Genomic DNA, 44,142 nt, shown 5'->3' on the forward strand with positions numbered 1-44,142 from the left:
AGCTGGCCGGCCGGCCAGCCGGTGTTGCCGGTGAAGGTCAGCCGCACGTAGCGGCGGTCACCGGCGGGCACCGCGATGGACACGCTGTTGCCGGACGCCGGGTCGAACGTGTAGCCGGCCGCCGCCTTGAGCGTGGTGAACGACGAGCCGTCGGTGGAGCCGAGCACCGCCACCGTCTGGTTGCGGGTCTGCCAGGCCGCCGACGGGGGCAGCTTCAGCACCACCCGGGCCACCGGGCGGGCGCTGCCCAGGTCGACGGTCACCGACTGCGGGAACGCGTTGTTGGCGCTCTCCCAGTAGGTGTTGGTGTTGCCGTCGACGACGTTGCCGGCGCCGTACACGTCGGCGTGGCTGGTCTCCGCGACCGGCCGGCCCGCCGCCAGGTTGCCGGTCGGCGGCGCGGTGGTCGGCGGCGGCGTGGTGGGCGGGGCGGTGGTGGGCGGCGGCGTGGTCGTGCCGCCGCCGTACACCTCCAGCTCGCTGAGCTGGGCCGCCGGCCAGCCGGTGTTGCCGGTGACGGTGACCCGGACGTACCGGCGGGCACCGGAGGGCAGCGCGATCGACACGCTGTTGCCGGCCGCCGGGTCGAAGACACGCCCCGTCGACGCGGCGAGCGTCGAGAACGACGAGCCGTCGGTGGAGCCGAGCACGGACAGCGTCTCGGTACGGCGTTCCCAGCCGGCCGGGAGCTTCAGCACCACCCGGTCGACCGTGCGCGACGCGCCCAGGTCGACGGTCAGCGACTGCGGGAACGCGTTGTTCGCGCTCTCCCAGTAGGTGGCCGCGTTGCCGTCGACCGCGTTGCCGGCCGCGTACGTCTGGTTGACGCTGGTGGCGGTCGCCGGCCGGCCCAGGGCCAGGTTCCCGCCGCTCGGCGGCGGCGTGGTCGGCGGGGCCGTGGTCGGCGGCGCGGTGGTCGGCGGGGCCGTGGTCGGGGGCACGCTGGTGGGCGGCGGGCTGGACGGCCCGTTGCCCCACTGCGGCTGCGGCCACGGCCCGCAGTACGGGGTGGCGGTGTACCAGCCGGAGTTGCCGGTGCCCTGGGTGATCTGGAAGCCGCTGCCGACGCAGTTGTGCATCGGGTTGGCCTGGGCGATGTTGGTGGCCCGCACGTTCGTGAAGCTCACCTGGCTGGGCGCCTGGACCTGGAGCGCGTACGTGCCCGCGCCGTCGATCCGGACGTTGGTGAAGCTGATCCCGCTGGTCTGCCCCTCGATCCAGTGCAGCGCCGCGTACGAGCTGTCCAGGATGTCGGTGTCGGTGACGTTGATCGCCGCGCCCTGGATCGGCTCGTTGAGCGCCGAGAACCAGATCGCGCCCACCCCGAACTGCCAGTTGTAGTCGGAGTTGCCGTTGCGGATCAGCGTGTTGCGGGCGACCGTGATGGTGCCGGCCACCGCCGTCGACCCGGTCACCCCGGGATAGCGGTTCGCGACGTGGATGCCGCCGCCGTTGGTCACCGAGTCGGCGGTCACGTTGTCGGCGATGGTGATGTTGCGTCCGCCGTAGGTGACCAGGTGGTTCGCCAGGATCGTCACACCGATGGTGTTGTGGGTGAACGAGTTGCCCACGTTCGGCACGCTCTGCGCCCACATGGCCAGCGCGTCGTCACCGGTGTTGCGGACGAACGTGTTCGTCACCGTCGAGTTGGTGACGCCCCAGTGGAAGTTCACCCCGTCCGCGGTCTGGTCGAGGATGCGGCTGTTGCGGATGGTGAAGTTGTCCATCGGGCCGTCCATCCAGGCGCCGACCTTGGTGTGCTGCAACCAGAGGTTGTCCACCACCGAGTTCGACATCGCGCCGCCGAGCGCGTTGACCTGGTCCTCGTCGACCCGCTCCCGGATGTCGCCGATGATGGCGAAGTCCCGCAGCGTGACGTTGCGGCTGGGCCCGCCGGCCTCGTGCGAGCGGATCTCACCGGAGTAGCCGCCGCCGGGCACGTACTTGCCGTAGATGCCGGCGGCCCGCTTGCGGTCGGTGGGGTGCCGGCCGCCGAGCACCGAGTACCACGGCCCGGCGCCGCGCAGCGTCACGCCGTCGACCACCACGTGGTCCCAGAGCGTGAACGTGCCGGACGGGATCCACACCGCCTTCCCCTGCGCCTTGCCGGCGTCCACGGCGGCCTGGAACTTCGCCGTCGAGTCGGTGGCGCCGGTCGGGTCCGCGCCGAAGTCGGTGACCACGTCCAGCACCCCGGACGGCTTGGCGATCGGCGACCCGACCAGCTCGAAGTCGGCCAGGTCGATGGTGAACGTGGGCGACTGCGCGGTCGAGGAGACCTGGAGGCGGATCTTCGTGCCGGCCGGGTAGGTGGTGCCGAACATCGCCCGGGTCTCGTCGTAGAAGTGGTGCGGGTTGGTATCGCCCGGGTTGTTGTTGAACGGGTAGCCGCCGTAGTACCAGCCGTACCGTGAGGTGACCGGAACGGCCTTGACCAGGCTGCCGTTGGCGCGCAGGTCGATGCTGGCGTCCCGGCCGGTGCCGGCGGCGCTGTCCGGCAGGCTGTAACGGAAGGTGACCGCGTTCGCCGGGGCGGCGAGCGTGAACTCGACGTACTCCCCGACCGCGTCGAGCGTGACCGCCTCCCGGCCGGACGCCTCGGACGGCAGCGTGCCGTAGCGCCGGTCGGGGCCGATCTTCGTGCCGTTGTGGGCGGCCTGCTCCGCCTCCTGCTCGCGGAACGGCACGGTGGCGCCGCGGCCGGTGATGTCGAACGGGGACAGCCCGGCGGCGTGCGCCGGGGTGGCGGTGGAGGTCAATGCCACGACGGTCAGTGTCGAGGCGGCGAGGGCGGCGGCGGACAGGGCCGCCAGCCCGGTTCTGCGGTGGCGGTGCGTGGTGCGGTGCTCGGCCATGCGGGGTGTGCTCCCTTTCGTCGGTGGCCAGGTCCCCCGTTTACGGCGGTGCTGTTCCTTCCTCCCCAGGTGCGGCGGCGGCCAGGACGGGCCGCCGGTCGTGATGCGGTGCGGTGACGCCGGCGGCGGGACGGATCCGCCGGCGCCGCCGCGGTTCAGGCCGGTCGGGTACGCAGCCAGACGGCGGTGTCCGGGGGCAGCCGGTCGTCGTCGAGCGGACCGCTGGCCAGCAGCGGCTTCTCGTGCGCGGGCAGCGGCACGGTCTCGTCGCCGAGGTTGACCAGGCAGGTGAACCCGGGTTCACGGGTGAACGCGAGCACCCGTCGCGGCGCGGGCAGCCAGGTCATCGCCCCGTCGCCGAGCGCCGGCTCGGCCCGGCGCAGCGCCAGCGCCGCCCGGTACAGCTCCAACATCGAGTGCGGGTCGCCGGTCTGGACGCCGACCGTGCGGTCCTTCCAGTCGGCCGGCTGCGGCAGCCAGGGCGCGGCGGTCGCGCCGTCCGGGCTGAACCCGAACGGCGGGTCGTCGCCCTGCCAGGGCAGCGGCACCCGGCAGCCGTCGCGGCCCGGGTCGACCCGCCCGGAGCGTTCCCACATCGGGTCCTGCCGCATCTCGTACGGGATGTCCTCGACCTCCCAGAGCCCCAACTCCTCGCCCTGGTAGACGTAGGCGGCGCCGGGCAGGGCGAGGGAGAGCAGCGCGGCGGCGCGGGCCCGGCGGGTGCCCAGTTCCAGGTCGGTGGGGATGCCCTCGCGCTTGGCCGCGAAGCTGAACGTGGTGTCCGCCCGGCCGTAGCGGGTGACGTGTCGGGTGACGTCGTGGTTGGACAGCACCCAGGTGGCCGGCGCGCCGACCGGCGCGTGCGCGGCCAGCGTCCCGTCGATGCTCTCCCGCAGCGCGGCGGCGTCCCACGCGCAGCCGAGGAAGTCGAAGTTGAACGCGGTGTGCAGCTCGTCCGGGCGCAGGTAGTTGGCGAACCGCTGCCGGTCCGGCAGCCACACCTCGCCGACCAGCGCCCGGCCGCCCGGGTAGCTGTCGGCGATCCGCCGCCAGGCGCGGTAGACGTCGTGCACGCCGTCCTGGTCGCGGAACGGGTGCGGCCGGTCCGGGTCGACCTCGGGCAGCGTGCCGTCCTTGACCAGCAGGCCGGCGGAGTCGATGCGGATGCCGTCCACCCCGCGGTCGAACCAGAACCGCAGCACGTCCTCGAACTCCGCGCGCACTCGAGGGTGGTCCCAGTTGAAGTCGGGCTGCTGCGGGGCGAACAGGTGCAGGTACCAGTCGCCGGGCGTGCCGTCCGGGTCGGTGGTGCGGGTCCAGGTCGGGCCGCCGAACTCGCCGGTCCAGTCCGTCGGGGGCAGTTCGCCGTTCGGGCCGCGTCCGGTGCGGAACCAGAACAGCTCCCGCTCGGGGGCGTCCGGGCCGCCGGCCAGCGCCGCCTGGAACCACGGGTGCGCGTCCGAGCAGTGGTTCGGCACCACGTCGACGATGGTCCGGATGCCCAGCGCGTGCGCCTCCGCGATCAGCGCCTCCACCTCGGCGAGGGTGCCGAAGACCGGGTCGATGTCGCGGTAGTCGGACACGTCGTAGCCGGCGTCGGCCATCGGGGACGGGTACCAGGGGCTGAACCAGATCGCGTCGACGCCGAGCGTGGCGAGGTGGTCCAGGCGGGACCGGATGCCGGCGACGTCGCCGATCCCGTCGCCGTTGCCGTCGGCGAAGCTACGCGGATAGACCTGGTAGATCACCGCGGAGCGCCACCACGGGCTGCTGTCGACGTTGGACACGGGCACCTGCTTTCTGCGGGTCGGTTCTGCTGCGGCGGGCTGCGGGCGGCGGCGCCCGGTCAGCCCTTGAGGCCGCCGGTGGTCAGGCCGGACATGATGTTCCGTTGGAAGATCAGGAACAACACGACGGTGGGGATCGCGGCGATCACCGACGCGGCGATCACCACGTTCTGCGGGGTGCCGCCGGCGAAGGCGTAGATGCCGACGCTGACCGTCCGCGTCTCCGGGGACGGCATGACCAGCTTCGGCCAGAGGAAGTCCTTCCACACCGCGGTCACCGCGAAGATCGCGACCACGCCGAGGATCGGGCGGGACATCGGCAGGACGATCGACCAGAGCGTGCGCAGCGGCGACGCGCCGTCCATCACGGCGGCCGACATCAGGTCCTCCGGGATCGAGTCGAAGAACCGTTTGAGCAGGAAGATGTTGAACGCGTTGGCGACCAGCGGCAGCCAGATCGCGAACGGTGAGTCGAGCAGGTTGACGTGCACGATCGGCAGGTCGATCACGGTCACGTACTGCGGGACGATGAGCACCATCGCCGGGATCATCAACGTCGCCAGCATCATGCCGAGGATCACGCCGCCCAGCACCGGGCGCAGCTTCGACAACGCGTACGCCGCGGCGGTGTCGAACACCAACTGGAACAGCACCGCGCCGGTGGCGTAGTAGAACGTGTTGAACAGCAGCTTGGCCAGGTCGAGGTTGGTCCAGGCGTCGACGTAGTTCTGCGGCTGCGGGTCGCGCGGGAACAGCGACGGTGGGGTCTGCGCGATCTCCTGGCCGCTCTTGAGCGCGCCGGTGACCATCCAGTAGAGCGGGCCGAGGAAGACCAGGGTGAACGTCACCACGACGAGGGTGAGCAGCACCCAGTAGAGGATCCGGCCGCGACCGCGACGAAGCTGGGCGTGGGAGATGAGGGTCCGGGTGGTGAGGTCGGCTGCCATGTCCTAGTCCTGTCTCGCGGTCAGTCGCACGTAGACGGCGGAGAACCCGGCCAGCACCACGAGCATGATCACCCCGAGCGCGGCGGCGCCGTTGAGGTCGTTCTGGAAGAACCCGTGCTGATAGATCAGGTACGCCACCGACGTCGCCGAGTCCTGGGTGCCGGCGCCGTTGGCCAGGATCAGCGGCTCGATGAAGAGCTGCATGGTGGCCACGATCTGGAGCATCGCCAGCAGCGCGAGGATCAGCCGGGTCTGCGGAACGGTGACGTGCACGATCCGCCGCCACACGCCGGCCCCGTCGATCTCGGCGGCCTCGTACAGCTCGCCGGGGATGTTCTGCAACGCGGCCAGGTAGATCAGCACCGCGCCGCCCATGTTCATCCAGGTGGAGGCGAGCACCATGGCCGGCATCGTCATCGTGGGCGACTGCATCCACTCGGACGTGGGCAGGCCCACCGCGGTGAGGATCGCGTTGAACAGCCCCGCCTCGCTCGGGTCGTACGCGTAGAACTTGAACAGGAACAGCGCGGACGCCGGCGGCAGCATCACCGGCAGGTAGACCAGCACCCGCAGGTAGCCCTTGGCGTGGCGCAGTTCGTTGAGCAGGATCGCCACGAAGAACGGCACGGCGTACCCGAGCACGAGCGCCAGACCGGTGAAGACGAACGTATTCTTCCAGGCGGTCCAGAAGCTCGGGTCGGCGATGATCCGGGTGTAGTTGTCCCAGCCCACCCAGGTGGTCTCGCCGCGCCGGGTGCGCTGGAAGCTCATCATCACGCCGCGCACCATCGGGTACCACGAGAAGACGGCGAAGCAGGCGACCGCGCCGATGAGGAACGTGTGCCCGGTCAGGTTGTCCCGTACCCTTCGGCCGAGTCCGGCCCGGCGCGCGGCGGAACGCTGCGGCGTCGGCGCGGGACGGCCGGGACGGCGGGTGACTCCCGGGGCGGTGGTGAGCGCCAAGGCGACTCCTGCGGTGGTCGGGGTGGGGGCCGGGCGGGGCCGGCCCCCACGCGGGTCGGATCAGCTACCGGCGGCCAGGAGCTGGTTGACCTTGTCCTCGGCGGTCTTGAGCAGCGTGTCGATGTTGGCGTTGGGATTGGTCAGCACCCCGGACATCGCGGAGTCGAGCACCGCGTAGATGGCCTGGGCGTTGCGCGGCTCACCCTTGATCGGCACCGGGTTCGCCTCGAAGACCGCGAAGTTGGTGGTGTCCACGTTCGCGTTGGCCTTGCGCAGCTCCAGTTCCTTCTTCTGCGCGTCGCTGCCGTTGGTGAACAGCAGCGGCTGGGGCAGGCCGACCGGGTAGTTCTGCGGCTTGGCCCGGACGTAGTCGAACTGGCCCTTGCCCGGGGTCAGCTTCTGGTAGGCGATCCACTTCAGGCCGGCCTTGACCTGCTCCGGGCTGAGGCCCTTCTTGAAGAAGTAGCCCTCGCCGCCACCGAGCGTCGCCTTGGCCGGGCCGTCCTGGCCGGGCAGCGGCCCCATCGCCCAGTCCTGGTACTTGCCCTGGAACTGGCTGACGATCGCCTGGGTGGCGTCGGGGGCGCCGATGAACATGCCGACCTTGCCGGCGCCGGCGTTGGTCAGCAGGTCACCCCACTGGAGGAGCTGGCGGCTGCCCATGCTGTTGTCGCCGTAGCGCATGTCCTTGAGGTTCTGCAGGACCTGCTTGCCCGTCGGGTTGTTGAAGTCGGCCTTCTTGCCGTCGGCGCTGAGCACCTGGCCGCCCTGGGAGTAGAGCAGCGAGGTGAAGTGCCAGCCGCCGGTGTTGCCGGCGCTGTACTCGGAGTATCCGGCGACGCCACCGCCGAGCGCGGAGATCTTCTTGGCCGCGGCGCGCACCTCGGGCCACGTCTTCGGCGGGTTGGCCGCGTCGAGCCCGGCGCGCTGGAACAGCGCCTTGTTGTAGATCAGGCCCATCGAGTAGTTCTTCACCGGTACGCCGTAGAGCTTGCCCGAGTCGGTGAAGACCTCCTTGAGCGCGGGGTCGACGCTGTCCCAGGTGGGGATCGTGTCCTTGGTGGCGTACTCGCTGATGTCCATCGCCTGACCGGAGTCCAGCACCTGCTGAAGGTCGGTCATGTAGCCGTAGAAGACGTCGGTGACGGTGCCGCCGGCCAGGCGGGCGGTGAAGTCCGGCGGGTTGTTGCACTGCTCGCCGACGCTGACGCTCTTGACGACGATGTCCGGGTTCTGCCGCTGGAACTCGGCGACGTCGTCGTTCCAGTTCTTCAGCAGCTCCTTCTGCGCGCCGACCGGCTGGCAGTCCACCGTGATGGTGACCTTGCCACCGGCGTCGCCGGAGTCGTCGCTCTTCGTGGAGCAGGCCGCGAGGCTGAGCCCGAGGCCGGCCGCCAGCGCCATGGCCGCGACCTTCCGATATTGCGGTACGGACATCTGTCCATCCCTTCGGGAACGGGTTATCGATGACCTTGATTGGGGTCAGGTGGAAGTGGAGTCAATGTAGCGACATGGACTCTTCACAGCAAGGTTTCGATCCGATGACGAAAGAACACGACTTCGCAACGGATGATCGCGACCAACCCGATCGACGGGTGGCCCCGCGCGGGCATGGCGATCTCGCCGGGCGTCACCCGGCCCGGTTTGTCCGCTTCGCGATTGCTCAGGCCGGAGGTCGACGCCGGTACGCCGATGTGGCGGGGTCAGGGCGAGCTGGACGCCGCCACAACCCCGAACTGGCGCCGCTAGGCGCGGGGAGCGGGCGCGGTGGAGCCCCGCACCACCAGCTCGGGTTCGAAGAGCAACTCGTCGTGCAGCACGCCGGCCCCCTCGATCTGGGTGACCAGCAGATCCACCGCGGCCTGCCCCATCGTCTCGATCGGCTGCCGCACCGTGGTCAGGGGCGGATCGGTGCAGGTCATGAACGCGGAGTCGTCGAAGCCGACCACCGAGATGTCGGCCGGCACCGCGCGCCCGAGCCGCCGGGCGGCCCGGATGGTGCCCAGCGCCAGCACGTCGCTGGCGCAGATGATGCCGGTCACCCCGCGTTCGACCAGCTTGGTGGCGGCCACCCGGGCGCCCTCCATGGAGAAGCTGGAGCGCTCCACACAGCTCGCGTCCTCGCCCCACCCGGCCACCTGGGCCATGGCGTCCAGCTTGCGCCGGGACGGCACATGGTCCTCGGGGCCGAGCACCATGCCGATCGTCTCGTGCCCGAGCGACCGCAGGTGCCCGTACGCCTGCTCGACGGCGACCGCGTCGTCGGTGGACACCCGCGGGAAGCCCAACTCCTCGACGCCGGCGTTGACCAGCACCACGGGCAGGCCCCGGTCGATCAGGCGTCGGTAGTGCTCGTGCGAGGCGTCGGCCAACGCGTACGAGCCGCCGGCGAAGATGACACCGCTGACCTGGTGGTCCAGGAGCATCTCCACGTAGCCGGACTCCGGCACGCCGCCGATCGTGCGGGCGCAGAGCGCCGGGGTGAAGCCACGCTGGGCGAGCGAACCGGTGACCACCTCGGCCAGCGCCGGGAAGATCGGGTTCTGCAGCTCCGGCAGGACCAGCCCGACCAGTCGGGCCCGCTCTCCGCGCAACTTCGTCGGCCGCTCGTAGCCGAGCACGTCGAGCGCGGTCAGCACCGCCGTGCGCGTCGACTCGGAGACGCCCCCGCGGCCGTTGAGCACCCGGCTCACGGTTGCCTCGCTGACACCCGCCTTGCGGGCCACCTCCGTCAAGCGCTTCGTCACGGCGGCAATCTTACGTCTGATTCTTGCAAGAACTGAACAGGGGATCGGCATCCTCCCGGTCATCTTCACGCGCAATCCGGCCGAAAGATTCGAGCAGCGCCTTGCTTGAAAGACGACAGAGGCCAGGAATAACATGAGGCACCTTGCTGGCGGGGCCCCCGTCCCGCGCCGAGGCCACCACCGTCCCCCTCCCCCGAGAAAGTGGGTGCTCCGATGCAGCGGAGCGTTCGACGCGCGACCGGCCGCCCGGCCGTGCCGCGGATCCTCGTCGCGGCGGCCACCACCGTCGCCCTGGTCGTACCGTCCGGAGCCGCCGCGTCGGCGGCCTCGACCCGCCCGCCGGTCACGGCGGTGACCCGGGCCGCCCTCGACCCGGCGCTGACGGCCGGCCGCGGCGCCACCGTCGACTACGTCGAGCAGGAGGCCGAGCACGCGCGCACCACCGGCACGGTCATCGGCCCCGACCGGTCCGCCTACACGCTCGCCGGCGAGGCGTCCGGCCGCCGGGCCGTACGACTGCTGCCCGGCCAGTACGTCGAGTTCACGCTTCCCCGAGCCAGCAACGCGCTGACGGTGCGCTACAGCATCCCGGACGCGCCGGGCGGCGGCGGCATCACCGCCCCGTTGCGCGTCGCCGTCGGGCGGGCGCCCGCCCGCACCATGACGCTCACCTCCCAGTACGCCTGGCTCTACAACCAGTACCCGTTCACCAACGACCCCGGCGCCGACCTGCTCCACCCGGACTGGTGGATCACCGAGTGCGCCTGCGTGCCGGCGGCCACCACGCCCGCGCCGGTCATCGACAAGCCGTTCCGGCCGCACCACTTCTACGACGAGCAGCGGCTGCTGCTCGGGCGCACCCACCGGGCCGGCGAGGTGGTCCGGTTGACCGCGCCGGCCGGCTCGAACGCCGCCTGGACCGTGATCGACCTGTTGGACGCGCACCTGATCGCCCCGCCCCGGGTGCTCCCCCGCTCGGTGAACGTGCTGGCCTTCGGCGCCGACCCCACCGGCCGGCGGGAGTCCGCGGACGCGTTCGACCGGGCCGTCGCGTACGCCCGGCGGGTGCACCGCCCGCTCTACCTACCGCCGGGCACCTTCCAGGTCAACCGGCACGTCGTCGTCGACGACGTGACCATCACCGGCGCCGGTAGCTGGTACACCGTGGTCAAGGGGCGCGAGGTCGCGCTCGACACCCCGGCCCCCGACGGCTCCCGGCACACCGGCGTCGGCTTCTACGGCCGCGACGCCGCCGACGGGGGCAGCCGCAACGTCCACCTCGCCGGCTTCGCGATCGAGGGCGACGTCCGGGAGCGGATCGACACCGACCAGGTCAACGCCATCGGCGGGGCGCTGAGCCACAGCACCATCGACGGCCTCTACCTGCACCACACCAAGGTGGGGATGTGGTTCGACGGGCCGATGACCGGACTGCGCGTCACCGACACCGTGATCGCCGACCAGATCGCCGACGGGCTCAACTTCCACACCGGCGTCACGCACTCCTCCGTCACCAACTCGGTGGTCCGCAACAGCGGCGACGACGCGCTGGCCATGTGGTCGCAGGGCACGGCCGACGCGGCCAACACGTTCGCGTACAACACCGTGCAGTCGCCGGTGCTGGCCAACGGCATCGCGCTCTACGGCGGCACCGACCTGACCGTCGCGCACAATCTGATCGCCGACCCGGTACGCGAGGGCAGCGCCATCCACGTCGGCTCCCGCTTCGGGGCCGAGCCGTTCGCCGGCCGGATCCGGATCACCGGNCGATCTGGTTCTACGCGCTGGACCGCAGCATCGATGCCGACATCCAGGTGGTCGGCGACACCTACCTGGACAGCACCTACAACGCCGTCATGCTGGTCAGCGACTGGCCGGTGAAGGACACCGTACGCATCGACGGGGTGACCTTCCGGCGCATCCGGGTCGACGGCACCGGCACCTCCGTGGTGAGCGCCCGAACCGCCGGCGGGGCGAGCTTCGCCGACGTCGACGCGCGCAACGTGGGCGCGGTCGGGGTGAACAACTGCGGCTCGTTCCACTTCACCCCGGCCGGGTCGGAATTCACCCTCACCGATCTCGGCGGCAACGACGGCGGGTGGCTGGCCCCGTGGCTGCCCAACACCATCACCTGCGACGACCGCCCGCCGGTGGTGCCGCCGCCCCCGCCGACGACCTGGTGACACCGACGCGGCCCCNGGCCCCACTCCGGTCGCCCCGCGCCTCGTCCCTGCCTGCGCCTCGTCCCCGCCTGCGACACACCCGCCCCGCGGCTCATCCCCACCCTGCTCAGCGCACCGATGCCCGCGTCGTCCTTCGAGGTTGCGGGTCCATCCCGCCGCGACGTCGTGGCACGGGCGCACCTCGTCGTGAGGCATCCGGCATCGCCCCCGTCCGCAGGGACGATCGATCACGGCGTGTGATGGCACGAGCGGGTACAGCCGGTCCGGCAGCGGTATACCAGCCAGTCATAAATATGACTGGCTGGTATACCGACGTGGAGCCTCCTCTGCGTCGGGCCGCGACACGCCGAACACACGTCGGTGGCGAGAACCCTCCCGAGCACCACGCTCCACACCATTTCGGCGAAGGTGCGGGATCGGCGCACCACGAATGCCACCACATCGGCGAACCGGCGACGCGAACGGACAGATGCGCGAACGAACAGATGTGCGGCGGGCGGGCCACGCACGGCGGCAGGGCGAGCGGGTGCCGACAACGCACATCGCCACCGGCCCGCGGCCGGTGGCGACGTGTGTCGAGTGTGCTTGCGGATCAGGCCTCGGTGAGCTGGCCCCGCAGCTTGGTCAGGGCGCGGGCGAGCAGGCGCGACACGTGCATCTGGGACACGCCGACCCGAGCGGCGATCTCGCTCTGGGTCAGGTTGCCGTAGAAGCGCAGCGTGAGGATCTTCTGCTCCCGCTCGTCGAGCGTGGCCAGCGCCGGGCCCAGCGAGGCGCGCAGCTCGGCCAACTCGTACTCGTTGTCCTCGGTGCCGAGGGTGTCGCCCAGCTCGGTGGCGCTGTCGCCGTCGCCGATCGGGGTCGAGAGCGAGACCGCGTTGTACGCGCGGGCACCCTCCAGGCCCTCCAGCACCTCTTCCTCGGTGACGGCGAGGTGGGCGGCGATGTCGGCGACGGTGGGCGCCCGGTTGAGGGTCTGGGTCAGCGTGCTGTTCGCCTCGGAGATGCGCAGCCGCAGCTCCTGGAGGCGGCGCGGGACCCGGATGTTCCAGGTGCGGTCGCGGAAGTGCCGCTTGATCTCGCCGAGGATGGTCGGGATGGCGAAGCCGGCGAAGTCGACGCCGCGGGAGGCGTCGAAGCGGTCCACCGCCTTGATCAGGCCCAGCGCGGCGGTCTGGGCGAGGTCACCGGCCGGCTCGCCCCGGCCGCTGTAGCGGGCGGCCAGGTGGTTCGCCAGCGGCAGCCACGCCTCGATGACCTGGTTGCGCAGGCCGGCCCGCTGCGGGTGGTCGGCCGGCAGCGCGGCGAGCGCGGTGATCAGCTCGCTGGCGCGGCTCTCCTCACCGGTCTGCGGCGCGCGGTGCACCTCGGTGACGGACGGTGCCATGGTCATCGTGGTCATGCTGCCCTTCCTGTCCTCGGAGAACGGGTGGCTTCCCACACCGGTCGTGCCAGCCACACTAGACCAAAGGGCACGGCCAAATCAACCGAACGGTTGATGGATGTTTCCCTCAAAGACGGACAAAAGGCCAAAGCAGCGATGTCAGCGGGGCAACAACGGCCGGTAGTCGGCGGCGGTCAGCGGCAGCGCCGACACGCTCCCGTCCGCGCGTGGGACCTCCAGCGGCTGCCCGTCGCGGCGGAACGCGACGCTGTCCACGTCGGGCCGTTGGGTGAGGCTGCACACGATCTGCCCGAAGGCGAGCACCTCGTCGTTGCGTCCGGTCTCCTCACCGGCCTGGCGTACGTCGACGGTGGCGACGGTGCCCCCGAGCGTCGCCCCCGCCACGGCCACCGTGCCCGGCAGCGCGGTGGCCAGCCCGCGGCTGCGCTCCGCGCGGTCCGGCCCGGCCAGCAGGTGCTGGAGGTGGGCGTCCACGCCCGGCAGGCCCTCCACCCTTCGGGTCGCCACCGCCAGTCCCTCGTCCCGGACGAAGCAGAACGGCTCGTCCACCCGCCCGTCCGGGTCGACGGTCGCCGTCCCGGCCGGCGTCGGGGACCGGCCGGGCGGCGGCTGCACCAGGCGGGGCTCGTCGTCGACCGGCACTCCGCAGCCAGCCAGCAGCACGACCGCCAGCGCCGCCACCGCCGGCAGGGCCGCCACCGGCCGGCGGGTCATCGGACCGCTCCGGGCAACTCGACCCGGAACCGGGCGCCCCGGTCCCGGTCCAGGGCCGCCGCCGTGCCGCCGTGCGCGGCGGCGTGCTGGGCCACCAGGGCGAGCCCGAGGCCGGTGCCGTCGGTGGCGGCCCGATCGTGCGCCGCCCGACCCCGGACGAACCGGTCGAAGATGGCCTCCCGGTCGGCCGGTGGCACGCCCGGACCGTCGTCGTCGACCTCCAGCACCCCGACGCCGTCCTCGGCGCCGAGGCGGACGGCGACCGGACCACCGCCGTAACGTTCGGCGTTCTCCAGCAGGTTGAGCAGGACCTGGGCGAGCCGGCGCCGGTCGACCCACCACCGGTGCGGGACCCCGGCCGGCACCTGCACCAGGCTCTCCGGCAGGGACCGCTCCCGGCAGGCGGACCGGGCCAGTTCGGCCACGTCGACCGTCTCCCGATGCGCGGGCTGCTCGGTGCGGGCCAGTTGGATCAGGTCGTCGACCAGGCGCTGGAACCGGGCCACCTCGTCGGCGACCAGGCCCGCCGCGGTGGCGGTGCGCTCGTCCTGGTGCTCCCTGCGGCGCTCGAGCACGCTCGCCGCGGCGGCCAGCGTCTGGAGCGGGGAGCGCAGTTCGTGGCTGACGTCGGCGGCGAAGCGCCGGTCCCGGTCGATCCGCCGCACCAGCTTGTCGACCATCTCGTTGAACGAGCTGGACAGGCGGGTGAGGTCCGGGTCGGTGGTGGGGTCCAGCCGGGTGGCGAAGTCGCCGGCCGCGATCCGCTCGGCCGCGTCGGCGACCGCGGTGAGCGGCCGGAGGCTGTGCCGGGTGGCATACCAGCCCAGTGCCGCGCCGGCTCCGGCGATCATGATGGCCACCGCGGTCAGCGCCAGGCCGACCACCTGGAACGTCTCCTCCACCTCGCGCAGCGAGGTCAGCTCGTAGTAGCCCAGCTCGCCAGGGAGCGGCACGCCCACCAGCAGGGTCGGCTGACCGTCGAGGCGGATCCGCTGCACGGCGGGCTGCCCGTCGGCGACCACGCGTTGCAGTTCCGCCGGNGCAGCGGGCGGCGGGCGCTGCCGGTGTCCAGCGAACGCAGCACCGCCACCACGTCCGGGGTGCCGGTGTCCAGGCCCGAGCGGACCACCGCGGCGTCGTAGTACGCGGCCCGGATCGCGGTGCGCTCGCGCTCGTCGAGCAGCGAGCGGCGGGTCAGGTCGTACGAGAAGAGGGCCATCAGGGCGGCGAGCAGCAGGGCGCCGACGGCGAACACGGCGGTGACCCGGGCGCGCAGTCCGGGACGGCTCATCGCTGGAGCTTGTAGCCGAGGCCCCGCAGCGTGACCAGGTGGCGGGGGTTCGCCGGGTCCGGCTCGATCTTCTGCCGCAGCCGGCCGACGTGCACGTCCACCAGCCGCTCGTCCCCGGTCTCGTAGCCCCAGACGCGGCTCAGCAACTGCTGGCGGGACAGCACCCGGCCGGCGTGCTCGGCCAGCTCGCAGAGCAGCCGGAACTCGGTCCGGGTCACCGGCACCGGCCGGCCCGAGCGGCGGACCTCGCCGGCTTCCGCGCTGATCTCCAGGTCACCGAAGAACTGGGCGGGCGCGGGCCCGGCCACGGTCACGGTCCGGACCCGCCGGCGCAGGGCCCGCAACCGGGCCGACAGTTCCTTGATCGCGACCGGCTTGACCACGTAGTCGTCGGCTCCGGCCTCCAGCGCCGCGACGATGTCGTGGGTGTCGTCGCGGGCGCTGATCACCACGACCGGGACGTCGTCGTCGCGCCGTAACTGCCGGATGCAGTCGAAGCCGTCGATTCCGGGCAGCATCAGGTCGACCAGCACGTAGTCGGCCGGCTGCTCGCGCTGCCGCCGCAGGCCCTCCTCGGCGGTCGCCGCCCCCCGGGCGTCGTAGCCCTCCTCCTCCAGGGCGAGTTGCAGCGCGAGCCGGATGCGGTCGTCGTCCTCGATCACCAGTACGGCCGTCATATGGGCATCATGACCGGCCGACCACGGGTCGCCCAATCCCGCCGGCCGATCGCGGTTTTTGTCACCGAACCGTCATACAACCGTCCGGTGACCTCCACGGTCGCCGCCCAGAGTGGTGGCCTGACCCGATCCCCGCCACGGAAGCGAACCGATGACCACCAGCCTGCCGTCCCCGCCGCCGGAGTCCGGCGTGCCGCACGTCCGGGTGGACATCACCGACGAGTTGGACCTCGCCGGGCTGCCGGAGGTCGCGCACGTCCTCGACCAGGTGTTGGCGCTGCGCCCCCGGGAGGTGACGATCGACCTCGCCGAGTGCCGGCACGTTGACGCCGCAGCCGTGGCGCTGCTGCTGGACGTGCACCGTCGACTGACCCGGGGTGGCGCCACTCTCCTGCTGAGCAATCCGCACCCCCGGATCCGACGCATCCTGGCCACCGGGCTGGGCGCGGCCGTACCCATCGTCGACTCGCCCCGACCGGCCGCCCGGGGCCGGGCCCGGGTCGCGTCGACGCGGCGATGAGGAGACATCGGTGACCGGCAGCACGCTCGTCGGGGCCGTCGTCGTCGGCCTCATGGTCGGCGGGGTCGGCCGGCTCGCCGTACCCGGGCGCAAGGCCGCCCCGGTCTGGCTGACCCTCGCGCTCGGCGTGGCCGCCGCGCTGCTCGGCGCGATCGTGGTCGGGCTGGTCGACCGCCGTCCCGCCGCGTCGATGCTGCTGCCCCTGGTGGTGCAGGCCGGCTTCGCCGCCGTCGCGGTCGTGCTGGCGGTGCTGGCCGCGGGCCGACCGACGGCGGGTCGGCAGGCGTCCGGTGACCCGGCCGCCCGGCGAAAGGAGGAGGTGTGACGGTCGTACCGGCGGAACACCTGATGATGCTCATCTGCGACGGCTGCGGCGACAGCGTCACCGGCACGGGCGCCACCCTGCCGGACGCCGAGGTGGTGTGGACGCTGGTGTTCGAACACGACTGGGTCGGCTCCCCGTTCGCCTCCGGGCCGCACCACTGCCCCCGGTGCAGCGTCCGGGCGGCGGTCGCCGACGACGGTCTGGGCCTCGACGACCTGGAGCAGGTCGGCGGGGCGCNCGCTGCGTCCGGGACGACCGGGTGCTGGTCGACCTCGCCGGCCTGGAGGTGATCGACTCCGTCGGCCTCGGCCTGCTGGTCCGCGCGCACCAGGAGGCCCGGCGGGACGGCCGGCGGCTGTGCCTGGTGGCGCCGTCCCGGTTCGTGCTCACCGTGTTGCACACCATGCGGCTCGACGGCGTCTTCAGCGTCGTCGACGGCCGCACCCCGGCGTCGGGAGCCGCGCCCCGACCCGCGCTCGTGACCGAACAGAAGGAGCCCTCCCCGTGGTGACGCCCTGGCCGTACCCCGAGTTCCCGTTCACCGGCGGCGGCCCCGAGCCGGACGGCGCGGACGCGGCGCTCGCCTCCGCGGTGGCCCAGCGGTTGAGCGCCGACTGGACCACCCGCCGGCAGCAGATCACGGTCACCGTGCAGAACCGGGTGGTCATCCTCGCCGGGCTGGTCGCCGATCCGGAGACCCGCCGGGTCGCCGCCGAGCTGGCCTGGGACGTGCCGGGTGTGTTCGACGTCTGCAACGCGCTGCGGCTCTACGGCGGGCGGCGCGGCGGGCGCTGATCTTCGGCGCGGGCGGTTGCACCCATCGGCATCCGCCTCTACCCTCGGCGTGGGAGCGCTCCACAGGCTGCCACGTCGGGCTTTCCGGGCAGGTCAACGACGGGCACCGTCCGATCACCACCCATCAGATGGGACCTTCCCGCATGATCTCGATACCCCGTCCGTCCCGGCGGCACCTGCTCGTCGGCGGCGCCGTCGGCGCGCTCGCCCTGGCGGCCACCGCAGTGCTGCCGTCGACCAACGCGATGGCCGCGACCGGCTGCGCCGTCACCTACACCACCAACTCCTGGCAGGGCGGGTTCACCGCCAACGTGACGGTCAAGAACCTCGGCGACCCGGTGAGCAACTGGACGCTGGGCTTCACCTTCCCCGACGGCGGCCAGCGCGTGGTGCAGGGCTGGTCGGCCACCTGGCAGCAGAGTGGTTCCGCGGTCACCGCGCGCAGCGTGGACTACAACGGCTCACTGGGCACCGGCGCCAGCACCAGCATCGGCTTCAACGGCTCCTGGACCGGGTCGAACCCGAACCCGACCGCGTTCACGCTCAACGGCACCGCCTGCACCGGCGGCACCGGCACGCCGCCGCCCACCAGCACGCCGCCCACCTCTGCCCCGCCGACCACCCCGCCGCCGCCGACCGGCACCACGCCGGTGGCGATCAACGGCCAGTTGCGGGTCTGCGGGGTCAACCTCTGCAACCAGTACGGCAAGCCGATCCAGCTTCGCGGCATGAGCACGCACGGGTTGCAGTGGTTCGCCAACTGCTACCCGGACGCCTCACTCAACGCGCTGGCCAACGACTGGCAGGCCGACCTGCTGCGCATCGCGATGTACGTGCAGGAGCAGGGCTACGAGACCAACCCGACCGCCTTCACCAACCAGGTGAACGCGCTGGTCGACAAGGCCGAGGCCCGGGGCATGTACGCGCTGATCGACTTCCACACCCTGACCCCCGGCGACCCGACGTACAACCTGGACCGGGCCAAGACGTTCTTCGCGAACGTGGCGGCGCGCAACGCGGCCAAGAAGAACGTGATCTACGAGATCACCAATGAGCCCAACGGGGTGAGCTGGTCGACCATCCGGTCGTACGCCGAGCAGGTCATCCCGGTGATCCGGGCCAACGACCCGGACGCGGTGGTCATCGTCGGCACCCGGGGCTGGTCCTCGCTGGGCGTCTCCGACGGCGGCAACTCCGACGAGGTCGTGAACAACCCGGTCCGGGCGGACAACATCATGTACACGTTCCACTTCTACGCGGCGTCGCACAAGGACAACTACCGCAACGAGGTGCAGCGGGCCGCTGCCCGGCTGCCGCTGTTCGTCACCGAGTTCGGCACGGTCACCTACACCGGTGACGGCGCGGTCGACACGGCCAGCAGCAACGCCTGGCTCGACCTGCTCGACCGGTTGAAGATCAGCTACGCCAACTGGACGTACTCCGACGCGGCCGAGGGCAGCGCGGCGTTGCGGCCGGGCACCTGCGCGGCGGGCACCTTCACCGGGACCTCGGTGCTCACCGAGTCCGGCGCGTACATGCGCAACCGCATCCGCACCCCGGACAACTTCCCCACCTCCTGAGCGGGCGACCGGCGGCGGCCCTCCGGGTCGCCGCCGGTCAACCCTCGACCAGGCCGGCGCGTCGCCACAGCAGGCGGCCCGGTCCGGCGATCAGCCCCAACTCGCCGAGATGCTCGACGATCCGCCGGGCGGACCAGCACAGGGTCGCCCGCCAGTGCGGGTTGCCGCGGGCCGCGGCGACGCCGACCGCCGGCGGGATGCCGACCGCCGCGTACGCCCGGGGGTGCACCAGCCGGCGCGTGATCGAGTACGCGGCCCGCCCGATCACCAGCCGCGCGTAGCCCAGCGCGACCGGCCCGGCCGCCTCCACCTGACGGGCCAGCTCGGCCCGGGCGAACCGCACGTGCCGGGCCTCCTCCACCACATGGATCCGGGACACCATGCGGGTCAGCGGCTGCACCGACTCGTCGGCCATGGCCTCGCGTTGGAACGCGTCGAGGATCTCCTCGGCGATGAGGATGGACGCCCACATCTGCGGGCCGGTGGCGGTGGCCTTGAGCCAGCGACCGAGCAGGTGGTCGATCGGGTCGGCGCGGTAGACCGGGGTGCCCATCGCCTCGATGAGCCGGCCGAACATGATGGAGTGCCGGCACTCGTCGGCGACCTCGGTGAGCGCGTACTGGGCGTGCCGGCTGGTCGGGTCGGCGTCGTAGTAGTGCCGGATCAGCATCTGCATGAGGATCGTCTCGAACCACACCCCGGCGCTGGCCGCGCTGGCCACCTCGTGCCGGGTCAGCTCGATCCGCTGCGCCTCGGTCAGGCCGTCCCACAGCGACGTGCCGTAGAGGCTGCTGCGTCGCGCCGGCAGCCAGTACGCCCCGGGCACCGGCGGCGCCGACCAGTCGACCTCCACCATCGGGTCGTGGCTGGTGCGTACGGAGGCGTCGAGCAGACGGTCGGCGACCGCCTCCCGTGGGAATCCGGCCGGCGTCGGCTCCATGACCCCTCCGCACTGACGCAACGTCAAGATTGACGTAACTTCGAGTAACTGTTACGAGTAGTAGCATGCGACGCACCTCCACCGATGTCAATGCCGCCGACCCGCCACCGGAGCCGGCCCCGCGCACCGGCCGCCGCGACCGCTGGGCCGGCCACCGCGAGCAACGGCGGCAGGAGTTGATCGCCGCCGCCGTGCAGGCTCTGCTGCGGCACGGTCCGACCGTCGACATGGAGCAGGTGGCGGCCACCGCCGGGGTGAGCAAGCCGGTGCTCTACCGCTACTTCGCCGACAAGGCGCAACTCTGGCTGGCGGTCAGCGAGGTGGTGGCGGCCCGCGTGGTGGACACGATCGCGCCCGCGGTGGCGCAGGTCCGCGAGGAGCGGGCGCTGGTCGAGGCGACGATCGACGCGTACCTGGGTGTGGTGGAGTCCGAGCCGACGCTCTACCGTTTCCTCCTGCACGAGTCCGGCCATCCCGGCATCCAGCAGGTGGTCACCGGCACCAGCCGCCAGGTCGCCACCGGGCTGGCCCGGGTGATCGGCGACCGGCTGCGCGCGCTCGGCCTCGACGCCGGTCCCGCCGAGCCGTGGGCGTACGGGCTGGTCGGGTTCGTGCAGGCGGTCGGCGACTGGTGGACCACGCACGGGCAGCCGATCCGCCGGGAGGCGCTCACCGACTACCTGACCACGCTGCTGTGGAGCGGCATCGAAGGGGTCCGGCGCGGCGCGCCGACCTGCCGCCGGAGCTGACCCGCGCGCACGAGCGGATCGACCGGTGAGCTGGCAGGGTCCGGCCGAGATCGCCGGCACCCCGGTGCGGCTGCACGCCGACGGTCGGTGGGAGCCGGTCGACGGCCGCTACCACTGGGCCGGGCGGATCGAACCGGAGCCGAGGCTGGTGCGGCTGCTGCGCGCCGGCCGGCGCGACGTGGAGATCCGGATCGGCGAGCGGGTGGCCCGGGGCCGGCTCGGCGAGGTCGACCCGTGGGGCGGCGTGCGCATCACCGGCGTGGGCCCGCCGCCCTGGGGGTAGGGCGGAAGGATGACGACCGCCACCGTGCTGCTGGTCTTCGGTCGCGGCGTGGTCGCCGCCGACGACGGCTACCGGCTCACCACCGAGAGCGTCGCGCGCACCCGGGCCGCGGTCGCGTACGTCCGCGCCCACGCGGCCGCCTTCCGGCGCACCGCCGACGCGCGGGTGGTCTTCACCGGCGGCTGGCCGCACGGGCCCGCCGGTGCGCCCGGCCCGCCGCCGGAGTTCCGGGAGGGCGAGCTGATGCGGGCCCTCGCCCGCGCCGCGGGCCTCGACGCGTACGCCCGGTCGGTCGCCGAGACCCGCTCCCGCACCACGTTGCAGAACCTGGCGCACACCGTCCAGGACGGACTGCTCGGCGCGGCGGAGTTCACCCCCGCCCGCCCGTTGGGGCTGGTCTCCCACCCGTGGCACCTCCCCCGGATCCGCCTGCTCGCCGGTCGCGTCCTCGGGCTGGCCGGCGCGGCGCTGCTGGACGTGCCGGTGTCCGGCCCGGATCCGGTGCCGGCCCGACAGGAGCGGGCGGCCCGGGTCGCCTGCCGACTCGGCTATCTCGGTCTGCGTACCCCGGAGGCGCTCCTGCGGCGCGAACGGCGACTGACCCGCGCCGCGCACCGGGTCGGACGCCTCCTGGGCGGTCGCTGACCACGGTGGATTCGTGGCCCGCCCCGAGGGGTACGACGGATCGACCCGGCGGAGCCTGCCGGCGGGCGAAGCCACCCGGGAGGTCCCCCTTGATCGTGCTGGTGCCGGTGTACCGACCGGGTGACCGGCTGCCGCCGCTCGTCACCGACCTGACCGCCGCGCTGCCCGGGGCGTCCGTGCTGGTGGTCGACGACGGCAGCGGCCCGGCCGCCGCCGGCGTGCTCGCCGCGGCCCGCGACCGGGGGGCCACGGTGCTGCGCCGCCGGGTCAACCGGGGCAAGGGCGTGGTGCTGCGCACCGGCTTCCGGTACGCCACGAGCCACCGTCCCGGCGCGGACGTGGTGTGCGTGGACGCCGACGGGCAGCACCGGGTGGCCGACGTGGTCCGGGTGGCCGACCGGATGCGGGACACCGGCGCAGCGACCCTCGGTGTGCGCCGGTTCGACGGCGACGTGCCGGCGCGCAGCAGGTTCGGCAACGAGGCGACGCGCGCCGCGTTCCGGCTGGCCACCGGCCGGGACGTGCGGGACACCCAGACCGGGCTGCGGGCCTACCCGGCCGGGCTGATCGGCTGGCTCACCACGGTCCCCGGCGACCGCTTCGAGTACGAGATGAACGTGCTGCTGCACGCCGTGCGGGAGGGCCTGCCGGTCGAGCAGGTCGACATCGCCACCCACTACCACGCCGGCAACTCCGGGTCGCACTTCTCCGCGCTCGCCGACTCGGTGCGGATCTACCGGCCGTTGGTCGGCTTCGCGGCGCGCCGGCTGCTCTCGTTCGCGCCGGTCGAGCCCGACCGAGCCGACGTCGAGGTCACGTCGTCGCGTACCGCGGCGCGGATCACCTGAGCGGGCGCGGTCGTGACCGGGGACGGCCGGTCGCCCGGCCGTCCCCGGGACCGGTCAGGGGTAGCTGACCAGGTTCACCGGCACCGTGTTCGTGCCCTGGGCGGTGGCCCCGGTGTCGTTGATGACGTGGGTGATCGACCCGTTGCCGCCCAGCGAGACGGTCAGCAGGTTGTGGAACCGTACGCCGGACCGGGTCGGCGCCTCGAAACTGTGGTAGGCGGCGATGGTCGGGTCCACGTTGAAGTAGCAGTAGCTGCCCATTCCCCAGCCCTCGAACGTGGTGACCGCGTCGGCCACCTTGAACGCCGCGTAGCCGACCCGGGAGCCGTTCATCCAGGCCGCCGCGTTCGGTGGGTCGTACGGCAGCTCGTTCTGGAAGAAGATCGTCCGTCCGTTGTTCCCGTTCCAGATCACCTCGTGCTTCTGGTAGTGCTCGACGAAGAGCCCGAGCGCGGTGACGTAGTCGCCGTTGACGATCAGGCCGGTGTCGGCGGTGTTCACGGTCCAGCCGATGCCGGTGCCGTGGTCGCCCCGCCAGGCCCAGATGTGGTCGATCAACGCGTCGTCCTGGTTGACCACCAGGCTGGTGGTGGCCTTGCCGGCGTGCGCGCCCCCGATGCGGAAGAAGACGTCCTGGACGGAGGTGGGGTTGCCGGTGTGGCGCGCGGTCGACCCCGCCGGGCCGACCTGGAGCAGCACCGGCGAGTTCACCGCCCCGGCGTCGAACAGCAGCCCGGCCAGCCGGACCCCGTCGACGTCGGCGACCGTCATCGGCACCACGCCGTTCTGCGGCACCAGCGTCGGGTAGCCGATGCCGAGCACCACCGTGCCGGCCCGGTTGACCGCGATGGTCTGGTCGACCGCGTAGACGCCGGGGGTGAACAGCAGGTTCAACCCCTGGGCGAGCGCGGCGTTGATGGTGGCCGCCGAGTCGCCGGGCTTGGCGACGTAGAACTGGCTCAGCGGGATCGACGTGCCGGCGGTGGCACCGCCCAACCAGGACGCCCCGCTGGCGTTGGTCCGGGTGGACGGCACGAAGACCTGGTAGGCGCCGGCGCCGTCGAGGTAGAGGTAGGGCACGTCGCGGCTGACCGGGGTCTGCGCCAGCGTGGTGTACGGCGGGTTCGGGAAGCTGGTGGCGGGCGCCCCGACCACGCCGGAGTTGGTCACGTTCCACACCGCGTTGAGGTAGCCGCCGACGTTGCTGTCCCGGGTGTACCACTGCTGCTGCGAGTACGGCTGGACCACGCCGGTCACCCGGCTGTCCGCGATGTAGCCGCCGCTGGCCCAGCCGTAGCCGTTCGGGGCCAGGTTCAGGTCGCCCTGGATGTCCATCCGGCGGAACGGCGCGGCCTGCGACACCGCCCACCGGGTGAACCCGGCCGACGGGAAGATCTGCATGTTCGACGCCGACCGCCAGAAGTTCTGGGTGGCGTTGCCGTTGAACCAGCCGGCGTCCACCGTGACATCGCCGCGGATGCGCACGTCGCCGGGGTTCCGGCCGAGTCCCATGATCGAGGTGTAGAAGCCGATCTGCGCGTTGATGCCGGAGTAGTCGCCCGGCTTGAACATCAGCGCGTACCGCTGGGTGCCGAACTGGTTGGACTCCTGGGTGCGGAAGACGGCGTCGAGCTGGCTCTGGATGCTGGCGGCCGACATCGACGGGTCGAACGTGATCACGTTGGGGCCGAGCGGACCCCCGCCCGGGATCGTGCCGCCGCCGGTGGTGTGCACGCTGACCTCCCACAGCGAGTAGCCGTAGCTGGTGGCCCGCGCGGTGCCGTACACCCGCAGGTAGCGGCCCGAGCCGCTGACCGTGAGCGCGTCGGTGCCACCGTCGCCGCTGGTGGTGCTGTAGACGGAGGTCCAGGTGGCGCCGTCGGTCGAGGTCTGGATCTGGTACGCCCGGCCGTAGGCGGCCTCCCAGGTCAGCACCACCCGACAGATGCTCCGCACGACGCCCAGGTCGATCTGGAGCCACTGCGGGTCGGCGGCGGCGCTGGCCCAGCGCGTACCCGGGTTGCCGTCGACCGCCGCCGAGGCGGGGGTGCCAGCGTTCTCGGTCGAGGAGGCGGTGGCGGGCCGGCCCTGCGCCGCGTTGGTCGCGGTGTCGCAGCCGCTGCCGCCGCCGACCGTGCCGTACACCTGGAACTCCCAGAGCGAGTAGCCGTACCCGGTGGCCCGCGCGGTGCCGTACACCCGCACGTAGCGGCCGGTGCCGCTGACGGTCAGGTCGTCGGTGCCGCCGTCACCGTTGGTGGTGGCGAACACGGTGGTCCAGGTGGCCCCGTCGGTCGAGGTCTGCACCTGGTACGCCCGCGCGTACGCGCCCTCCCAGGCCAGGCTGACCCGGGACACGGTGGCGGTCGCGCCGAGGTCGACCTGGATCCACTGGGGGTCGGCGAAGGTGCTCGCCCAGCGGGTGCCGGTGTTGCCGTCGGTGGCGTTGGACGCCGGCGTGCCGGCGTTCTCGGTGGACGAGGCGGTGGTCGGCCGGCCCTGCGACAGCAGCGGGTCGGCGGCCCGGGCCGGGCCCGGCGGGGCGACCAGCGCCACGGCGGCGAGCAGGGCGGTCAACACGACGAGCAGCCGCCGGGCCGCTCGGCGGGGTGGGGACAGCGGGAACGGTACGGATGACATGGGCATCTCCGGGACGGGTGGAGTGCGAGGGCGTGACATGCGGTGGGCGGGTTCCGGTCGTGGCGCCGGTGCCCGCCCGTGCGGTGGACCTTCCCCGTAGGCAACGGCGAATGTCAATTCCCGGACGAGTGCCGAGGGGCTTTTTTCGCGCCTTGTGAAAAGTCCGGAACTAAGCGGGGGCAGTCGGCTCGGCCGCGCCCGTCCCCCATGTCGTCGGTAGGCTGTGCCAGGCTGGTCCGCGTGGCACACCGACCCCCGATCCTGCTGATCGACTCCCCCAGCCTCTACTTCCGCGCCTACTTCGGCATCCCCGAGTCGGCTGCGCGGACGGACGACGGCCAGCCGGTCAACGCCGTGCGCGGATTCCTCGACATGCTCGCCCAACTGGTCCGCACCCGCCGGCCCGACCGGATGCTGTGCGCGCTCGACCACGACTGGCGGCCGGCGTGGCGGGTGGAGCTGCTGCCGTCGTACAAGGCGCACCGGGTCGCGCCCGAGGGTGGGGAGGTCGTGCCGGACACGCTGTCCCCGCAGGTGCCGATGATCCTGGAGGTCCTCGACGCGCTCGGCATCCCCGCGGTCGGGGCCACCGGCTACGAGGCCGACGACGTGCTCGGCACGCTCGCGGTGACCCAGCCCGGCCCGGTCGAGGTGGTCTCCGGCGACCGCGACCTGTTCCAGCTCGTCGACGACGCCCACCCGGTGCGGCTGCTCTACGTCGGCCGGGGCGTCGCCAAGCTCGACGACTGCGACGACGCCGCGGTCCGGGCCCGCTACGGCGTGCCCGCCGACCGCTACGCCGACTTCGCCGCGCTGCGCGGCGACCCGAGTGACGGCCTGCCCGGGGTGCCCGGGGTCGGCGAGAAGACCGCCGCCCGGCTGATCGACCGCTACGGCGCGCTGGACGGCATCCTCGCCGCGTTGGACGACCCGGCCTCCGGCTTCGCCCCGGGGCTGCGGGCCAAGCTCGACGCCGCCCGCGACTACCTGGCCGTGGCGCCCAGGGTCGTCCGGGTCGCCACCGACGTGCCGCTGCCCGAGCTGGACCCGACGTTGCCGACGGCCCCCGCCGACCCCGACCGACTGCTCGACCTCGCGCACCGGTGGAACCTGGCCGGCTCGTGCCGGCGCCTGGTCGACGCGCTGGCCGCTCCCCGCGCCTGACCGGCCGCGGGCGCGGGGCGGACCACGTCTGCGTTTCGCCGAAACGGCGACATCCCGAGCCGGTCGACACCGCCACCTCGCCGAACTGGCGGGCCAGCCGTCGTGGGAACGGCCCTGCGCCCGCCAAGGCGGGTCAGCGGCGGGGGTCGATGTTCCGTCGGGACGGGAACTGCGCGCCGGGCTGCGCCAGCGTCGACCGGGCCCGGGAACCCAGCGCGTCCGCCGACGACTGCTGCGCCGCCGGGCGGGTCCGGGCGTCCACCGCGTCCGGCGCGGACTGGTCGGGCATCGACCGCGCCCGCAGGCCCACCGGGTCCGGCGCCGGGTCGGTGGTGGCCGTGGGCGACGCGGCGTCGAGCCGTGCGGCCACGTACGCCGCACCGGCGCGGTCGTCGTCGGACGGGGCGGCGAGCAGCGCGTAGACCAGCCCGACCACGCCGAAGACCACGGCCAGCACGATCGGCACCAGCAGGCTGCTCACCTCGGTGCCGGCGCTCGCGCCGCGAGTCTCGTGCAGGTGCACCGACAGCGCACTCATCCCGGTGAAGTGCATGCCGTTCACGGCGACGCCCATGACCAGCGCGGAGGCGATGATGGCGAGCCCGCGGCGGACGGTCATCGCCAGCCAGAGCGCCACCGTGGCGGCGACCACCGCGATGACGATGGAGAGCGCCACCCGCAGCGGGTCGTAGTCGAGCCGGCCGTCCAGCCGCATGGCGGCCATCCCGGTGTAGTGCATGGCGGCGACTCCGGCGCCGGTGAAGAACCCGCCGGCGATCAGCCGGGGCGCGGCGAGCCGGCCGGTGCCCACGATCGCCAGACCGATGCCGACCGCGCCCACCGCGATCGCGGTGCTGGCCGCGGTGAGCGGCACGTCGTAGCGGATCCGGGTGCCGCTGACGGCGAAGCCGAGCATGGCCATGAAGTGCATCGCCCAGATGGCCGTGCCGCCCAGCGCCCACGCCGCGAGCAGGCCCCACCAGGCGCGCTGGCCGGCGCCGGTGGCGCTGCGGATCCGCCCGGCGCAGACCAGCCCGAGCGCCGAACCGAGCACGGACAGCGCGTAGCTGAGCGCGGGTGTGATCCACCCGTACTCGAAGTGATTGATCTCGCCCACGGCGACCATCCTCGATCCGTTGCCGGCGCGTGAACCGGTCACGCCCCGGCAATGATCCGGCAGCCTGTGACCAGGCACAACACCGACCCCCCGGGTCTTCGGGGGGTGGCGTCCGACCGACCGAAAGTGATCGTCAGGCGGAGGCGTGGTAGGCCAGCACGCCCCGGTTGACGGCCGCGATCGCCTGTCGTGCGGTGCTCCGCAGTTCGGTCGAGGCGCCACCCGAGTCGGCGACCTGGCCGAGCAGGTCGACCACCTGCCGCGCCCACCGGACGAAGTCACCGGCCGGCATCTCGCCGTCGATCTGGTGCCCGCTGGCGAGCACCTTCGCCAGCGCCTCCCCACGCGCCCAGCGGTAGATCGGCCAGGCGAAGCCGAGATCCGGCTCCCGGGTGACGGCCAGGCCACGGGCCGCCTCGTCCGCCTCGATGTCGCTCCACAGCTTGAGCGTCTCGTCGACCGCGTCACCGACCGCGCCGCGCGGCAACGACGCCCGCTCGTCGACGTCCCGCCGGGCCTCGAAGACCACCACCGACACGGCGGCGGCCAGCTCGGCCGGGGACAGCCCGTCCCACACCCGGCGGCGCAGGCACTCGGCGACCAGCAGGTCGGCCTCGGTCCAGATCCGGGCCAGCATCCGGCCCGCGTCGGTGACCTCGCCGTCGGCGGCCAGGTAGCCGCGTGCGGTCAGCAGCGCGACGATCCGGTCGAACGTACGCGCCAGCGAGCCCGTGCGCCCGGACACCCGCTGGCGCAGCTCCTCGGTGTCGTGCTCCAGCCGGCGGCGGCGCTCCGCCCAGCGGGCGTGCTCCTCCCGGTCCGGGCAGGCGTGGCAGGGGTGACCGCGCAGCTCGACCCGGAGCTGGCTGAGCCGGTGGTCCTCCCCCACCGCCTGGCGGGACCGGCCGCCACGCCGGCCACCGTGCCGGTCCAGCCCGGTGCCGCTGACCGCGGCGGCCAGATCGCGTCGGGCCGCCGGGGAGCGGTGGTTGAAGTGCTTCGGCACCCGGATCCGGGTCAGCACCTCGGCCGGGGTGGTGAAGTCGCCCGGACTGACCCGCCCGGCCCAGCGGTCCTGGGTGAGCACCAGCGGGCGCGGCTCGCCGAATCCACCGGTGGCCGGGTCGAGCACCACGGCCAGGCCGGCGCGGCGCCCGGACGGCACCCGGATCACGTCGCCGACGCGTAGCCGCTCCAGCGAGGCGACGGCCGCCGCCTTGCGCTGGGTCTGCCCCTGCCGGGCGATGGCGCGCTCCCGGTCGGCGATCGCCACCCGCAGGGCGAAGTACTCGTCGAAGTCGCCCTGGTGGCAGGCGGCCTCCGCGCCGTACGCCTCGATCGTCTCGGTGTTGCGCTGCACCTGCCGGGCCAGGCCGACCACCGACCGGTCCGCCTGGAACTGGGCGAAGGACGACTCCAGCAGCGCCCGGGCCGGCTCCGCGCCGACGCTGCCGACCAGGTTGACGGCCATGTTGTAGGACGGCCGGAAGCTGGATCGCAGCGGGTAGGTGCGGGTGGAGGCGAGCCCGGCGACGTGGCGGGGGTCGGTCTCCGGCGACCAGACCACCACCGCGTGGCCCTCGACGTCGATGCCCCGGCGGCCGGCCCGGCCGGTGAGCTGGGTGTACTCACCCGGGGTGAGGTCGACGTGGGCCTCGCCGTTGAACTTGACCAGCCGTTCCAGCACCACGCAGCGGGCCGGCATGTTGATGCCCAGGGCCAGGGTCTCGGTGGCGAAGACCGCCTTGACCAGGCCGCGCACGAACAGCTCCTCGACGACCTCCTTGAACGCGGGGAGCATGCCGGCGTGGTGGGCGGCCAGCCCGCGCTCCAACCCGTCGAGCCACTCCCAGTAGCCCAGCACGGCCAGGTCCTCGCCGGGGATGACGGTGATCCGGGACTCGACCACCCGGCGGATCTCGGCGCGCTCCTCCGGGGAGGTCAGCCGCAGCCCGGCGGCGAGACACTGCTGGACGGCGGCCTGGCAGCCGGCCCGGCTGAAGATGAACAGGATCGCCGGGAGCAGGTTCTCCCGGTCGAGGCGGTCGACGATGTCGGGGCGCATCGGACCCCGCCAACGGGGGCCGCGCCGCCCGCCGCCCGGGCCGGCGCCGCGGCCCTCGCCCAGCTCCAGCCGGCGCATCGTGTCCCGGGTGTAGCGCAGCAGCTCGGGGTGGACGTCGTGCTTACGGGCCGCGTCGGCGTCGTGGAACAGGTCGAACATGCGCTTGCCGACCAGCATGTGCTGCCACAGCGGCACCGGACGGTGCTCGGAGACCACCACCGTGGTCTCGCCGCGCACGGTGACCAGCCAGTCGGCGAACTCCTCGGCGTTCGAGACGGTGGCCGACAGCGAGACCAGGGTGACCGACTCCGGCAGGTGGATGATCACCTCTTCCCAGACCCCGCCGCGGAACCGGTCGGCGAGGTAGTGCACCTCGTCCATCACCACGTAGGCCAGGCCCTCCAGCGTGGCCGAGCCGGCGTAGAGCATGTTGCGCAGCACCTCGGTGGTCATCACCACCACGGGCGCGTCGCCGTTGATCGCGTTGTCGCCGGTGAGCAGGCCGACCCGCTCGGCCCCGTAGCGGTCGACCAGGTCGTGGTATTTCTGGTTGGACAACGCCTTGATCGGCGTCGTGTAGAAGCACTTGCGCCGGGTGGTCGGCTGGTCGCCGCCCGCCGGCGTGCCGGCCAGCGCCAGGTGCACCGCGAACTCGCCGACCACGGTCTTACCGGCCCCGGTCGGCGCGCACACCAGCACGCCGCTGCCCCGCTCCAGGGCCTCGCACGCCTCGCGCTGGAAGTCGTCGAGATCGAACCCGAGCTCACGGGAGAATTCGTCCAGGGCCGGGAAGGCGGAGGCCTGCGCGGCCCGGCGGCGCGCCGCGGCGTACCGCTCGGCGGGGCTCGACATGAGGTCAAGATTAATCGGTACCACCGACGAGCACCGGTCAAGGCCGTGCGGCAGGGCGGTCGGAGGGGGTGGGTAGGGTGCACGACGTGCCGGACCGTACCGAACTGCCTCCCGCCTCGAGCGGCGCCGACGACGCCGTCCGCCCGAGCCCGTCCCGCCGGCCGGTGGAGGCGGTGCTCTTCGACTTCCACGGCACCCTCGCCCAGGTCGAGGAGCCGCTGGCCTGGGTGCTCGCCGCCGCGGCCGCCTGCGGGGTCGAGCTGGACCGGATCCGGGCCACCTCGCTGGCCGACCGGCTGCTCACCGCCGGCCGCGCGGGCGGACCGCTGCCGGCCCGGGTGCCGCCCCGGCTGGCCGAGCTGTGGGCCGACCGCGACCTCTACCCGCACGCCCACCGTGGCGCGTACACCGGGCTGGCCGAGACCGTCGACACGGGCATCGACGGGTTCGCCGACGCCCTCTACGAGCGGGTGCTGGTCCCCGAGGGCTGGCTGCCGTACCCGGACACCGCGCCGGTGCTCGGCGCGCTACGGGCCGCCGGGGTGAAGGTGGCCGTGGTCAGCAACATCGGCTTCGACCTGCGCCCGCTCTTCGCCGCCTGGGGCCTCGACGCGCTCGTCGACGCGTATGCCCTGTCGTACGAGGTGGGGCGCTGCAAGCCCGACCCGGGCATCTTCCTGCGGGCCTGCGGGATGCTCGGGGTCGACCCGGAGCACACGCTGATGGTGGGCGACACCCCGGCCGACGCCGGCGCGGTGGCGGCCGGGTGCGGGGTGCTGGTGCTGCCGTGCGCCGACGCCGGTCGACCGAACGGGCTGGGCGCGGTGCTCGACCTGGCCGGGGTCGGGTAGGCCACCGTGCCGCACCGGCTGACGTCAGGGGCATGAGCGGCCTCCGCTGCCGTGCGGCCCGCGCGCCGGGACGGCTCGGCGGGGTCGCGCTGGTGCTCGGCGGGGCGTTGTCGGCGCAGTTCGGCTCCGCGCTCGCCGCGCTGCTGTTCCCGCACACCGGGGTGGCCGGGGCGATCACGCTGCGGTTGACCATCGGCGCGCTGCTGATGCTCGCCGTGTGCCGGCCCCGGCTGCGCGGGTACGGGCGGGGTGACTGGGCGGCCGTGGTCGCGTTCGGGTTGGCGCTGGCCGGCATGAACTCGCTCTTCTACCAGGCGATCGAGCGGATCCCGCTGGGCCCGGCGGTGACGCTGGAGGTGCTCGGCCCGCTGGCGCTCTCGGTGGTCGGCGCACGCCGGGTCGCGGCCTGGTGCTGGGCCGGGCTGGCGCTGGCCGGCGTGGCCCTGCTCGGCCAGGGCGGGTTCGACCGGCTCGACCCGGCCGGCGTCGCGCTGGCGCTGGCGGCGGGCACGATGTGGGCCGCGTACATCGTCTGCTCGGCGCGGGTCGGCGCGCGTTTCCCCCGGGTGGACGGGCTGGCCCTGGCGCTCGCCGTGGCCGCGCTGGTCACCCTGCCGATCGGGCTGGTCGACGGGGGCAGTCGGCTGGCCCACCCGGCGGTCCTGGGGGTCGGCGCCGGGCTGGCCCTGCTCGCCTCGATGCTGCCGTACAGCCTGGAGCTGGCGGCGCTGCGCCGGCTTCCCACCGCGACGTTCGCGGTGCTGATGAGCCTCGGGCCGGCGATCGCCGCGCTGGCCGGCTGGCTGGTCCTCGACCAGACGCTGCACCCGGTCGAGGTGCTGGGCATCGGGCTGGTGGTCGCCGCGAGCGCCGGCGCGGTCCGCGCCGCCACGCCCCCGCCGTCGCCGGCCGTGGTCAGCGCAGCAGCCGCAGCGCCGACGGCACGGCGGTGACGGTCACCGGCAGGTCGAAGGCCCGCTCCCCGTCGGCGTAGCTGGTGATGCCCTCGGNGTGCCCCGGTAGAGCCGCGGCTTGACCCGCATCAGCGTGCGCCGGTCGAAGCGACCGCCCACCACCACGTCCAGCCGGCCGTCGGTCGGGTCCGCGCCCGGGCAGATCCGCATGCCGCCGCCGTAGCTCATCGTGTTGCCGACCGCGACCAGCACCGCGTCCACCTCCCGCGGCACCCCGTCGAGGGTCAGCCGGTAGCGGCGCGGTCGCAGCCGGGCCAGCTCGACCAGGATGGCCAGATCGTACCGGCGGGGGCCGCGCGGCCAGCGCATCCGGTTGGCCCGCTCGTTGACGATCGCGTCGAACCCGGCGGCCAGCACCGCGCCGAACCAGCGGCCCTCGCCGTCGGACCGGGACAGCCGGGCCAGGTCGACCCGGCGGGTCCGGCCGGCGGCCAGCGCCGCGGCGATCACGTCGACGGCCGCGAGCGGCTCGACCGGGAAGCCGGTGTCGGCCGCGAAGTCGTTGCCGGTGCCGGCCGGGACCGGCCCGAACGGCACGGCGGTGCCGGCGACCGCCTGCACCGCGCGGTGCACCGTGCCGTCCCCGCCGACCGCGACCAGCGCGCCGGCGCCGCCGGCCACCGCGGCGCGGCACGCCGCCTCCGCCTCCCCCGGGGTGCCCGCGGCCAGCAGCTCGACCGGGCGGCCGGCACCACCGAGGCGCTCCAGGATCCGGGGCAGCAGGCCGCGGTGTCGTCCCCGGCCGGCGGTCGGGTTGGCGAGCACGGCGACGGGGCCGGGCGGAACAGGCTCGGGCGCGGTCACGGCGAGCACGGTACGACACTCCGCGCGCGACCCACCAGGGTCACGCCGACCCGATCGCCCGCCGGGTCCAGCCGGTCAGCGCACCACCAGCCGCTTGCTCACCGAGGCGACGCCGTCGCCCTTGACCTTCAACGTCCAGTCCCCCGCCGAGCCGAGCGTCACCACCGTCTCGGCGGTGCCGTTCGGCTCCGCCTTCAACTCGGCCACCCGCTTGCCGTCGGGGTTGAGCACGTACAGCGTCCGCGCGCCGGCGGTCTTGTTCGTCACCTTCAACGAGATCTTCTCGCCCGGCTCGGCGATCAGCCCGTCGACGCCGGTGATCGTGTCCCCGGTCAGCTCGACGGCGACCGCCCGGTCGTACGCCGTCTCCGCCGCGGCGCTGGCCACGTTGCCGTCGTCGGAGACGGTGACCCGGGTCCGGAGCCCGTCGCCCTGCCGGCCGGGCTTGCAGGCCACCTCGTACGTGCCGGTGGCGAGCGTCGCGCGCAGCTCGCCGGTGCGGCCCGCCGGCACGTCGGCCACCTCGGCGATCACCTTGGAGAAGCCGTCGCCCTCCCGGCCGTAGACGTAGACCCCGGTGGCCTGCTGCCCCCGGTTGGTCACGGTGAAGGTGACCGTGCCCGGCGTGAACAGCGTGGTGGTGACCTCGCAACTGGTGTCGGTGGCGGTCACCGGCACCTGCTCGCCCGTGGGCGTGGGCTCGTCGTCGCCGCAGGCGGTGAGCGCGGTGGCGGCGCAGAGGACGGTCAGGACGGCGGCGGTACGGCTCTTCATCGGGTTCTCCGGAGCGGAGGTCAGCGCGCTGACCGGGACGGGGCACGGTCACCCCGGGCACAGTGCCCGGGGGACTCGGCGGAGTCAGGAGAGTCTAAGCGGGCACGCCGTCCCGGCAAGGCCCGAGGGCAGCCGAATGTCCGCTTCCATGCCGGCCGCCCGGACCGGCCGTCCGGGCGGCCGGCATGATGGGCCCATGCGGCTGGTCTCCCTGCTCCCCTCCGCCACCGAGATCGTCTACGCCCTGGGGCTCGGCGACGACCTGGTCGGGGTCACCTTCGAGTGCGAGGTGCCGTCGACGTACCGGTCCGGCGTGACCGTCGTGGTGGGTGGTCGCGACACCCGCGGCATGAGCCCCGGCGAGATCGACGCGTACGTCCGCGAGCGGCTCGCCGCCGGGGCCGACCTCTACACGCTGCACGCCGGCGCGCTGGCCGGACTCGACCCGGAGCTGATCCTCACCCAGGATCTCTGCCGGGTCTGCGCGCTGCCCTCGGGCCGGGTGGCCGACGCGGTCGACCATCTCGGCTGCCGGGCGGAGGTGCTGTCGCTCGACCCGTACACCCTGGACGACGTGCTGGGCACGATCCGCGCGGTCGGCGCGGCGGCCCGGGTGCCCGAGCGCGCGGAAGCCCTGGTGGACGGGCTGCGCGCCCGGCTCGCGGCGATCGGCGCGGCGGTGGCGGGCCGGCCCCGGCGGCGGGTCGCCGTCGTCGAGTGGGTGGACCCGCCNCGGCCACTGGATCCCGGATCTGGTCGACGTCGCCGGCGGCGAGCCGGTGGCCACCCATCCCGGCGCCCGGTCGTCGCCGACCACCTGGGCGGACCTGCGGGCGGCGGACCCGGAGGTGGTCCTGGTCGCGCCCTGCGGCTTCGGCCTGGACGGCGCCGCCGGCCAGGCCACCGAGGTCGTCGGGCACTTCCCCGGCGCGGAGGTGTGGGCCCTGGACGCGGACGGACTGATCGTGCGTGCCGGCCCGCGCCTGGTCGACGGCGCGGCGGCGATCGCCGCGATCCTGCACCCCGACGCCGTGCCCGCCGCCCCCACCGGCGCGGCCCGNGGGCCGGTGGCATCCCGGGCGGACCCGACACCGCCGGGTCGGCGTGCCGAACCGCCGGCGCACGCGCGAACGCCGCCCTCGTGCGGTGCGGGGCGGCGTTCACACGCGTCGGCAGCGGTCAGGTCATGTCGTCGTAGCGGCGTTCGATCGGCGCCGGTGCGGCGACCGGCTCGGGTGCCGTGACCGGGGCGGACGCCTCGATCCGCGCCCCCGCCGGGACCGGATCGGTCGACAGGTCCAGCGGTGACACCTCGTCGTCGGCGATGCCCGCGTAGACCTCCCGCCCACGCCCGCGGCGCCTGTCGTTGAGGTACGCCACGCCCACCGCGCCGAAGTAGAGCGCGGAGAGGCAGAACGCCAGCGCCGTCATGCCGAACGGGTCGGGCGTCGGCGTGACCACCGCGGAGAACGCGAAGAACACGAAGATCGCCACCCGCCACCAGCTCAGCAGCCGCTTGGCGCTGGCCAGCCCGACGAAGTTGAGCATCAGCACGATCAGCGGGAACTCGAACGCCACCCCGAACAGCAGAATCAGGTTGGTGACGAAGCTGATGTAGCGGGTGATGTCCAGCGTCGTGGTCACGTCGCCGCCGCCGGAGACGTCGAGCAGGAACTCCAGGCCCTTCGACGTGACCACGTAGGCCAGCGCCGCCCCGGCGGCGAACAGCGGGGCCGCCAGGGCGGTGAAGAGGTACGCGTACCGCCGCTCGTGTCGGTGCAGGCCGGGCGCGATGAACGCCCAGAGCTGGTAGAGCCAGATCGGCGCGGCGATGATCAGGCCGACCCAGAGGGCCACCTTCATCTGCAACAGGAACAGGTCGGCGGGGCCGAGCTGGACGAAGTTGCAGTCGCCGTTGATCAGCCGCGCCTTCGGCAGGTCGCAGTAGGGCTTCTGCAGGACGTGCAGCACCGGCCCGGACAACCAGACGCCGAAGCCGAAGCCGAGCAGGATCGCCACGGAGGCCCGGAACAGCCGGTTGCGCAACTCCCGGATGTGCTCGATGAGCGTCATCGAGCCGTCGGCCGCCCGCGCGAACGCGCTCGGGCCGCGCTTCTTCAACCCGAAGGCCACGGTGGTTGAGGCCCTCTCGGATCAGTTCTCGCGGACGCGGTGGACCGGATCGGCCGGCGGAGCGACCGGCTGCTGCGGCTGAGGGGCGTACTGCGGCTGACCCTGCGCGTACTGCTGCTGCTGGGGCGGGAGCGGCTGGTATGCGGCCTGCGCGTCGGCCTTCTCGGCCAGGTCACGGTCGTCGTCGTGCAGGCTCTTGGTCTCGGCCTTGATGATCCGCAGGGAGCGGCCCAGCGAGCGGGCCGCGTCGGGGAGCCGCTTCGCGCCGAAGAGCAGGATCAGCACGACCACGAGTACGGCGATGTGCCACGGCTTGAGGGCACCCATGGGAACTCCAGTCGCTGTGTGTCGGTGAGAGGTGGTTCGCCGCCCATCGTACGTGCGTCGCAGCGGCTTGCCACCCCCGCCAGGTCTGCTGGTGCGGGCCCGGTCGGTGAAGTCTCGACCAACCCGAAGCGTCCCGTCAACACCCGGTCCCCCGCGGCGCGCCGGTCACTCCCCCCGTCGGGCCTTGATCAGCGCGACCCGTTCCTGCGCGACGGCCGCCCGCTGCTGGAGCGCCTCGGCCCGCGCCTGCAACTGCTCGGCGGCGGACCGCAGCGACTCCGCCTCGCCGGCCCGGCGCTGCAACCCCAGGGCCGCGCGGCGCAGCCGGGGCAGCCGCGCCACCACCGGACGGACCGCCAGGGCCAGCACGACCAGCGCGAACACCACGACCGCGAGCACGATCCACATCACCACGGCGGTCAGCCTAACGGGTGACGCCGGTGGCCGCCGGGTCGGCGGCGCCGACCGGGGTGGCGTACGCGTCGAGCGCGGCGACCGCCTGGGCGCGGACCTGCTCGGCCAGCTCGGCCGGGGCCACCACGGTCACCTCCGGGCCCAGCCCGAGCACGAACCGCCGGGCCCAGCCGAGGTCGGTGACCCGCAGCGAGACCAGCCACTGCTCGCCGTCGGCCTCGACCCGCTCACACGGGTAGTATTCGGTGATCCACCGCTCTCCCCGCCCGATCCGCAGCGTGATCAACGGCAGGTCGGCCGAGGGCCGGAACACGCCGGCGCTGAGGTCGTGCGGGCGGGCCTGCGGCGGCACGACGGCCCGCTCCGGCAGCTCGGTCACCGCGTCGATCCGGTCGGCCCGGAACAACCGCACCGCCTCCGCGCGGCGGCACCACGCCTCCACGTACGCCCGGCCGCCGACCATCAGCATCCGCAGCGGGTCGATGGTGCGTTCGGTGGTCTCGTCCCGGGCCGGCGTGTAGTAGGTGATCCGCAGCGCCCGGCCCCGCTCGACCGCGGCGCGCAGCTCGCGCACCCGGGCGGTGTCGCCGGGCAACCGCACCTCCACCGGCGCGCCGGCCAGGTCGCCGGCCGCGCTCTCGATCTTGGCGAGCGCCCGCTCCACCGCCTCCCGGTTGGCCACCCCGGGCGTCTCCGCGAGCATCCGCAGCGCCACCACCAGCGCCAGCGCCTCGTCCGGGGTGAGCCGCAGCGGACGGTCGATACCGGCGTCGTAGGTGATGGTCACCCGGTCGCCGTCGAACGCCATGTCGATCAGGTCACCGGGGCCGTAACCGGGCAGCCCGCACACCCAGAGCAGCTCCAGGTCCTCCCGGAGCTGCCGCTCGGTCACACCGAGGTCGTGCGCCGCCTCGGCGATCTCGATGCCGGGGCGGGCCAGCAGGTAGGGCACCAGGTTGAGCAGCCGGGCCAACCGGTCGGCCGAGGTGCGGCCGGCGCGGGCCGCCGGCCCGGTCACCGGACACCCCCGGCCACCGCCAGCTCGTCGTGCCGGGCGGCGACCTCCTTCAACCGCTGGATGACCGCCTCCCGCACCTCCGGTGGCTCCAGCACCCGCACGTCCGGGCCGTACCCGACGATCTGGCCGGCCAGGAAGTCGGCGTCGGCGTACGGCAGCACCAACCGGTCGCCGTCCGGGCCGGCCTGGCTCTCCACCGCCCAACGGCGCAGCCCGGCGGCGCGGCCCGGCGCGGCCAGCACGGTCGCCCGGCCGGTCTGTTCCACCGGCCCGGACCACCGGGCGACGTGGCTGATCAGATCCACCCCGGCGGGCGGCGCGTAGGCCCCCGACGGCCCGGACGCCCGGACCGCGCCCACCACCCGGGAAAGCCGGAAGCACCGCGTCGCCGCCCGATCCAGGTCGTGGCCCACCACATACCACCGGCCGCGCCAGCAGACCACGCCCCACGGCTGCACCCGACGACGCGTCGGCGCGTCCCGGTCCGGCACGCGGTAGTCGAAGCCGACCTCCCGGCGGTCCCGCGCGGCGGCGGTCAACGGCGCGAACGCCGGGTCGACCGTGACCATCGGCTCCAACCCGAGGGTGGCCTGCGGGTCCACGTCGATGCCGGCGGCGCGCAGCTTCGCCAACCCCGACGACGCGGCGGCCGCCAGCCCGGCGTGCTGCCACAGCCGGGCGGCGATGCCCACCGCGGCGGCCTCGTCCGGCTCCAGTGGGATGTCGGGAAGCGCGTACTCCCGGTGGGCGATCCGGTAGCCCGGCTCGGCGTCGAAGACGCTGGCCGTGCCGGTCTCCAGCGGCACCCCCAACTCCCGCAGCTCGGCCTTGTCACGCTCGAACTTACGCTGGAACGCCTCATGGTCCTTGGCGTCGTCCGGGTCGTGCTCGTAGCCGGGCACGGTCGCGGCGATCTGCGCGGCAGTCAGGAAACGCCGCGTGGACAGCAGGCAGATCACCAGGTTGACCAGGCGTTCGGTACGGGTCCGGGACACGTACCGAACGCTAGCAGCCCGCGCCCTCGGCGCGGGCACCCGCGCGGGCGCGGCGCGCATCCGGCTCACCGCGCGGGCCACCGGCGCCGGTCATAGGGTGAGCCCATGGCGGACGCGGAGGTCAAGACCGAGAGCGTCGGCACCGTCGTGGTGGCCGGCGCGGCGAACCTCGCCATCGCGATCGCCAAGCTGGTCGCGGGCCTGCTCTCCGGCTCCGCGGCGATGCTCTCCGAGGCCGCCCACTCGGTGGCCGACACCACCACCGAGGTGCTGCTCTACCTGGCGCTGCGCCGCGGGGCACGCCCCGCCACCGCCCGGCACCCCTTCGGGTACGGCAAGGAGAGCTACGTCTGGGCGTTCCTCGCCGCGCTGTTCACGTTCGTGGCCGGCGCCGGCTTCGCCATCACCCACGGCGTCACCACGATTCTGGTGCACGAACACACCGGCAACTACCTGACCGCGTACGTGGTGCTGGCGGTCTCGTTCGCCATCGAGTCGGTGTCGCTGGCCCGGGCCGTACGCCAGGTGCGCGGCGAGTCCCGACGCTGGCGCACCACCCCCCGCCGCTACCTGCGGCTGACCGCCGACACCACGGTCAAGGCGGTCTTCCTGGAGGACAGCGCGGCGCTGATCGGCCTGCTCATCGCCGCCGCCGGGCTCACCCTGTCCCACCTCACCGGCGACGAACTGTACGACGGGATCGCCTCAATCCTCATCGGCGTGCTGCTGCTGGTGGTCGCCGCCGTCCTGGCCCACAGCAACATCTCGCTGCTGGTCGGCCGCGCCGTGTCCGAGCGCACGCACCAGCGGATCGAGCGGGAACTGGCCGCGGTGCCGACGGTGGACCGGATCGACACGCTGATGACCATGTTCCTCGGCCCGGCGGACATCCTGGTCGCCGCCAAGGTCGACTTCACCGACGACGCCACCGGCGCCGACATCGAAGCCGCCGCCGACGAGGCCGAACGCCGACTCACCGCGGAATTCCCGGAGATCGCGTACGTCTTCCTCGACCCGACCCGGTCGGGGGCCGGCGGCCGGACCGCCCGTACCACCCAGGACGAGCCGGGACGCCCGCTCGGCCAGGAGGCCTGACCCGCCCGCGACCCGACCCGCGGTCGGCCGATAGCGTGCCGGTCATGGTGCGATGGCGGGCCGGCACGGTCACGGCGGTACGACGACGGTGGGCCGGCGCCCTCGAACTCGACGTCGACCTGCCCGACGGCGCCCGGATGCGGGCCCTGGCCTACCCGGCGCTGGTCGGCGAGCCGGAACCCGGCGACCGGGTGCTGCTCAACGCCGGCGCCCTGCTGATGGGCCTCGGCACCGGCGGGGACGCCCNGCCGGCGACACCCGCGACGCCGGGCACCTGGTCAAGGCCCGCTACACCCCGCTGCAGCCGATCCTGCTCGGCGTGGACGAGGAGGCCTCCCCGCACCACGCGCGGCTGGCCGCCGCCGAGTCGGTCGACGGGATGCCGGTGGTCACCGCCGACCTGCACTCCGCGCTGCCGGCGATCCTGGCCGGCGTGCACGCCGACGCCCCCCGCGCCCGGGTCGCCTACGTGCTCACCGACGGTGGGGCGCTGCCCGCCTGGTTCTCCCGCACCCTCGCCGGGCTCGCCGGGCACCTCGCCGGCACGGTCAGCGTGGGTCAGGCGTTCGGCGGCGACCTGGAGGCCAGCACCCTGCACAGCGGGCTGCTCGCCGCCCGGCACGTGCTCGACGCCGACGTGACGATCGTCGCCCAGGGTCCCGGCAACCTCGGCACCGGCACCCGCTGGGGCTTCTCCGGCGTGGCCGTCGGCGAGGCCGTCAACGCCGTCGCCACGCTGGGCGGGCGCCCGATCGGATCGGTGCGGATCTCCGCCGCCGACCCCCGCCCCCGGCACCGTGGCGTCTCCCACCACAGCCTCACCGCGTACGGTCGGGTGGCGCTGGCCCCCGCGGAGCTGGTCGTGCCCGACGGCCTCGACCCCGACCTGGCCACGGCCGTGACGGCGGCGCTGGCACCCCTGGCCGACCGGCACCGGATCGTCACCGTGCCCACCGACGGCCTCGACGCGGCGCTGCGCGACACCCCGGTCGGACTGTCGACGATGGGCCGCGGCCTCGACGCCGACCACGCCTACTTCCTGGCCGCGGCCGCCGCCGGCCGGCACGCGGCCCGCCTGCTCGGCTGAACGCCGCCGGTCAGGCCGCCCCGTAGCCGTGCTCCACGATGCGCACGGCGGCCGTCGCGTACACCTGCGGGTCCTGCGGCGCCCACGTGCCCAGACCGTCCACGTACCGGTTGAACATGCAGAACGCGGCCGCGATCAGCACCGTGTCGTGGATCTCCAGGTCGGTCGCGCCCTGCGCCCGGGCCGCGTCCACCAGCGCGGTGGTCACCTCCCGGCCGTCGCGTCGCACCGCGGCGGCGATGTCCAGCAGCGCCCGTAGCTTCGCGCTCACCGGCGCCGACGACACGTCCCGCCGCACCTGATCCACCAGCGTCATCCCGGTCGGCAACTGGGCGGCGGCGAACGCCGAGTGCGCCGCGCAGCAGAACGTGCACTCGTTCAGGCCCGAGACGTACGCCGCGATCAGCTCCCGCTCGCCCGGGGTCAGCGTGGGATGCGGGGCCCGCAGCAGTTGCTCGGCCAGCGCGTTGAGCGGCTCGGCCGTCTCGGGACGGAACCGCATCGGCCCGTTGATGCCCGGGTGGGTCTTCTCGTCCAGACCAAGATCGATGTGTGCCATGACGGCGTCCTCCCTGCCCGCAACCGCCCGGCCCGGCCACCCGACATGCTCCGGCGGGCCGCGACGTCCCGCCCAAGATATCCGCGCCCGCCGATGGGCTCCATGCCCGACCACCAGAAGCGCAAGCTGGAAGACGTTGCCCCGGCCCGCCGCTCCTATCCTTTGGCTGTCCCGGCCCCGGACCCACCGACCCGGCACGCTTCCCCCCATCACCGCCGCGGCCCCGGGCCCGCCGCGGCCCCCGTAGCGGAAGGCGAGGCGCCATGTCCCTGCGACAGCTTCCCGAAACAGACCGTCGGCCGGGCATCCCGCCGCCCCACGCCGGACACCGCACCCGGGTCGTCCTGCTCAGCGTCGTGGCCGGCGTCCTGCTCGCCGTCCTGTGGTCGTTCGAACTGGTCGACAAGGTCATCGGCGACAACGTCGCGAACACCGTGCTCGGCCACGACGCCAAGGAGACCGCGATCACCGGCACCGCCGCCGGGCTGCTCTTCGCCTTCGTCTCCGGCTTCGCCGGTACGTTCACCGCCTGCAACATCGCCATGGCCGCCTCGGTCGGCCCACTGAGCCAGGCATCCGGCACCCACGCCACCGCCGCGCCGCTGCGGGCCCTGCTGCGCCCCGTCGGGTGGCTCGCCCTCGGCATGATCACGGTCTCGGCCGGCTACGGCGCCATCGGCGTCCTGCTCGGCGACCGACTCCCCCAACTCTCCACCGACGTGGTCGACGGCATGCCGGTGCGCCTCATCCAGTCGTCCGTCGTGTTCGGTGTGATCGGCCTGGCGCTGATCTACCTCGGACTCGCCACGATCGGCCTGCTCCCCGACATCTTCGCCCACCGGCCCTTCGCCCGGGTGGTCACCATGGGCGCGCTCGTCGGCGGATTCCTCATCGGACGCCCCTACCCGCTGTTCAACAAGCTGTTCCACTGGGCCGCCGACACCGGCAACCCGCTTTACGGCGCGCTCGCCTTCGCCCTCCAGTCGCTGGGCAACATCCTGCTCGTCATGCTGATCTTCACGGCCGTCGTCATAATCAGCCGGGGACGCTTCCTGAATTGGATGGCCGACCCCCGACGTGCCGCCGTGGTGACCGGCGCGCTGCTCATCGCGCTCGGCGTCTTCACCGTCGTCTACTGGGACGTACGCCTGCCCGCCCGCTTCGGCTTCGGCTGGTTCCCCACCATGCCCTACAACTGAACCGACCGGGCGCGACCCGTCGCGCCCGACTCAGCCGGCCAGGAAGACGAACGACAACCAACCGACCACGATCACCACCAACACCACCGCCAGCACCCAGGTCGGCACCCGGTGCTCGCCACGACGGTTCCGCTCGACCTCGGCGCGGATCTTCTCCCGGCGCCGGTCGATCCAGTTCAGCTTCTCGGTGCCGGAATCGCGGCCGGGAGAATCGGAAGTGTTCATGACCAGGCCAGCGTACCCGTGCTCCGGCCAACCGGAGCACGGGCCCGCCACCGGCCTCACATGCTGGCGATCAGCCGCTCCACCCGCTCGTCGTACGCCCGGAACGGGTCCTTGCACAGCACGGTGCGCTGCGCCTGGTCGTTGAGCTTCAGATGCACCCAGTCGACGGTGAAGTCGCGCCGCTTCTCCTGGGCATGCCGGATGAACTCACCGCGCAACCGCGCCCGGGTGGTCTGCGGCGGCGTCTCCTTCGCCTCGAAGATCTCCGGGTCGGTCGCCACCCGATCCACCTCGCCCCGCCGCTCCAACAGCCCGTACAGGCCCCGGCCGCGCCGCAGGTCGTGGTAGGCCAGATCCATCTGCGCCACCCGTGGATGCGACAGCGGCAGGTCGTGCTTGCGCTGGTAACGCTCGATCAACTTCAACTTGGCGACCCAGTCGATCTCGCGGGCCACCGGGTCCAGGTCGCCGGTCTCCACCGCGCGCAGCACCCGCGCCCACAACTCCACCACCCGCTTGGCGGTCTGGTCACCGCCCCGGCGCTCCACGAACTCCGTCGCCTTCGCCAGGTATTCCTGCTGGATCTCCAGCGCCGAGACCTCCTTGCCGGAGGCCAGCCGCACCTTGCGCCGCCCGGTGATGTCGTGCGACACCTCACGGATCGCCCGGATCGGGTTCTCCAATGTCAGGTCCCGCATCACCACGCCGGCCTCGATCATGCGCAGCACGATGTCCGCCGTGCCGACCTTCAGCAGCGTGGTGACCTCGTTCATGTTCGAGTCACCGACGATGACGTGCAGCCGACGGTAACGCTCCGCGTCCGCGTGCGGCTCGTCCCGGGTGTTGATGATCGGTCGGCTCCGGGTGGTCGCCGACGAGACACCCTCCCAGATGTGCTCGGCCCGCTGGGACAGGCAGTAGACCGCACCGCGCGGCGTCTGCAACACCTTGCCCGCCCCACAGATCAACTGCCGGGTCACCAGGAACGGAATCAGCACGTCGGCAAGCCGGCCGAACTCACCGTGCCGGGACACCAGATAGTTCTCATGGCACCCGTACGAGTTGCCCGCCGAATCGGTGTTGTTCTTGAACAGGTAGATCTCGCCCGCGATGCCCTCGTCGTGCAACCGCTTCTCCGCGTCGACGAGCAACCCCTCAAGGATCCGCTCGCCGGCCCGGTCGTGGGCCACCAGGTCGGTCACCGAGTCGCACTCGGGTGTCGCGTATTCCGGATGCGAGCCCACGTCCAGATAGAGGCGGGCGCCGTTGCGCAGGAACACATTGCTCGACCGGCCCCACGACACCACCCGCCGGAACAGGTACCGCGCGACCTCGTCGGGGGACAACCGGCGCTGCCCGCGATAGGTGCAGGTGACGCCGTACTCGGTCTCGAGGCCGAAGATTCGCCGCTCCATGATGAGACATTAGCCGCCCGAAGCCCGCAATGGGCACCGCAGACGTGCGCCGAGTCGTCGTCGGGTGTTACCGCCACGTCGTTTCCGCCACCCCGACGGTGGGTCCGCCGAGGTGGGCGGCGTACCCGGTGGACGGCCCGTCACCTCGCCGAACCGACGTCGGCCGACTCCTGCCGCCGG

35 protein-coding genes and 5 pseudogenes are annotated in these 44,142 nt (G+C 73.2%); 16 read left to right on the forward strand and 24 right to left on the reverse strand.

The genetic code is table 11. The annotated features are described in order from the left end of the window. From B1205_RS24650 to B1205_RS24680, 6 genes are all read right to left on the reverse strand, one after another. The coding region (locus B1205_RS24650) for a galactose-binding domain-containing protein (RefSeq protein WP_089157901.1) at nucleotides 1-2,855 on the reverse strand (2,855 nt) is incomplete at its 3' end. 155 nt (nucleotides 2,856-3,010) lie between these two features. Further along, nucleotides 3,011-4,642 carry a glycoside hydrolase family 13 protein gene (locus B1205_RS24655; protein ID WP_089157785.1) on the reverse strand — a complete coding sequence of 544 codons (1,632 nt, stop codon included), beginning with the start codon at nucleotides 4,640-4,642 and terminating at the stop codon, nucleotides 3,011-3,013. A gap of 59 nt (nucleotides 4,643-4,701) precedes the next feature. After that, complete coding sequence (locus B1205_RS24660) at nucleotides 4,702-5,589, reverse strand: carbohydrate ABC transporter permease (protein ID WP_089157786.1); 888 nt, start codon at nucleotides 5,587-5,589, stop codon at nucleotides 4,702-4,704. A gap of 3 nt (nucleotides 5,590-5,592) precedes the next feature. After that, the gene (locus B1205_RS24665; RefSeq protein WP_089157787.1) at nucleotides 5,593-6,552 is read right to left on the reverse strand and encodes a carbohydrate ABC transporter permease; all 960 of its coding nucleotides are present in this window, start codon (nucleotides 6,550-6,552) and stop codon (nucleotides 5,593-5,595) included. Between the two features lie 60 nt (nucleotides 6,553-6,612). After that, the gene (locus tag B1205_RS24670; protein ID WP_089157788.1) at nucleotides 6,613-7,989 is read right to left on the reverse strand and encodes an ABC transporter substrate-binding protein; all 1,377 of its coding nucleotides are present in this window, start codon (nucleotides 7,987-7,989) and stop codon (nucleotides 6,613-6,615) included. A 308-nt stretch (nucleotides 7,990-8,297) separates the two neighbouring features. Further along, nucleotides 8,298-9,299, reverse strand: a complete 1,002-nt coding sequence (locus B1205_RS24680) for a LacI family DNA-binding transcriptional regulator (RefSeq protein WP_089157790.1) — start codon at nucleotides 9,297-9,299, stop codon at nucleotides 8,298-8,300. A gap of 213 nt (nucleotides 9,300-9,512) precedes the next feature. Between B1205_RS24680 and B1205_RS24685 the strand changes: the two are divergent. Continuing rightward, nucleotides 9,513-11,482 (forward strand): annotated as a pseudogene (locus B1205_RS24685) (glycosyl hydrolase family 28-related protein). 592 nt (nucleotides 11,483-12,074) lie between these two features. On the opposite strand, the gene B1205_RS24690 reads toward B1205_RS24685, so the two are convergent. From B1205_RS24690 to B1205_RS24705, 4 genes and pseudogenes are all read right to left on the reverse strand, one after another. Further along, a complete protein-coding gene (locus B1205_RS24690) occupies nucleotides 12,075-12,884 on the reverse strand; it encodes a SigB/SigF/SigG family RNA polymerase sigma factor (RefSeq protein WP_089157902.1) in 810 nt (269 codons plus the stop codon). A 141-nt stretch (nucleotides 12,885-13,025) separates the two neighbouring features. Then, the gene (locus B1205_RS24695) at nucleotides 13,026-13,586 is read right to left on the reverse strand and encodes a GerMN domain-containing protein (RefSeq protein WP_176308791.1); all 561 of its coding nucleotides are present in this window, start codon (nucleotides 13,584-13,586) and stop codon (nucleotides 13,026-13,028) included. 11 nt (nucleotides 13,587-13,597) lie between these two features. Beyond that, nucleotides 13,598-14,892 (reverse strand): annotated as a pseudogene (locus B1205_RS24700) (sensor histidine kinase). After that, nucleotides 14,889-15,569 (reverse strand): response regulator transcription factor, encoded by a 681-nt coding sequence (locus tag B1205_RS24705; RefSeq protein WP_089157792.1) that lies wholly within the window; start codon nucleotides 15,567-15,569, stop codon nucleotides 14,889-14,891. Before B1205_RS24705 ends, B1205_RS24700 begins: the two are co-directional and overlap by 4 nt. A 151-nt stretch (nucleotides 15,570-15,720) precedes the next feature. Here B1205_RS24705 and B1205_RS24710 point away from each other — a divergent pair, with 151 nt between their 5' ends. The 5 genes and pseudogenes from B1205_RS24710 (at nucleotide 15,721) to B1205_RS24730 (ending at nucleotide 18,789) form a co-directional block, all read left to right on the forward strand. Continuing rightward, a complete protein-coding gene (locus B1205_RS24710; protein ID WP_089157793.1) occupies nucleotides 15,721-16,089 on the forward strand; it encodes an STAS domain-containing protein in 369 nt (122 codons plus the stop codon). A gap of 10 nt (nucleotides 16,090-16,099) precedes the next feature. Then, nucleotides 16,100-16,414: a hypothetical protein gene (locus B1205_RS24715; protein WP_089157794.1), complete on the forward strand. Its 315-nt coding sequence runs from the start codon at nucleotides 16,100-16,102 to the stop codon at nucleotides 16,412-16,414. Continuing rightward, nucleotides 16,411-16,925, forward strand: a pseudogene (locus B1205_RS33170) (STAS domain-containing protein). Before B1205_RS24715 ends, B1205_RS33170 begins: the two are co-directional and overlap by 4 nt. Then, a complete protein-coding gene (locus B1205_RS24725; RefSeq protein ID WP_089157795.1) occupies nucleotides 16,919-17,209 on the forward strand; it encodes a BON domain-containing protein in 291 nt (96 codons plus the stop codon). The pseudogene B1205_RS33170 and the gene B1205_RS24725 overlap by 7 nt, the downstream one beginning before the upstream one ends. 143 nt (nucleotides 17,210-17,352) lie before the next feature. Next, complete coding sequence (locus B1205_RS24730; RefSeq protein WP_089157796.1) at nucleotides 17,353-18,789, forward strand: cellulase family glycosylhydrolase; 1,437 nt, start codon at nucleotides 17,353-17,355, stop codon at nucleotides 18,787-18,789. A gap of 37 nt (nucleotides 18,790-18,826) precedes the next feature. On the opposite strand, the gene B1205_RS24735 is transcribed toward B1205_RS24730, so the two are convergent. Then, nucleotides 18,827-19,729: an AurF N-oxygenase family protein gene (locus tag B1205_RS24735; RefSeq protein WP_089157797.1), complete on the reverse strand. Its 903-nt coding sequence runs from the start codon at nucleotides 19,727-19,729 to the stop codon at nucleotides 18,827-18,829. Nucleotides 19,730-19,794: 65 nt separating this feature from the next. On the opposite strand from B1205_RS24735, the gene B1205_RS24740 reads away from it, so the two are divergent. The 4 genes from B1205_RS24740 (at nucleotide 19,795) to B1205_RS24755 (ending at nucleotide 22,254) form a co-directional block, all read left to right on the forward strand. Then, a complete protein-coding gene (locus B1205_RS24740) occupies nucleotides 19,795-20,478 on the forward strand; it encodes a TetR family transcriptional regulator (protein WP_254910180.1) in 684 nt (227 codons plus the stop codon). 25 nt (nucleotides 20,479-20,503) lie between these two features. After that, the gene (locus B1205_RS24745; RefSeq protein ID WP_089157798.1) at nucleotides 20,504-20,761 is read left to right on the forward strand and encodes a DUF4873 domain-containing protein; all 258 of its coding nucleotides are present in this window, start codon (nucleotides 20,504-20,506) and stop codon (nucleotides 20,759-20,761) included. 9 nt (nucleotides 20,762-20,770) lie between these two features. Next, nucleotides 20,771-21,406 (forward strand): ElyC/SanA/YdcF family protein, encoded by a 636-nt coding sequence (locus B1205_RS24750; RefSeq protein ID WP_089157799.1) that lies wholly within the window; start codon nucleotides 20,771-20,773, stop codon nucleotides 21,404-21,406. A 95-nt stretch (nucleotides 21,407-21,501) separates the two neighbouring features. Next, a complete protein-coding gene (locus B1205_RS24755) occupies nucleotides 21,502-22,254 on the forward strand; it encodes a glycosyltransferase family 2 protein (protein ID WP_254910189.1) in 753 nt (250 codons plus the stop codon). 54 nt (nucleotides 22,255-22,308) lie between these two features. Here the strand turns inward: B1205_RS24755 and B1205_RS24760 are convergent, their stop codons facing one another. Beyond that, on the reverse strand, nucleotides 22,309-24,894 hold the full coding sequence (locus tag B1205_RS24760) for a discoidin domain-containing protein (protein WP_089157801.1): 2,586 nt from the start codon (nucleotides 24,892-24,894) through the stop codon (nucleotides 22,309-22,311). A 207-nt stretch (nucleotides 24,895-25,101) separates the two neighbouring features. Between B1205_RS24760 and B1205_RS24765 the strand changes: the two genes are divergently transcribed. Further along, the gene (locus B1205_RS24765) at nucleotides 25,102-26,058 is read left to right on the forward strand and encodes a 5'-3' exonuclease (RefSeq protein WP_176308781.1); all 957 of its coding nucleotides are present in this window, start codon (nucleotides 25,102-25,104) and stop codon (nucleotides 26,056-26,058) included. A gap of 133 nt (nucleotides 26,059-26,191) precedes the next feature. Here the strand turns inward: B1205_RS24765 and B1205_RS24770 are convergent, their stop codons facing one another. Both B1205_RS24770 and B1205_RS24775 read right to left on the reverse strand, forming a co-directional pair. Next, a complete protein-coding gene (locus B1205_RS24770; RefSeq protein ID WP_089157903.1) occupies nucleotides 26,192-27,175 on the reverse strand; it encodes an MHYT domain-containing protein in 984 nt (327 codons plus the stop codon). 133 nt (nucleotides 27,176-27,308) lie between these two features. Then, nucleotides 27,309-30,092 (reverse strand): DEAD/DEAH box helicase, encoded by a 2,784-nt coding sequence (locus B1205_RS24775; protein ID WP_089157803.1) that lies wholly within the window; start codon nucleotides 30,090-30,092, stop codon nucleotides 27,309-27,311. 86 nt (nucleotides 30,093-30,178) lie between these two features. Between B1205_RS24775 and B1205_RS24780 the strand changes: the two genes are divergently transcribed. Together B1205_RS24780 and B1205_RS24785 are read left to right on the forward strand one after the other, a co-directional pair. Continuing rightward, nucleotides 30,179-30,943 carry an HAD family hydrolase gene (locus tag B1205_RS24780; protein WP_089157904.1) on the forward strand — a complete coding sequence of 255 codons (765 nt, stop codon included), beginning with the start codon at nucleotides 30,179-30,181 and terminating at the stop codon, nucleotides 30,941-30,943. A 32-nt stretch (nucleotides 30,944-30,975) separates the two neighbouring features. Further along, nucleotides 30,976-31,896, forward strand: a complete 921-nt coding sequence (locus B1205_RS24785) for an EamA family transporter (protein ID WP_089157804.1) — start codon at nucleotides 30,976-30,978, stop codon at nucleotides 31,894-31,896. On the opposite strand, the pseudogene B1205_RS24790 reads toward B1205_RS24785, so the two are convergent. From B1205_RS24790 to B1205_RS24825, 7 genes and pseudogenes are all read right to left on the reverse strand, one after another. Then, nucleotides 31,859-32,730 (reverse strand): annotated as a pseudogene (locus B1205_RS24790) (diacylglycerol kinase family protein). The gene B1205_RS24785 and the pseudogene B1205_RS24790 sit on opposite strands and share 38 nt — an antisense overlap. 66 nt (nucleotides 32,731-32,796) lie before the next feature. Then, complete coding sequence (locus B1205_RS24795; protein ID WP_089157805.1) at nucleotides 32,797-33,495, reverse strand: hypothetical protein; 699 nt, start codon at nucleotides 33,493-33,495, stop codon at nucleotides 32,797-32,799. Between the two features lie 1,179 nt (nucleotides 33,496-34,674). Then, nucleotides 34,675-35,628, reverse strand: coding sequence for a twin-arginine translocase subunit TatC (tatC, locus tag B1205_RS24805; RefSeq protein ID WP_089157806.1), 954 nt, complete (start codon nucleotides 35,626-35,628; stop codon nucleotides 34,675-34,677). 21 nt (nucleotides 35,629-35,649) lie between these two features. Then, nucleotides 35,650-35,955, reverse strand: a complete 306-nt coding sequence (gene tatA, locus B1205_RS24810; protein ID WP_089157807.1) for a Sec-independent protein translocase subunit TatA — start codon at nucleotides 35,953-35,955, stop codon at nucleotides 35,650-35,652. 165 nt (nucleotides 35,956-36,120) lie between these two features. Beyond that, nucleotides 36,121-36,363, reverse strand: coding sequence for a hypothetical protein (locus B1205_RS24815; RefSeq protein ID WP_441338556.1), 243 nt, complete (start codon nucleotides 36,361-36,363; stop codon nucleotides 36,121-36,123). A 16-nt stretch (nucleotides 36,364-36,379) separates the two neighbouring features. Next, nucleotides 36,380-37,387: a helix-turn-helix transcriptional regulator gene (locus tag B1205_RS24820; protein ID WP_089157809.1), complete on the reverse strand. Its 1,008-nt coding sequence runs from the start codon at nucleotides 37,385-37,387 to the stop codon at nucleotides 36,380-36,382. Further along, nucleotides 37,384-38,382, reverse strand: coding sequence for a helix-turn-helix transcriptional regulator (locus tag B1205_RS24825; protein ID WP_089157810.1), 999 nt, complete (start codon nucleotides 38,380-38,382; stop codon nucleotides 37,384-37,386). The genes B1205_RS24820 and B1205_RS24825 overlap by 4 nt, the downstream gene beginning before the upstream one ends. 105 nt (nucleotides 38,383-38,487) lie before the next feature. On the opposite strand from B1205_RS24825, the gene B1205_RS24830 reads away from it, so the two are divergent. Then, nucleotides 38,488-39,477, forward strand: a complete 990-nt coding sequence (locus B1205_RS24830; RefSeq protein WP_089157811.1) for a cation diffusion facilitator family transporter — start codon at nucleotides 38,488-38,490, stop codon at nucleotides 39,475-39,477. A gap of 44 nt (nucleotides 39,478-39,521) precedes the next feature. Further along, nucleotides 39,522-40,564: pseudogene (locus B1205_RS24835) on the forward strand (DUF3866 family protein). 10 nt (nucleotides 40,565-40,574) lie between these two features. Here the strand turns inward: B1205_RS24835 and B1205_RS24840 are convergent. Continuing rightward, nucleotides 40,575-41,123: a carboxymuconolactone decarboxylase family protein gene (locus B1205_RS24840; RefSeq protein ID WP_089157812.1), complete on the reverse strand. Its 549-nt coding sequence runs from the start codon at nucleotides 41,121-41,123 to the stop codon at nucleotides 40,575-40,577. Nucleotides 41,124-41,386: 263 nt separating this feature from the next. Between B1205_RS24840 and B1205_RS24845 the strand changes: the two genes are divergently transcribed. Beyond that, a complete protein-coding gene (locus B1205_RS24845; protein WP_089157813.1) occupies nucleotides 41,387-42,322 on the forward strand; it encodes a hypothetical protein in 936 nt (311 codons plus the stop codon). Nucleotides 42,323-42,352: 30 nt separating this feature from the next. Here the strand turns inward: B1205_RS24845 and B1205_RS24850 are convergent, their stop codons facing one another. After that, nucleotides 42,353-42,547 (reverse strand): hypothetical protein, encoded by a 195-nt coding sequence (locus B1205_RS24850; protein ID WP_089157905.1) that lies wholly within the window; start codon nucleotides 42,545-42,547, stop codon nucleotides 42,353-42,355. A 56-nt stretch (nucleotides 42,548-42,603) separates the two neighbouring features. Further along, nucleotides 42,604-43,962 (reverse strand): Pup--protein ligase, encoded by a 1,359-nt coding sequence (gene pafA / locus B1205_RS24855; protein WP_089157814.1) that lies wholly within the window; start codon nucleotides 43,960-43,962, stop codon nucleotides 42,604-42,606. Nucleotides 43,963-44,142: the final 180 nt, after the last annotated feature.

Origin of the sequence: Micromonospora sp. NBS 11-29 (genome assembly GCF_002140155.1) — a bacterium.
Lineage (GTDB): Bacteria > Actinomycetota > Actinomycetes > Mycobacteriales > Micromonosporaceae > Micromonospora.

What these genes read in the sequence shown, in the direction of transcription:
- B1205_RS24660 (WP_089157786.1), bottom strand. Translation starts at nt 5,589, where the DNA reads ATGGCAGCCGACCTCACCACCCGGACCCTCATCTCCCACGCCCAGCTT.
- B1205_RS24670 (WP_089157788.1), bottom strand. Translation starts at nt 7,989, where the DNA reads ATGTCCGTACCGCAATATCGGAAGGTCGCGGCCATGGCGCTGGCGGCC.
- B1205_RS24690 (WP_089157902.1), bottom strand. Translation starts at nt 12,884, where the DNA reads ATGACCACGATGACCATGGCACCGTCCGTCACCGAGGTGCACCGCGCG.
- B1205_RS24705 (WP_089157792.1), bottom strand. Translation starts at nt 15,569, where the DNA reads ATGACGGCCGTACTGGTGATCGAGGACGACGACCGCATCCGGCTCGCG.
- B1205_RS24710 (WP_089157793.1), top strand. Translation starts at nt 15,721, where the DNA reads ATGACCACCAGCCTGCCGTCCCCGCCGCCGGAGTCCGGCGTGCCGCAC.
- B1205_RS24730 (WP_089157796.1), top strand. Translation starts at nt 17,353, where the DNA reads ATGATCTCGATACCCCGTCCGTCCCGGCGGCACCTGCTCGTCGGCGGC.
- B1205_RS24735 (WP_089157797.1), bottom strand. Translation starts at nt 19,729, where the DNA reads ATGGAGCCGACGCCGGCCGGATTCCCACGGGAGGCGGTCGCCGACCGT.
- B1205_RS24740 (WP_254910180.1), top strand. Translation starts at nt 19,795, where the DNA reads ATGCGACGCACCTCCACCGATGTCAATGCCGCCGACCCGCCACCGGAG.
- B1205_RS24750 (WP_089157799.1), top strand. Translation starts at nt 20,771, where the DNA reads ATGACGACCGCCACCGTGCTGCTGGTCTTCGGTCGCGGCGTGGTCGCC.
- B1205_RS24760 (WP_089157801.1), bottom strand. Translation starts at nt 24,894, where the DNA reads ATGTCATCCGTACCGTTCCCGCTGTCCCCACCCCGCCGAGCGGCCCGG.
- B1205_RS24765 (WP_176308781.1), top strand. Translation starts at nt 25,102, where the DNA reads ATGTCGTCGGTAGGCTGTGCCAGGCTGGTCCGCGTGGCACACCGACCC.
- B1205_RS24775 (WP_089157803.1), bottom strand. Translation starts at nt 30,092, where the DNA reads ATGTCGAGCCCCGCCGAGCGGTACGCCGCGGCGCGCCGCCGGGCCGCG.
- B1205_RS24785 (WP_089157804.1), top strand. Translation starts at nt 30,976, where the DNA reads ATGAGCGGCCTCCGCTGCCGTGCGGCCCGCGCGCCGGGACGGCTCGGC.
- B1205_RS24795 (WP_089157805.1), bottom strand. Translation starts at nt 33,495, where the DNA reads ATGAAGAGCCGTACCGCCGCCGTCCTGACCGTCCTCTGCGCCGCCACC.
- tatA (WP_089157807.1), bottom strand. Translation starts at nt 35,955, where the DNA reads ATGGGTGCCCTCAAGCCGTGGCACATCGCCGTACTCGTGGTCGTGCTG.
- B1205_RS24815 (WP_441338556.1), bottom strand. Translation starts at nt 36,363, where the DNA reads ATGTGGATCGTGCTCGCGGTCGTGGTGTTCGCGCTGGTCGTGCTGGCC.
- B1205_RS24830 (WP_089157811.1), top strand. Translation starts at nt 38,488, where the DNA reads ATGGCGGACGCGGAGGTCAAGACCGAGAGCGTCGGCACCGTCGTGGTG.
- B1205_RS24840 (WP_089157812.1), bottom strand. Translation starts at nt 41,123, where the DNA reads ATGGCACACATCGATCTTGGTCTGGACGAGAAGACCCACCCGGGCATC.
- B1205_RS24845 (WP_089157813.1), top strand. Translation starts at nt 41,387, where the DNA reads ATGTCCCTGCGACAGCTTCCCGAAACAGACCGTCGGCCGGGCATCCCG.
- B1205_RS24850 (WP_089157905.1), bottom strand. Translation starts at nt 42,547, where the DNA reads ATGAACACTTCCGATTCTCCCGGCCGCGATTCCGGCACCGAGAAGCTG.
- pafA (WP_089157814.1), bottom strand. Translation starts at nt 43,962, where the DNA reads ATGGAGCGGCGAATCTTCGGCCTCGAGACCGAGTACGGCGTCACCTGC.